Raw genomic sequence first — 57,671 nt, forward strand, 5'->3', positions numbered from 1 at the left:
GACGGTGGAGTTACTTAGCCTGTGGAACGGACTGGGCTACTACGATGAAGCGGCGAAGGTTCTTGGCGAGCGCGTGTTCCATCCCTGGGAAGGGGGCGAAGGGAAAGCGACCGGGCAGTACTTGCTGAACCAGGTTCATCGGGCGCTGGCGGCGATCGGCAGGGAGGAATTATCTGCCGCGGTCAGCCTGCTACAACAGGCGCTGAGCTATCCGCATAACCTGGGGGAAGGACGTCTGCCCGGACAAACCGATAACGATATCTGGTATCTGTTGGGCTATTGCGCCCAACGTCAGGGGCATCATGACGAGGCACAGCGTTACTTTGCGCGCGCCACCTGCGGTGGAAGTACGTTGGATGCTGGTCGTTACTACAACGATCAGCCCGTGGACTATCTCTTCTGGCAGGGCATGGCGCTGAAAAAACTGGGTAAGAGTGACGATGCTGAACAACTCTTCAAAAGCTTCCTGCAATGGGTAGCGTCACAGCGAGACCATGTGCCAGAGGTGGATTTCTTCGCCGTCTCATTACCGGATCTGGTGGTACTCGATACCCCGGCGGAGGCAAAGCATCAGCAGCACTGCCTGTTTATCACCGCGTTGGGGCATCTGGGGCTGGAGGATTTATCCGCCTGCCAGCAGGCGCTTGACGCTCTTCTGCAACAGAATCCGGCGCATGACAAAGCTCTGCTCCTGCGCCATGTCATCAGACTGGAGTTATTGCAATAAACCCTGAACCGGTGGTGGTGACGCCACCGGAAACCTACTGTTCCCTGCGTTTCCCTGAAAGAGGAATCATAATGAATAACGCGCAGACACATTTGAAAATCGGCTACGTCTGGACCATCTGTCTGGTCGCGGCCTGTGGTGGTTTGCTGTTTGGCTACGACTGGGTGGTGATTGGCGGGGCAAAACCCTTTTATGAAGCGTACTTCTCAATAACCGATCCGGCGCAGTCGGGCTGGGCGATGAGTTCGGCGCTGGTAGGCTGTATTTTTGGGGCGCTGATTTCCGGCTGGTGTGCGGATAAATTTGGCCGAAAAATGCCGCTGATCCTCTCGGCTATTCTGTTCAGCGCCTCCGCATGGGGAACCGCCGTTGCCAGTAACTTCGACATGTTCGTGATTTACCGCATCGTCGGCGGCGTCGGGATTGGCCTTGCCTCCGCGCTCAGTCCGCTGTACATCGCTGAAGTCAGTCCGGCGGAAAAACGCGGACGCTTTGTGGCGGTGAACCAGTTGACCATTGTGATTGGCGTGCTGGCGGCGCAGCTGATCAACCTGATGATCGCCGAACCCGTTGCGACAGGGGCCACGCAGCAGGCGATCGTCGAGAGCTGGAACGGGCAGATGGGCTGGCGCTGGATGTTTGGCGCAGAGTTAGTCCCTGCGCTGGTGTTTCTGGTACTGATGTTTTTCGTTCCCGAATCCCCGCGCTGGCTGGTGAAGGCGGGTAAACCGGAACGCGCGCGCGCCATGCTGCAACGCATTGGCTCTACGGAGTATGCCGGGCAGACGCTGAAGGAGATTGAGCACACGCTACTCAAAGATAACCATAAGGTGGCATGGTCAACGCTGTTGCAACCACAGATCAAACCGATAGTTATTATCGGCATGGTGCTGGCGGTCTTCCAGCAGTGGTGTGGGATCAACGTGATCTTTAATTACGCGCAGGAGATTTTCGCCTCCGCCGGTTTCGACATCAACGGCACCCTGAAATCCATTGTCGCCACCGGCATTATCAATCTGGTCTTTACTCTTGCCGCGCTGCCGCTGGTGGATAAACTCGGTCGCCGCAAACTGATGCTGTTTGGCGCATCCGGCCTGACCGTGATTTATGTGTTGATTGCTGGTGCATACGGGATGGGGATTATGGGCTGGCCGGTGCTGGTTCTGGTGCTGGCAGCCATTGCGATCTATGCCCTGACGCTGGCACCTGTCACCTGGGTGCTGCTGTCCGAAATTTTCCCTAACCGCGTGCGCGGGCTGGCGATGTCGTTGGGCACGCTGGCACTGTGGATTGCCTGCTTCCTGCTGACCTATACCTTCCCGCTGCTCAATGCCGGGCTGGGCGCAGCCGGGAGTTTCCTGCTCTACGGCGTGATTTGTGCGATGGGTTATGTGTACGTGCTGCGTAATGTACCTGAAACCAAAGGCGTCACCCTGGAAGCCCTTGAGGAACAACTGGCGGCGAGACACCTGAAGGCCAGCCCGTCGTCGGCACAGCAGAGAAGTGCTCGCTGATGACGACGCCGCTGACGCTGAATAACGCGCATCTGCGGATGCGCGTGGACCCGCAGGGCGGTAGGCTGCTGGCATTGTTTTCGTTACAACATCAACAGCCGGTTTTACGTGCAGGCGAGGGGAAATCCGTTGGTGAGGGTGGGCTGTTTCCGATGCTTCCGGTCGCCAATCGTGTGGCCGATAACCGCTTCAGCCAGCGCGGAACAGAGGTGCAGTTGCCGCTGCATAATGCGGATGAACGTTTCTTTCTGCACGGTGACGGCTGGCTTAAGCGCTGGGAGATAGCAGACGTAACCGACGACAGTTGTCGATTGTGTTTGCGCAGTCAACTGGCGTGCGGGTATGACTATCTGGCGGAACTCCAGTATGTGCTGGAGGCGTCGGTACTCAGAGCGTCGCTGACGATCGTTCATCTGGGCAAACGCCCGATGCTTTACGGCTGCGGTTTTCACCCGTTCTTTGTGTTTGATGCTCAAAGCACCGTGCAGTTCTCGGCAAGCGGTTACTGGCCAGAAGGCGAACATCATTTGCCACTGGCCTGGCAGAGCGAACTCCCGGCGGAAGTCGATTTCACCAGGTCGCAATATGGCGCGGATCGCTGGCTGAACGTGGGATATTCCGGATGGAGCGGACAGGCGGTTATCCGTAGAGATGTGATGAATGTCACGATTTCTGCGCAAACTCCCTGGCTGATGCTCTTCAGAATGCCAGGTCAGTCATTCCTTTGTCTGGAACCGCAGACGCATCCGGTAAATGCCCACCACATGCCGGGGCTGCCGGGATTACGGATGTTAGGCTCCGGAGAACAGTGTTGTTTTACGATGGAGATTCGCGTTGATTAGCGACAAAACGTTGTTATGTCGCTGTTAATGTTCACTTGCGCCAGCCTGCGTTTATCGCCAGACTATCGCCTCCACACGGGAGGGGATCATGTCTTTGCACTCCACGCGCTGGCTGGCGCTCGGTTACTTCACCTACTTTTTTAGCTACGGGATTTTTCTTCCCTTCTGGAGCGTCTGGCTTAAAGGGCTTGGCCTCACGCCAGAAACGATCGGCCTGCTGCTAGGCGCTGGACTGGTGGCGCGTTTTCTCGGGAGTCTGATCATTGCCCCGCGGGTCAGCGACCCGTCGCGACTGATCCGTGCGTTACGCCTCCTGGCGCTGCTGACGCTGGTCTTTGCACTGGCCTTCTGGGCCGGAACCCATGTCGCGTGGCTGATGGTGGTGATGGTTGGCTTTAACCTCTTCTTCTCACCGCTGGTGCCGCTCACGGACGCGCTGGCGAATACCTGGCAAAAACAGATTACGATGGACTACGGTCGGGTACGACTGTGGGGATCGGTGGCGTTTGTTATTGGTTCGGCGTTGACCGGAAAGCTGGTCAGCGTGTTTGATTATCGGGCGGTTCTGGCGCTGCTGACGCTGGGCGTCGCCTCAATGCTGCTGGGAATGCTGATTCGCCCCAGCGTGCTGCCACAGGGGGAAAACCGGCACCAGGAGAGCGCCGGTTGGCCCGCCTGGCGTGCGCTGGTCACGCAGAGCTGGCGCTTTCTGGCCTGCGTATGTCTGTTGCAGGGGGCGCATGCCGCTTACTACGGCTTTAGCGCCATTTACTGGCAGGGAGCCGGCTATTCCGCTTCGGCGGTAGGCTATCTCTGGTCGCTCGGCGTGGTTGCGGAAGTGATTATCTTTGCTCTAAGCAACAAACTGTTCCGCCGCTTCAGCGCCCGCGATCTGTTACTGCTCTCCGCCGTCTGTGGGGTGATTCGCTGGGGACTGATGGGCTGGACGACGGCGCTGCCGTGGCTGATTGTCGTGCAGATCCTCCATTGCGGCACTTTTACCGTGTGCCACCTGGCGGCGATGCGCTATATCGCGGCGCGTCAGGGAAGCGAAGTGATCCGTCTGCAGGCGGTCTATTCTGCGGTGGCGATGGGCGGCAGTATTGCCATCATGACCGTGTTCGCCGGCTTCCTGTATCAGAACCTGGGCAACGGCGTCTTCTGGGTAATGGCGCTGGTGGCGCTACCGGCCATGGTGCTGCGGCCAAAGGTGACCGCCTCAGCCTGATTCCAGCATCTTGCGGATCTGCTGTTGCTGATGTGGCGTCAGCGCTTGATCCGCGTGAATCAACGGTGGTGAAAAGAGCGGCAGCAGCGTGGCGTAAGGGGTGACAATCAGCGCCACGCCGCGCGGCGAGCCCTCCCGCTGGAAATTCCGCATTGGCAACGGCTTGATGTTCAGCGGCAGCAGGGTCAGCTCACGCAGCTGTTGCTCTATCTGCTGCTCCAGTTGCGGATTATCCCCGGTCAGTAAGACGACCTGCTTCTCATGCAAATCATTATCCTGCATCAGCCATGCGCCAAAAATCACCGCCACCAGTCCCGTCTCTTCCTCGGAAAATTCAACGTCATACTCTTCTTCAAGCCCGCGTAACGCATCACGAGTGGTACGCATCAGACGCGGATAGAGGCGGGCGAACTCTTCCGGCAACGTGTTATCGATACCGATAGAAAACAGACTGCGGTTCAGTGCCTGAGCGAGGTGGATGTAGAGTTGGGCATTCAGTCCGTGCTCGTCATTGAAACGCACCGCGCCCATTTCGCGAAAGCGCAGGATCAGCCGGGCGATCGCCAGACGCAACCGCCGGTTCTGCTGATGGTTATCGCGAATCGGATCCGGGATGCGGATCATCGAAAACAGCAGCGCCATAAACAGTGATTCCGTGAGCGGCGCATTTTGCATGACGCGCCGCTGCCAGTGGCGACCGATCTCCTGCGCCAGCGGGTATTCGGCGCAGGATTGCGCCCAGCGCTGCTGGACAGGATTAAATTCCGGGGAGATCCCCGCGTGATGCTGCAACAGGCAATATTGCAGATAGAGGTGCAGGAACTGAATATCCCGGCACTCAAACGGTTTTTGCAGGCGACGCGCGCAGAGGTTAATCAGCGCATGCAGATTGGTGTCGTCATACAGCGTGCGCAGGATCCCCCGCTGTTTCAGTTCGGTTTTGAGGGCGGGGGCAAAGTGTTGGGTAATGAACGCCGGACACAAACGCAGGCCGCGTCTGAGCCAGTGTAAGAGGCAGAGGCGTTGGTTTAACGCGGTACCTTCGATCCGGTAGCACCCGTTCGGACCAGTGCTAATGCTGAGTCGATGATAACGCTGGATCTCCCGTCCCGTTTCGACAATATCCTCACGGGCAACAGCATCATCGACACCATTTAGCGCACTGAACATTTCCGCGGTGGCACTTTGCCCCGGCTGGAAAAGCGTCAGCAAAACCTGGCAACGGCGCTGGGGAGCAGAAAGTACAGATGGCGGAGCAAGCGTTGGCATCATCTGTCGGATCTCCCGTAGGTATGTTAGATAAGAATAGCTAAAGTTTTTCCATAGCCATTACGAATGAAATGTTTTGCGTCAGGATTGCAGGGAGAGGTCACAGAATTTTTCACGCGTGCAGCCACATCAGAAAGTTTAACGCAGCGCTTTACCAGGATTTTTCGCGTTTTTTATCTTCAGATGGCGCAAAAATAAATATCCTCCGGCATAGCCGGAGGTTTTTCTGATGCGCCTATAAGGCTCTGTTACCAGCCGCGCCCTAACAGGCGCATACGATCTGACATTTGCATCAGACTTCGTTACTTACGGCCCGTAAACGGGCTGCCCGGATAAGGGATCGATAACTGCTCACCCATTTTATCCTCTGCAAGCTGCTGCTTTATGTAGTCCTGTATCTTCGCCGTGTTCTTACCCACCGTATCTACGTAGTATCCACGACACCAGAACTCCCTGTTCCTGTATTTAAACTTCATATCACCAAATTGCTCATACAACATCAGACTGCTTTTCCCTTTCAGATACCCCATAAAACCCGATACGCTCATTTTGGGCGGGATTTCCACAAGCATATGGATATGATCTGCACAGCATTCCGCTTCCAGGATTCGTACGTTTTTCCACTCACACAGCTTTCTTAAGATGCCGCCTATCGCTCTGCGCTTCTCTCCGTAGAACGCTTGCCTTCGGTATTTTGGCGCAAAAACTATATGATATTTACAGTTCCATCGGGTGTGCGCTAAGCTCTTTTCGTCCCCCATTGGGACCCCCTTTTGATTTCTTGTTTAACTTTTGCAGTTGCCAGACCGCAAGGTGTTTTAACAAATCAAAAGGGGTTTTAATAACTGGCTCAAAGCTGAAAGCTTCCCGGAACCCCAGCCTAGCTGGGGGTTTTCTGTGCACAAAAAAGCCCCGCCGGAGAAGGCGAGGCTGAAAGGTTGCTAATGGATTAGCGCTCCTGTCGCAGGGTTAAACCGACATCCCCCCCCGGATGCACGGCCAGCAGCGTTTCTTTGGTGTAGCCGCTCTCGCTCATCAGACACGCGCAGGCGGCATCAAAGATCGCAATCACCAGCATGATGGAGGTGGTCGCCAGCATGTTCAGCGGATCCGCCTCGCGCTGGACGCCGGTAGAAATCACCAGTCGGGCGGCGCGGGCAATGGCGGAATCCGGGTTTTCCGTGACGCTGATAATCGGCACGTTGCGTGCGGCCAGCCCCGGCAACAGTCGCGTGAGCTCGTCAGAGTTACCGCCACGGGAAAGCAGAATGACCCGATCGTCCGCGCGTAAAAAACCGAGATCGCCGTGCGCGGCATCGGTGGCGTTGAGATAGATTGCCGGGCGCTCAACGCAGGCCAGCATGTGGGCGATTTTTCGCGCCGCAATGCCGGAGGTGCCGACGCCGGTGACCACAATTTTCCCACGGCATTCGCGCAGTTCCGTCATTAACGCGTTCCAGACCGGTTCGTTAAGATGCTGACCCAGACCGGCCAGCGCCTCGCTGTAGAGGCTCCAGGTGTCGCTGGCCTGCTGCCATGAACTACTCATGCGTCCCCCTGCATCAGTTGACGGTACTTCATATGATCCTGATACATCTCATGGAACACCTGATATTTGCGGTCGTAATACTGCTTAATGCGGTTGGTCTGTGGGGTGACCGTTTTACCAATCCGACTCATCGCCGACATCGCTTCCGGGAAGGTCTCGAAAACGCCGGCGGCGATGGTGCCCATCATCGCGCCGCCCAGCAGCATCGCTTCGCTCTCTTCCGGCAGCAACATGGCGCAACCGGTGGCATTGGCATGTTCCTGCACAAAGATAGGATTCTTGGTGCCGCCGCCGCTGGCCATGATGGTGTCAATGCTGTAACCGCTCTGGTTCATCGTCTCAATGATATGGCGCGTACCCAGCGCGATGGCCTGAATGGTCGCCAGATAGTGCAGCGCCATATCTTCCGGCGTGCGGGAAAGCTTCAGACCGCTGATCGCCCCGGTCAACGTTGGGTTGGCGCGCGGTGAACGGTTGCCGTGAAAGTAGGGCAGGATATGAATATCGCGGGTCAGGAAGGCGATATTTTCCGGCTCACCCGCCATTTTACGCAGCAGCGCGTTCAGCACTTCATAAATGGTGTGTCCCTGCGCTTTTGCCTGCGCCAGCAGCGTTTCGTAACAAGGATGCGACTGAATAATATGGTCGATCAGCGCGCCGGTAGCGGACTGTCCACCTTCATTGAGCCAGTATTCCGGCAGTACGGCGGAATAGTAGGGACCCCAGACGCCGCCGATAAAGCGTGGCTGTTTAGAGATGGCCATGTGACCGGTAGAGGTTCCGCCAATCAGCGCGACGCGGCGGTCAAAGTCAGCGACTTCGCCGGAGACGCCGCAGGCGCCGAGCGTGCCGAGCGTGCCGGCGTGGGCGTCGATGATCGACACGCTGACGGCGGTGCCAGGAATCAGCCCCATTTCACTGGCGGCGCGCTGGGTCAGCCCGTGGCCGAGCGGTTCGCCCATCGTTTTCACGTAGCGGCCAATTTTTTCCGCATCGTGTTCCAGCAGGTCTTCCAGCCCGATTTCGCGGAAGTAGCTGGCATCCCACTTATCTTCATGACCCATGTAGGTCCATTTGCACACCGTGGAGCAAAGGGAGCGCGTGTCGTCGCCGGTGGCGCGCCAGGTCAGAAAGTCGGGTAAATCAAAATAGTAGCCCGCGTTCGCCCAGGTGTTAGGCATATGCTGTTTCAGCCACAGCAGTTTCGGCGTCTGCATTTCCGGGGAGATAATCCCGCCCACGTAGTCCAGAACCCGGTGGTGCATCGCGTTGATGCGCTCGGCCTGGGTGATGGCGCGGTGATCCATCCACACGATAATGTTTTGTTCGCTGCGCCCGGAAGGGCTGATGGTCAGCGGTTTGCCCTCTTTATCCAGCACCACCAGCGAACAGGTGGCGTCAAATCCCAGCCCTTTCACCTGGATTGGGTTGATATCGGACTGATTAATGGCATCACGAACCGCGTTGCAGACGGCCTGCCAGATGTTATCGGACGACTGCTCAACGAAATCGGCCTGCGGGCGGTAAATCTCAATCGCGCGAGTGGCCTGACCGACCATTCTGCCGTTAAGATCAAATACGCCTGCGCGAGCGCTGCCGGTTCCTACATCCACACCAATAAAGTAACTCGCCATAATTTTTCTCCTGAAATCAGGCTCTACGATTCTGTAATGCGATAAAGAGGATGAGGACCGCGCCCCAAAGCGCCATCGTCAGATAGCTACTGATCCCCAGCAAGTTAAAGCCGCTTTCCAGCATTTGCAGCACAATCAGCGCCAGCACCAGACCGATGATACGGCCAAATCCGCCGTCCGGATTAATGCCGCCCAGCACCGACGCGAGAATAGTGACCAGCAGATAAGACTCTCCGTATCCGGCCTTCGCCGAGTTGAATTTCGCCATCATTAAGATTGCGGCCACCCAGCCGAGCAGGGCGGAAATGACGTAGACGGAAATCTGCACCCGAACGGTGTTCACGCCGCTGTAGCGGGTCGCCTGTTCGTTGGAACCCATCAGATAGAGACTGCGCCCAAGCGTGGTGTGTTCCAGTAGAACCCACAGCAGCACGGCGACCAGTAAGAAGAGCAGCAGGGCGACGGGAATACCCGCAAGGGTGGCATTACCGAGATACTGGATCGCCGCCGGGAAGCCGGAAATCACCGTGCCGTTGGAGAGCAAGATGTTCAGCCCGGAGATAAGCGTCATGGTGCCGAGCGTGGCAAGGATCGGCGACACGCCAACCCAGGCGATCAGCGCACCGTTCAGCGTACCTATCGCGACGGCGACCGCGGCACCGGCCAGCAGCGCCAGCGCGAGAAACAGCGGATTGTCCGGATGGCTGACGATGACGGCGGCCATGACCAGCGAGCAGGCGTTGGCGCCCGCGATAATTGACAGGTTAATGCCGCCCGTCAGCATGGTCATGCCCATTCCCAGCGCCAGCATGCCGAGGATCGGCAACTGCGAACCGATGGACTGGAAGTTTGCGACGCTGAAAAAGCGGGTGCCCAACAGCGCCGAGAAGACGACGGCGACGACGATAATAATCACGCACTGCAGGCGGATGATGGCATCACCGGGTAATACTTTTGCGAACGCTTTCATCTCAAAGCTCCCTTGCCAGTTTGCGTTTTTCATTCCACGCCGTGGCGCTGATGCTGACCAGGATAATGACGCCGCTGAAAACGGTGTGCCAGTACGAGGAGACGCTGAGCAGCGTCAGACCGTTTTGCAAAAAGGCCAGCAGAATCACCCCCAACAGCGTACCGGTCAATGTACCGCGCCCGCCGCTCATGCTGGTGCCGCCCAGCACGACCGCCGCCAGTACCGTCAGCTCAAAACCGAGCAGCGAGTTTGGCGCCACGGACTGTGTGATCTGCGCCTGCACGACAGCGGCTACACCTGCGAGAACGCCCATAAAACCATAGACATAGAAATGCAGCTTCAACAGGTTCAGCCCGAGGCGGGATGCGGCGTCGCGGTTGCCGCCCATCGCGTAAATCTGACGCCCGAGACGGGTGTAATTCATCAGGATGGCGGTGAAAACGATCGCGGCTGCCAGGCACAGTAGCGGGAGCGTGAGGCCATAGTCATAGCCATCTGCCGCCGTGAAGGAAAACCAGTTGATGCCGTTCATAAACCAGTCCGGGAAGCCGTACAGCCAGGTGCCTTTAGTGGCGTACACCAGCAGACCGTAATAGACGTTCAGCGTCGCGATGGTGATGATGATTGCAGGCACGCGCAGCCAGTAGACCAGAAAGCCGTTAATCAGCCCGAGCAGGAGTCCGACGACGACCGCGATGGCCAGCGCCAGCAGAAAGTTACCGCCATGCGCGATCACCCAGCTTGCCATCGCGTATTGCGCTATTGCCGTCATCGCCGGGAACGAAATATCGATCCCCCCGGAGATCAGCACGACGAACAGCCCGCAGGCGAGAATACCGAGAATGGCATAGCTGGTGGCGACGTCTGTCAGATTGCCGAGTGACAGAAACTCGTCGGTGCTGACGCTCAGTCCAACGGCAAGCGCAATCACCAGCAGCCCCAGCCAGAATTCATGGTGCCCGACTAAACGGGAGAGACGAAAGTTATTCATGGATGACCTCGACCACCTCTGCAATGTCCTCTTCACGACAACGATGCGGATTAAACTCGGCGACCAACTTCCCGCGCCGCATAACCAACACGCGATGGCTGTTGTAATAGGCTTCCGGGATTTCATCGCAAATCATCAGCACTGCCATTCCTTGCTCCGCCAGGTTGCGGGCAATCTGATAAATCCCTTCTTTGTTGGCGATATCGACGCCCACCGTCGGGGAGTCCAGGATCAGGATACGCGGCTGGGTCGCCACCCATTTGGCGATGGCGATGCGCTGGGCGTTGCCGCCGGAGAGCGTTTTGACCGGCAACTGCGGATCGGCCACCTTGATATTCAGTTCACGGATCAGATCGGCGACCAGCGTTTTTGCTTTACCGTGATCGAGCAGGCCGCTGCGGGTATGCAGTTTGTCGAAGACCGTGACAATGGTGTTGTCGTAGATCGACTGTTCCATGATGAGCCCCTGGGTCAGGCGATCTTCCGAGACATAGCCGAGCCCATGTTTGATGGCGTCATGGTTGTTACGAAGCTGAACCGGTTTGCCGTTAATGCGGATTTCCCCGCTTTCCGGGTGCGTCATGCCAAACAGGCTCAGACAAAGCTCGGTGCGGCCCGCGCCGAGCAGACCGACGATCGACACGATCTCACCGCTGCGCAGTGACAGGTTGATATCCTGATATTTTCCTTTGCGGCTCAGGTTGCGCAGTTCCAGCATCGGCTCCTGCTCAACCGGTGGTTTTTCCGGCAGCGGACTGTAGTGGAAGCGTTGACCGGTCATCAGGAAGGCCAGCTCATGGCTGTCGAGTTCGCTGGCGGGATACGTCCCTACCAGTTTGCCGTCGCGCATGACGCTGATGCGGTCCGCCACTTCCATCACCTCATCGAGACGGTGGCTGACGAATACCACGCAAATCCCGTCGGCTTTCAATTCGTTGACCACGCGCAGCAGGCCGTTGACCTCCTGGCGCGTCAGGGACGCGGTGGGTTCGTCCATGATGACCAGGCGCGCGTCGGCAGCAATGGCGCGGCAAATCGCCACCAACTGGCGATCGGCAATGGAGAGTTTTTCCACTTTTTTATCGGGATCGATGCTGACGCCAATTCGCTTCATCGCCGCCAGCGCCTGTTGCTTCATCGAACCGCGCCGTACCCAGATATCACCGCCGGGCAGATAGCGGTTGACGGCAATATTCTCTGCCACGCTGAAGTTCGGGAAGAGGGATAAATCCTGGTAGATAACCTGGATGCCGTAATGCGAAGAGAGCTGTGGCGACAGATGGTGGAACAGTTTGCCGTCCAGCAGGATCTGCGCCCCTTTTCCCGGCTGGTAGACTCCGGAGATCACTTTAATAATGGTGCTTTTGCCGCAACCGTTCTGCCCTGCCAGACAGTGAACTTCGCCTTTTTTCAGCGTCAGATTCACATTATCCAGCGCCAGCACGCCCGGGAATTGCTTGCTGATATTCTCAAGAGTGATAAATGCGGTGGTGTCTGTCATGGACAATACCCCTGCGAGCGCCCTGACGGGCGCAGAGTGTTAAGCCTGTTGATAGCGCCGACCAGACGGCCGGCGTTGGGTTTCCCTGGTGGTGGCTGGAGCCTTAGAAACCGAGTGATTGTGCGTTGTCTTTGGTGACTTCGAGGATCTTGTTAAAGCGGATCACTTTCTTCTCCATGTCGACATCGGCTTTCCCTAATCCGTCAATGGTCAGATCTGGCGTCACCTCTTTGCCTTGCAGCAACTGATCCGCCACGGTCACCAGCGCGTAGCCGGCATCTTTCGGATCCCACAGCATCGCTTTTTTGATGTCGCCACGCATCAGATAAGGCGCAGCCTGTGCTGGCATGGCAATCCCCACCACGGCAATTTTATCTTTCGCGCGTTTTTTCTGTACTGCCTGACCCGCACCAATCGGACCCAGCGAACCGAAGCCAATGATGCCCTTCATCTGCGGATAGGTTTTCATCAGATCCAGCGTGGTGGAGTAGGATTTGTCGATGCTCTCAGCCACCGGTAGACGGGTGGTCACTTCAAACATCTCCGGGTATTTCTCTTTCTGGTACTTGATGGCGTAATCGGCCCAGGCGTTGTGTAACGGCACGGTCAGCGAGCCGACGTAAATCGCATAGCCGCCTTTGCCGCCCATATCCTTCGCCAGCTCGTCGACGTTGGCCTGCGCGTACTTCTCGCTGTCGATCGTTTCGATATCCCACTGGCCGATTTGCTGATCCGGCGATTCATGGGTCAGAACGACAATGCCCTTATCGCGCGCTTTTTTCAGCACGGGCTCAAGCACCTTCGCGTCATTAGGTACCACAATGATCGCGTTAACGTTCTTGGCAATGAGATCTTCAATGACCTTCACCTGCTGAGCCGGATCCGGCGTGGAAGGGCCGGTCTGATAAGCATTCACATCCAGTTTTTTCGCTGCTTCATTCACGCCGGTTTCCATGCGGTTGAACCACGGAATGCCGGTGACTTTAGCAACCACAGCGATTTCGTATTTTTCTGCCGCAAAGGACGGGCCGGACAACATGCATGCAGAAACCAGGGCTGCACTGAGTAATGCGAGTTTGAATTTCATAGTTGTACCTTTTGTAGGGACCGGGGCATGTCACGAACAGGAGGTTATCAACGAAGGGAAGAGGTAATGAATCTCAAGTTTATAAAATGTGACAAATGCCCATTAATGTTAATTTATGGATATTATTTAGTTAAATATTGGTTAATTTTAATGGTTTTTGTGCAGTGCGGGTTAATTGGTATGTTAAAAAATGTCGTAATTTGCTTATTTTATTTTACAATTTGTTATCAATTCAGGCGTGACGCACAGAAAATTACCGGAATGGGAACGTTGTACTTAACGACAAAATCTCAAATCTGAGAACTGAATCGAGCCCATAAATCCGCGCTCAACATTCATCATTTCAATGTTATCCTCACGGGCAATCCTGTCACGGCGATCGTGACTCTCGTGGCCATCCTGTTTTTATGGGGAGTCAAAGTCATTCATGATACGCGGCGTTTTGTTGGTGTTACTCGCTTTTTTGACGTTTACGGTGAGCGCACATCCTCACAGTTTTATCCGTCTGAAAACGGAAGTGGTTAGCGATAACGGGTCTATTGTGGCGCTAAAAATGCGCTGGACGATGGATGAGCTGACCTCTGCCGACCTGCTCTATGATGCGGGCGATGCAAAACCGGGTTCCGACATCTGGAAAAAACTGGCGGCGGAAGTGATGGCGAATGTCCTGGGACAGCACTATTTTACCGAAATGTGGCACAACGGACAGCGCGTCAAATTTAAAAACCGCCCCACGGAATACGGTATGGTGCGCGATGAGCATCAGGCGGTGCTCACCTTCGTGCTGCCGCTTGCCGAACCGCAGCCGTTGAGCGGGCAACGTTATACCTTCTCGACCTTTGATCCCTCTTATTATGTCGATATGAGCTACGAAGAAGACCGCGATGCGACGCTATCGCCGACGATGCGTGAGCGCTGCAAAATCGCGCTACATACCCCCGAGCCGAACGAGGCGTCGCTCAGTTTTGCCCAGTCTCTGGATAAGGACGATGCGCCGCCAGAGGATATGGAACTGGGTAAACAATTCGCGCAGACGGTGACAGTCACATGCCAGTAATGTCGCTAAACCGCATTCGCGCACAACGCTGGATATCGCTGTGGCCGCTGGCGCTTTTTTTGCTGATGGCGGCGATCGGTGGCGTCTGGCTGTGGCAAACCTGGCCGCAGGTGATGGTCAAAAGTATCGTCTGGCAGCGGGAGGTGAATCAGCAGATGAGTGTGCTGCTGAAGGCCGTTGCCGCCAGCTCAGCCCAGGCGGGCGGTTCGTTGCTGCTGTTTAGCTTTTTATATGGCGTACTGCACGCGCTGGGGCCGGGGCACGGAAAGGTAGTGATTACCACCTGGCTGGCGACCCATCCTTCAAAACTGAAGTCGAGCATTGGCCTGACGCTGACCTCCTCGTTATTGCAGGGGCTGGTGGCGATCGGGCTGGTTGTGGTGGTGCTCAGCATCCTGCAACTGCCGGCGAGACAGCTCCATCTGAGCGGTTTCTGGCTGGAGAAGGGGAGCTATGCGCTGGTGGGGGTTCTGGGCCTGTTGCTCTGCTGGCGGGCGCTGAAGAAACTACATGCGCTGCTGCGCAAACCCAGGTTTACCGCCTTTACGCCACACCATGTGCACCATGAAAACTGTGGGTGCGGGCATCAGCACTTGCCGCATCCGGAACAACTGCACCATGGCGATGACTGGCGCGCACGGTTGATGATTATCCTGTCGATGGGGATGCGTCCCTGTTCCGGGGCTATCATGGTGCTGCTGTTTAGCAAAGTCATCGGCGTATTTTACTGGGGAATAGCGTCGGCGCTGGCGATGGCGGCGGGCACGTCGTTGACCATTACCTCTCTGGCGCTGCTGGTGCACAGTTTTCGCACGCTGGCGGTCAGGCTGAGCGGTAACCGCGCGCCGGTATTGTGGCGACAGGTTGGCTGGTCGACGCTGGCGTTAGCCGGTGGCGTGATACTGGTGGTGGCAGCAGGCGTGATGTGGATGAGTGCGGTGCCAATGGGAAGGGGATTACGACCGTTTTAAACGTGCCCTGAGGGAGAATGCCTGATGGCGCTTCGCTTATCCGGCCTACAGAGTAAAATGATCTGTAGGCCGGATAAGGCGTTAGCCGCCATCCGGCAGCAAACGATTAACGCTTCAGCGCGTCGCTCAGTTCATCACGCATGCTCGCCAGCATTGCTTTTACCACGCGCGGGTTACCTGCCACGATGTTGCCGGTCATCATGTAGTTATGACCGCCGGTAAAGTCGCAAACCAGTGCGCCTGCTTCGCGGGCGATCAGTTCACCTGCGGCGAAATCCCACGGCTTGAGGCCGATTTCGAAATAACCGTCAACGCGCGCGGCGGCAACATACGCCAGATCCAGTGCGGCAGAACCAGTGCGGCGGAAGTCAGCGCACTCGGTAAACATTTTGCCGAGGATATTCATGTAAGAGGTGGCGTGCTGTTTGGCTTTGAACGGGAAGCCGGTAGCGATAATGGTGCCGTCCAGATCGCGCGCATTGCTGCCGCGCAGACGATAGCCATTCAGCTGAGCGCCCTGGCCGCGGGTGGCGGTGAACAGTTCATTACGCATGGGATCGTAAACCACAGCGACTTCAGTACGGCCTTTAATGCGTACCGCAATAGAAACGGCGAAGTGTGGCAGACGTTTTATGAAGTTGGTGGTGCCATCCAGTGGATCGATAACCCATTGAACATCCTGATCGGTACCTTCATGTTCACCGCTTTCTTCGGTGATGATGGTGTGCTGTGGGTAAGATTTGCGGATCGTTTCGATAATAATCGCTTCGGCGGCTTTATCGACGTTGGTCACAAAATCATTGCTGCCTTTCTGGCTGGTTTCTACTGAGTCAGGCGTTTCGTAGTGTTTGGCAATTACATTACCCGCCTTGCGCGCTGCGCGCACGGCGATGGTCAGCATCGGATGCATCGGTCTCTCTCACTGGATGTTAAAGAACGGGAAAACGGCGCAGAGTATAGCAGCGAGATCGGAATATGTCTTCGATTTATGATAATATGGGCGAATAATCTTTAGCTGAAGAAAGACAATGCTGCAAAATATTCGAATCGTGCTGGTGGAAACGTCACACACCGGCAACATGGGCTCTGTTGCCCGCGCAATGAAAACAATGGGGTTAACCAATCTGTGGCTGGTTAACCCGCTCGTAAAACCTGACTCCCAGGCTATCGCCCTGGCAGCAGGGGCCAGTGATGTGATCGGCAACGCGCAGATCGTCGACACCCTCGATGAAGCGCTGGCCGGATGCAGTCTGGTCGTCGGAACCAGCGCGCGTTCGCGTACGCTGCCGTGGCCGATGCTCGATCCGCGCGAATGCGGTTTAAAAAGCGTCGCGGAAGCGGCAAATACCCCCGTAGCGCTGGTGTTTGGTCGTGAACGCGTTGGACTGACCAACGACGAACTGCAAAAATGCCATTACCACGTCGCGATTGCGGCAAACCCGGAGTACAGTTCGCTGAACCTGGCGATGGCGGTACAGGTCATCGCGTATGAAGTGCGCATGGCCTGGCTGGCAACACAGGAAAACCCTGACGCGGTGGTGCATGAAGAAGCACCGTACCCGCTGGTGGACGATCTGGAGCGTTTTTACGGTCACCTTGAGCAGACGTTACTGTCGACGGGGTTTATCCGTGAAAACCACCCCGGGCAGGTGATGAACAAACTGCGCCGTCTGTTTACGCGCGCGCGTCCGGAGAGCCAGGAGCTGAATATTCTGCGTGGAATGCTTGCCTCTATTGAGCAGCAGAATAAAAGCAAGTAACGGTGCTAATGCCGGATGGCGCTTCGCTTATCCGGCTTACGAATCGTGCGGTCTGTAGGCCGGATAAGCGAAGCGCCATCCGGCAACGCAAAATGGCACTGAAGGTTAAATACCTGACTAAAACAGTCAAGTAAATAGTTGACTGATTTAGTCGGGAATGTCAGACTTGGCCCTGCTATGCAATACCCCCATTTTACAATAAAAAACCCCGGGCAGGGGCGAGTTTGAGGCTAAGTAAGACATGAGACTGACATCTAAAGGGCGTTATGCCGTGACCGCAATGTTGGACGTTGCGCTCAACTCCGAAGCGGGCCCGGTACCGTTGGCTGATATTTCTGAACGTCAGGGAATTTCCCTTTCTTATCTGGAACAGCTGTTCTCCCGTTTGCGTAAAAATGGTCTGGTTTCCAGCGTACGTGGACCAGGCGGCGGTTATCTGCTGGGCAAAGATGCCGGCAGTATTGCAGTTGGTGAAGTGATTAGCGCTGTTGACGAGTCGGTTGATGCGACCCGTTGTCAGGGCAAAGGCGGTTGTCAGGGCGGCGATAAATGCCTGACCCACGCGCTGTGGCGTGACTTGAGCGACCGTCTGACCGGTTTCCTCAACAACATCACGTTAGGCGAACTGGTGAATAATCAGGAAGTCCTGGATGTGTCTGGTCGCCAGCACAGCCACGACGCTCCACGCACAAATCGTGCACAAGACGCAATTGACGTTAAGTTACGCGCTTAATTAGAAAAGTACGCAATATCATTCTGGCTGCATCAGGGCGGCAACTGAGCGAATCCTCAGGCGCTTACATCAGTAAGTGACTGAGGTGAGTGAAGACCGCCAACGCAGAGGCAGTCTGAAGGATGAAGCGTAAAAGTATTTCAGAGTCAGGCCGGGGCGCTTGCGCTCCGTTAACACGGTCGTACATCCAGCCGGTTGCCTGACTCCTTGCATTGAAGCGATGTACGGAGTTTATAGAGCAATGAAATTACCGATTTATCTCGATTACTCCGCAACCACGCCGGTGGACCCGCGTGTTGCCGAGAAAATGATGCAGTTCCTGACGCTGGACGGAACCTTTGGTAACCCGGCCTCCCGTTCACACCGTTTCGGCTGGCAGGCTGAAGAGGCGGTGGATATCGCCCGTAATCAGATTGCCGATCTGGTGGGTGCCGATCCGCGTGAAATCGTCTTTACCTCCGGTGCGACTGAATCCGACAACCTGGCGATCAAAGGTGCAGCCAACTTTTATCAGAAAAAAGGCAAGCACATCATCACCAGCAAAACCGAACACAAAGCCGTGCTGGATACCTGCCGTCAACTGGAGCGCGAAGGGTTTGAAGTAACCTACCTGGCGCCGCAGAGCAACGGAATTATCGATCTCAACGCGCTGGAAGCGGCGATGCGTGACGACACCATTCTGGTTTCCATCATGCACGTGAATAACGAAATCGGTGTGGTGCAGGATATCGCGACTATCGGCGAAATGTGCCGTGCGCGCGGCATCATCTATCACGTTGACGCCACCCAGAGCGTGGGCAAACTGCCTATCGATCTGAGCCAACTGAAAGTTGACCTGATGTCTTTCTCCGGTCACAAAATTTATGGCCCGAAAGGGATCGGCGCGCTGTACGTTCGCCGTAAACCGCGTATTCGCATCGAAGCACAGATGCACGGTGGCGGCCACGAACGCGGTATGCGTTCCGGTACGCTGCCCGTCCACCAGATAGTCGGCATGGGCGAAGCCTATCGCATCGCGAAAGAAGAGATGGAAACCGAGATGGCGCGTCTGCGCGGTCTGCGTAACCGTCTGTGGAACGGCGTGAAAGATATGGAAGAAGTCTACCTGAACGGTGACCTCGAACAGGGCGCGCCAAACATCCTCAACGTGAGCTTTAACTATGTTGAAGGCGAGTCGCTGATCATGGCGCTGAAAGACCTTGCGGTCTCTTCAGGTTCCGCCTGTACCTCTGCGAGCCTCGAGCCTTCCTATGTGCTGCGCGCGCTGGGAATGACCGACGAGCTGGCGCATAGCTCTATTCGTTTCTCTTTAGGTCGTTTTACTACCGAAGAAGAGATTGATTACACCATCGAACTGGTTCGTAAATCTATCGGCCGTCTGCGTGACCTTTCTCCACTGTGGGAAATGCACAAGCAGGGCGTGGATCTGAACAGCATCGAATGGTCACATCATTAATCGGTACCGATAAGGGGAATTCATCATGGCTTACAGCGAAAAAGTAATCGATCATTACGAGAATCCACGTAACGTGGGCTCTTTTGACAACAGCGACGAGAACGTGGGAAGCGGCATGGTGGGTGCACCAGCCTGTGGCGACGTGATGAAGTTGCAGATCAAAGTCAACAATGAAGGTATCATTGAAGACGCGCGTTTCAAGACTTACGGCTGCGGTTCCGCTATCGCGTCCAGCTCCCTGGTCACCGAATGGGTGAAAGGGAAATCGCTGGACGAAGCACAGGCGATCAAAAACACCGATATCGCCGATGAGCTTGAACTGCCGCCCGTGAAAATTCACTGTTCTATTCTGGCAGAAGACGCGATCAAAGCCGCTATTGCGGACTATAAAAGCAAACGTGAAGCAAAATAAGAAGAGTTGAGGTTTTATTATGTCGATTACACTTAGCGACAGTGCAGCAGCGCGAGTAAATACCTTCCTGGCGAACCGCGGTAAAGGGTTTGGCCTGCGTCTGGGCGTGAGAACCTCCGGCTGCTCAGGTATGGCGTATGTACTGGAATTTGTTGATGAACCGGCGGCAGAAGATACCGTGTTTGAAGACAAAGGCGTTAAGGTCGTGGTTGACGGAAAAAGCCTGCAATTTCTGGACGGAACGCAGTTAGACTTCGTAAAAGAAGGTCTGAACGAAGGGTTTAAATTCACTAACCCGAATGTGAAAGACGAGTGTGGTTGCGGCGAAAGCTTCCACGTGTAACGCGCGTCATCCGAAAACCCCGCCGTGGCCAAGCTACGTGTGGGGTTTGTTCTAACAGGCTACCCCTGAGAATGTTATGGACTACTTCACCCTCTTTGGCTTACCGGCCCGTTATCCGCTCGATATTCAGGCGCTGAGCCTTCGTTTTCAGGATCTGCAACGTCAGTATCACCCTGATAAATTTGCCAGCGGTACCCAGGCGGAACAGCTTGCTGCCGTTTCGCAATCCGCCACCATCAACCAGGCCTGGCAAACGCTGCGCCATCCTCTGATGCGCGCAGAATATCTGCTTTCGTTACACGGTTTTGATCTCAGCAACGAGCAGCACACGGTGCGCGACACCGCATTCCTGATGGAACAACTGGAATTGCGTGAAGAACTCGATGAGATCGAACAGGCGAAAGACGAGGCGCGGCTGGAACGTTTTATTCAGCGCGTGAAAAAGATGTTTGATAGCCGCCATCAGCTGATGGTGGAACAACTGGATAGCGAGACGTGGGACGTTGCGGCCGATACCGTGCGTAAACTGCGTTTTCTCGATAAACTGCGAAGCAGTGCAGAACAACTCGAAGAAAAACTGCTCGATTTTTAATATTCGGAAGCAATTATGGCCTTATTACAAATTAGTGAGCCTGGTCTGAGCGCAGCGCCACACCAGCGTCGTCTGGCTGTGGGTATCGATCTCGGGACCACCAACTCTCTGGTCGCAACCGTACGTAGCGGGCAGGCGGAAACGCTGGCCGATCGCGACGGTCGTCATCTGCTGCCGTCCGTCGTTCACTATCAGCAGCAGGGCCACACGGTCGGCTATGATGCGCGCGCCAATGCCGCGCTGGATACCGCCAATACCATCAGCTCGGTAAAACGCATGATGGGGCGTTCGCTGGCAGATATTCAGACTCGTTACCCCCATCTGCCGTACCGTTTTCAGGAAAGCGTTAATGGCCTGCCGATGATTGAAACGGCGGCGGGTTTGCTGAATCCGATTCGTGTTTCTGCTGATATCCTGAAAGCGTTGGCGGCGCGTGCCACTGAGTCGCTTTCCGGCGATCTGGATGGCGTGGTCATTACCGTACCGGCGTACTTTGACGATGCACAGCGTCAGGGGACCAAAGATGCCGCGCGTCTGGCGGGTCTGCATGTCCTGCGCCTGCTCAATGAACCGACCGCAGCGGCGATTGCCTACGGCCTGGATTCCGGCAAAGAGGGCGTCATTGCGGTGTATGACCTCGGCGGCGGAACGTTTGATATTTCTATTCTGCGCCTGAGCCGCGGCGTGTTCGAAGTGCTGGCGACCGGCGGGGATTCTGCGCTTGGCGGCGATGACTTCGATCACCTGCTGGCAGATTACATCCGCGAACAGGCGGGGATTACCGATCGCAGTGATAACCGTGTTCAGCGCGAATTGCTGGATGCCGCCATCGCGGCGAAAATTGCGCTCAGCGATGCCGAGTCCGTAACGGTTAACGTGGCGGGCTGGCAGGGTGAGATTACCCGCGAACAGTTTAATGAGCTCATTTCCGCGCTGGTTAAGCGCACGCTACTGGCCTGTCGTCGTGCACTGAAAGATGCCGGCGTTGAGGCGCAGGAAGTCCTGGAAGTGGTGATGGTTGGCGGTTCCACGCGCGTACCGCTGGTGCGCGAACGTGTGGGCGAATTTTTTGGTCGTCCGCCGCTGACGTCCATCGACCCGGATAAAGTGGTGGCGATTGGCGCGGCTATCCAGGCCGATATCCTGGTCGGCAACAAGCCGGACAGTGAAATGCTGCTGCTCGACGTGATCCCGCTGTCGCTGGGACTGGAAACGATGGGCGGTCTGGTGGAGAAAGTGATCCCACGTAACACCACCATTCCGGTGGCCCGCGCGCAGGACTTTACTACCTTCAAAGACGGTCAGACCGCGATGTCTATCCACGTGATGCAGGGCGAACGTGAACTGGTGCAGGACTGCCGTTCGTTGGCGCGCTTTGCACTGCGCGGTATTCCGGCGCTGCCGGCTGGCGGCGCGCACATTCGCGTCACCTTCCAGGTGGACGCTGACGGTCTGCTGAGCGTCACCGCGATGGAAAAATCCACCGGCGTTGAGGCCTCTATCCAGGTGAAACCGTCCTACGGTTTGACCGATAGCGAAATTGCCTCGATGATTCAGGATTCGATGAGCTTTGCCGAACAGGACGTAAAAGCCCGTATGCTGGCAGAGCAGAAAGTCGAAGCGGCGCGCGTGCTGGAGAGTTTAACCGGCGCGCTGACCGCTGATGCCGCGCTGTTAAGCGCCGCAGAACGTCAACAGATCGACGATGCCGCCGCGCACCTGAGCGAGGTGGCGCTGGGCGATGATGTTGACGCTATCGAACAAGCCATTAAAAACGTAGACAAACAAACCCAGGAATTCGCCGCCCGGCGCATGGACCAGTCGGTCCGTCGCGCGCTGAAAGGCCATTCCGTGGACGAGGTTTAATATGCCAAAGATTGTTATTCTGCCTCATCAGGATCTCTGTCCGGATGGCGCAGTTCTGGAAGCGGAGACCGGTGAAACCATTCTTGACGTTGCGCTGCGCAACGGTATCGAGATTGAACACGCCTGCGAAAAATCCTGCGCCTGTACGACCTGCCACTGCATCGTGCGTGAAGGTTTTGATTCCCTGCCGGAAAGCACGGAAGAAGAAGACGACATGCTGGATAAAGCCTGGGGACTGGAGCCGGAAAGCCGTTTAAGCTGCCAGGCTCGCGTGACCGGGGATGATTTAGTGGTCGAAATCCCACGTTACACAATCAATCATGCTCGTGAGCATTAACAGAGGGTAGTATGGGACTGAAGTGGACCGATAGCCGCGAAATCGGCGAAGCGCTGTACGACGCCTTCCCCGATCTCGATCCCAAGACCGTTCGTTTCACCGATCTCCATCAGTGGATCTGCGATCTTGAGGAATTTGATGACGACCCTGACGCATCCAGTGAAAAAATTCTGGAGGCGATTCTGCTAGTCTGGTTAGATGAAGCAGAGTAAGTCGCGTATTCAAAATCATTTGAGTTGCGTCAAGGCGGCAAGGCCACGAATCGCCAGGAACATAGATAACTATGTGACTGGTGTGAGTGGATGAAGCCAACGCAGAGGCAACTCAAAGGATGAAGAATATTACGGGCTGCCTTCGGGCGGCCCGTTTGCTAATAAGGAAAAATTACAATGACAGAAGCCATGAAAATCACGCTCACTACGCAGCCTGCCGATGCGCGTTGGGGCGAAAAAGCCACATACAGCATTAATAACGATGGTATTGCTTTGCATCTTAACGGTAAAGACGACCTCGGTTTGATCCAGCGCGCAGCGCGGAAGATCGACGGCCTCGGTATCAAGCATGTACAGCTGGCAGGTGAGGGCTGGGATGCTGACCGCTGCTGGTCATTCTGGCAGGGCTACAAAGGGCCAAAAGGCAGCCGCAAAGTGGAATGGCCAAACCTGGACGATGCACAGCGCCAGGAACTGGATAACCGTCTGACCATCATTGACTGGGTGCGTGACACCATTAACGCACCGGCGGAAGAGTTGGGGCCAGAGCAACTGGCGCAGCGCGCCGTTGATCTCCTGTGCAGCGTGGCGTGCGATCACGTCTCTTACCGCATTACCAAAGGTGAAGATCTGCGCGAGCAGAACTACATGGGACTGCATACCGTTGGTCGTGGTTCTGAACGTCAACCGGTTCTGCTGGCGCTTGATTACAACCCGACAGGGGATAAAGAAGCCCCGGTTTATGCCTGCCTGGTCGGGAAAGGGATCACCTTCGATTCCGGCGGCTACAGTATCAAGCAGAGCGCCTTTATGGACTCCATGAAGTCTGATATGGGTGGTGCCGCAACGGTAACCGGCGCGCTGGCGTTTGCTATCACGCGCGGTCTGAACAAACGCGTGAAGCTGTACCTGTGCTGTGCGGACAACCTGATCAGCGGTAATGCCTTCAAGTTGGGCGATATCATCCACTATCGCAACGGTAAAAGCGTGGAAGTGATGAATACCGATGCTGAAGGGCGTCTGGTGCTGGCGGACGGTTTGATCGACGCCAGTGCGCAGAAACCGGAACTGATCATCGATGCCGCAACCCTGACCGGTGCCGCGAAAACCGCGCTGGGTAACGACTATCATGCGCTGTTCAGCTTTGATGACCCACTGGCGAATCGTCTGCTGGCAAGCGCTGCCGAAGAGAACGAGGCGTTCTGGCGTCTGCCGCTGGCGGAATTCCATCGCAACCAGTTGCCGTCTAATTTTGCCGAGCTGAACAATACCGGCAGCGCAGCGTATCCGGCGGGGGCGAGTACGGCCGCAGGATTCCTGTCGCACTTTGTGGAAAACTACCAGCAGGGCTGGCTGCATATCGACTGCTCTGCAACCTATCGCAAAGCGCCGGTTGAGCAGTGGTCTGCCGGGGCGACAGGTCTGGGCGTGCGTACCATCGCCAACTTGTTGACTGCCTGAAAGGTGTTTTTGTAGGCCGGGTAAGCGAAGCGCCACCCGGCATTTTGCCTGATGGCGACGCTGTGCGTCTTATCAGGCCTACAATTCATATAGATAATTTGTGACCCCTATGTCTGAAACCAAAAACGAATTAGAAACCTTACTGGAACAAGCCGCGACTGAACCTGCGCATCGTCCGGCATTTTTCCGCACCCTGCTGGAATCCACCGTTTGGGTGCCAGGCACTGCGGCAGAAGGCGAGGCGATTGTCGAAGACAGCGCGCTCGATCTTCAGCACTGGGAAAAAGAAGATGGCACCACCGTTATTCCCTTTTTCACCTCTCTGGAAGCGTTGCAGCAGGCAGTAGAAGATGAGCAGGCGTTTGTGGTGATGCCGGTACGCACGCTGTTTGAAATGACACTCGGCGAAACGCTGTTCCTTAACGCTAAATTGCCGACGGGCAAAGAGTTCATGCCGCGCGAAATCAGCCTGCTGATGGGGGAAGAGGGTAATCCGCTGAGTACGCAGGAAGTGCTGGAAGGCGGGGAATCCCTGATCCTCTCCGAAGTGGCCGAACCGCCCGCGCAGATGATTGACTCACTCACTACGTTGTTCAAAACCATCAAACCGGTGAAGCGCGCCTTTCTCTGTTCGATTAAAGAGCGTGCGGACGCTGAGGCCAACCTGCTGATTGGTATCGAAGCCGATGGCGATATTGAAGAAATTATTCATGCTGCAGGCAGTGTGGCGACAGATACATTACCGGGCGATGAACCGATTGATATCTGCCAGGTGGTAAAAGGGGAGAAGGGGATCAGCCACTTTATCACCGAACATATCGCACCGTTCTACGAACGCCGTTGGGGTGGGTTCCTGCGCGATTTTAAACAGAATCGGATAATTTAAGTGAAGGAAAGCCGCCCCGAAAGGCGGCATCCTCGCTTACCTGCCCTGGCCGTTGGTCTTTACGAAAACAGAATTACCGAAGTAACTCTGGTCTGCGTGAAGGCACAACACGCCAGAAACAAGAAGCACGATACAGACGTACCGTATCTTCATTGTGCGGTCCATGCGAAGACCGCTTCACGACAGCACCACTGGCGATAATGCCGTGACAGCAAGCACTGAGGTGTGCCTGCGCAGACGGCCATGGAACGACCTTTCCCGTAACCAGTGCCCGCTTGCGAGGCGGCGGAAAGGGCCGGTAAGGATAATACTTCAATTGTGAAATAGTTTCTCAGCTAATTGACTTGACTTTCTTTTCTTGAAAAGGGACTATCTGCAACACTGAGGTGTGCCTGCGTTGCTATGGCAACACAGCCAGCTGGAAAGGCCGCGAACCGGACCAGCACAAAAAAACCGCTCAAACGTTAGAGCGGTTTTTTTGTGGGCGAGACAGACTAATAAATCAGAATTTATTTAGTTTCCGCCGGGTTCAACCGGTAAATCCGCACGGGCTCCCCATTCGCTCCATGCGCCGTCATACAGCGCGACGTCTGGCACGTCCAGCGTCGTCAGCGCCAGTACAACAACCGCAGCTGTCACGCCGGAACCACAGCTGGCAATGATCGGTCTGTCAAAACTGACCCCGTGGCGAAAGAAGATGGCATCCAGTTCGTCGGTTGTTTTCAGTTCACCGTCCTGAACCAGTTCTGTCCACGGCACGTTTAAGGCACCAGGCACATGACCGCGTCTGAGACCCGGACGCGGCTCGTCGGCTTCGGCATTAAACCGTGCTGCCGGGCGGGCATCGACAATCTGTGCGCTTTTTTCGTGGCTGGCGAGCAACACGTCGGTGACGCGTACTACGGCTTCAGGAGTAAACGCCGCATCAAAGTCGCCTTCCGGTAGTTCGACGTTGCCTTCCTGTAGCGGCAATTCATCACGTTGCCAGCCAGCCAGGCCCCCTCCCAGAATGGATACATTCTCCACGCCAAAGGTTCGCAGCATCCACCACGCGCGCGGGGCGGAGAACAGATTTCCCTCATCATAAACAATCAGATGTTTATCCTGATCTACCCCCAGTTCACGCATCGCAACGGCGAAGCTTTCCGGGCGCGGCATCATATGCGGCAGCGGTGAGGTGTGGTCGGAGAGCGCTTCGATATCAAAAAACACCGCGCCCGGGATGTGTCCCGCGCGATACTCTTGCGCAACGTCGCGGTCTTCCTGTCCTGGCGGCGCCATACGGGCGTCGATAATTTGAATCTGCGGATCGTCAATATGCTCGGCAAGCCAGTCGGCGGCGACAAAAAAGGCAGTAGTCATGGGTATCTCCATGTTTATCAGGTGTCCGGCAAATTGTCGGGCCTTTGCCAACAGGGGACAAGTAAAAGAGGCCGATTTGTCTGGTGATCCCACACTTCTTAATTAAATTCGGACTCGATGGGTGGGATAGAGACTTACACAAAGTGAAATCTCACGCATAATAACGGTTCTACGTTGCTAACGGGCCATGCTGGCCAGGGATTAAAAATGAAACACATACGCGTAGTCGCCTGCATGTTAATGCTGGCGCTGGCAGGGTGCGACAACAACGATAAAGCACCGACGGTGGCGAAAAACGACGCCCCCGCCGCGCAACCCGCTGCGGAAAAGAAAGCGGACAAAGATACCGCGCAGTTGCAGAAACTGGCCCAACAGAGTGAAGGCAAAGCGCTGACGCTGCTGGATGCCTCTGAGGTGCAACTGGACGGTGCATCCACCCTGGTGCTGACCTTCTCCATCCCGTTAGATCCTGAACAGGATTTTGCCCGTGTTATCCACGTGGTGGATAAAAAAAGCGGCAAAGTCGATGGCGCGTGGGAGCTGTCGCCGAATCTGAAAGAGTTGCGCTTACGTCACCTGGAACCCAATCGCGAACTGATTGTGACCATTGAGCGCGATCTCAGAGCGCTGAACAAAGCGATTTTCGAAATCAACTATGAGAAAAGCCTGACCACGCGTGATATCCAGCCCAGCGTGGGCTTTGCCAGCCGCGGTTCGCTGCTGCCGGGTAAAGTGGTGGAAGGTTTACCGGTGATGGCGCTTAACGTGAACAACGTAGACGTTAACTTTTTCCGCGTGAAGCAGGAATCGCTGGCGGCCTTTGTCAGCCAGTGGGAGTACCGAAATTCTCTGTCCAACTGGGAATCTGACAATCTGCTGAAAATGGCGGATCTGGTCTATACCGGTCGTTTCGATCTCAATCCCGCGCGTAACACCCGCGAAAAACTCCTTCTACCACTGAGCGAGATTAAACCGCTGCAGCAGGCCGGTGTCTACGTTGCGGTGATGACCAAAGCCGGGCAGTACGAGTACAGCAACGCTGCAACGTTATTCACGCTCAGCGATATCGGCGTGTCGGCGCATCGCTACCAGAGTCGGCTCGATGTGTTTACGCAAAGCCTGGAGAATGGTACCGCGCAGCAGGGCGTGGAGGTTGCCTTGCTGGATGAGAAAGGGCAGACCCTGGCGAAGGCAACCAGCGATGCGAAAGGCCATGTCCAGCTCGAAAATAACCCAAACGCCGCGCTGCTGCTGGCGCGTAAAGAGGGGCAAACCACGCTGCTGGATCTGAAACTCCCGGCGCTGGATTTAGCGGAATTCGATATCGCCGGGGATCCCGGTTATAGCAAGCAGTTTTTTATGTTTGGCCCGCGCGATCTGTATCGTCCCGGCGAGACGGTGATCCTCAATGGTCTGCTGCGCGACAGTGACGGCAAGACGCTGCCCGATCAGCCGGTGAAGCTGGAAGTGGTTAAGCCGGACGGTCAGGTAATCCGTACTGTGGTCAGTCAGCCGGAGAACGGGTTGTATCGCTTTACGTATCCGCTGGACAGCGGCGCGCCGACTGGAATGTGGCACATTCGCGCCAACACGGGGGATAACCAGACCCGGATGTGGGATTTCCACGTTGAAGATTTCATGCCGGAGCGGATGGCACTGAATCTCACCGGTCAAAAAATGCCTTTGTCGCCGTCTGACAAGGTGACGTTCTCGGTGGTCGGCTACTACCTTTACGGTGCCCCGGCGAACGGCAATGCGTTGCAGGGACAATGGTACCTACGCCCGCTGCGTGATGCGGTACCGTCATTGCCTGGCTTCCAGTTTGGCAATATCGCCGAGGAAAACCTGTCACGCAGTCTCGATGAAGTACAACTGACGCTGGACGAAACCGGGCGTGGCGACATCAGCACCAACAGCGAATGGCGTGAAACCCACTCGCCGTTGAAGGTGATTTTGCAGGCCAGTCTGCTGGAGTCCGGTGGTCGTCCCGTTACGCGTCGCGCTGAACAGGCTATCTGGCCGGCAGATACGTTACCGGGTATCCGTCCGCAATTTGCGGTGAAAGCAGTGTATGACTACCGCACCGATACCACGGTGAATCAGCCGATTGTCGATGAAGATAGCAACGCCGCCTTTGACATTGTCTATGTCGATGCCCAGGGCGAGAAGAAAGCGGTCTCCGGATTACAGGTGCGTTTGATTCGTGAGCGTCGCGACTACTACTGGGACTGGCTGGAAAGCGAAGGCTGGCAGTCGCGCTTTGATCAAAAAGATCTGGTGGAAGGTGAACAGACGCTGGATCTGAAAGCGGATGAAACCGGCAAAGTGACATTCCCGGTGGAATGGGGTGCTTACCGACTGGAAGTTAAAGCGCCAAACAATGCGGTCAGTAGCGTCCGTTTCTGGGCGGGCTATAGCTGGCAGGATAACAGCGATGGCAGCGGCGCGGCGCGGCCGGATCGCGTCACGCTGAAACTGGACAAACCGGCCTATCGTCCGGGCGACACGATGAAATTGCATATCGCGGCACCGGCGGCAGGGAAAGGCTATGCGATGGTGGAATCCAGCGAAGGTCCGCTGTGGTGGCAGGAAATTGATGTTCCGGCCCAGGGGCTGGATCTCTCCATTCCAGTCGATAAATCCTGGAATCGCCACGATCTGTATCTGAGCACGCTGGTGGTGCGTCCGGGCGATAAATCCCGCTCTGCAACGCCGAAACGTGCCGTGGGGCTGCTGCATCTCCCGCTGGGGGACGAAAACCGTCGTCTGGATCTGGCGCTCGAAGCCCCGGTTAAAATGCGTCCGAACCAGCCGTTGACCGTGAAGATCAAGGCCAGCAGTAAAAATGGCGAGACGCCAAAACAGGTAAATGTGCTGGTGTCGGCGGTGGACAGCGGCGTGTTGAACATTACTGATTACGTCACGCCGGATCCGTGGCAGGCGTTCTTCGGGCAAAAACGCTACGGCGCGGATATTTATGACATCTATGGTCAGGTTATTGAGGGCCAGGGGCGGCAGGCAGCACTGCGCTTTGGTGGTGATGGCGATGAACTGAAGCGCGGCGGCAAACCGCCGGTCAATCATGTGACTATTGTGGCGCAGCAGGCGCAACCGGTCATGCTGAATGAACAGGGTGAAGGCAGCGTGACGCTACCGATTGGCGATTTCAACGGCGAGCTGCGCGTGATGGCGCAGGCGTGGACGGCGGATGACTTTGGCAGCAATGAAAGCAAGACCATCGTCGCCGCCCCGATCATTGCTGAGCTGAATATGCCGCGCTTTATGGCCGGCGGTGATACTTCGCGACTGGTACTGGACGTGACCAACCTGACCGATCAATCACAATCACTGAACGTGGCGCTGACCGCCAGCGGACTGATCGAACTGGTCAGCGACCAGCCTGCGCAGGTTAGTCTGGCGCCGGGCGTGCGTACAACGTTGTTCGTTCCTGTTCGTGCGAAAGAGGGATTTGGCGATGGCGAGTTGCAGGCGACGATAAGCGGACTGAACGTGCCGGGAGAAAGCATCGGACTGCAACAGAAGCAGTGGAAGATTGGCGTACGTCCGGCATTCCCGGCGCAAACGGTCAATAACGGCGTGATGCTGCAACCGGGTGAAAGCTGGACACCTCCCGCGGAGGCGTTAGCGAATTTCTCTCCGGTTACCGTACAGGGTCAGTTGTTGTTCAGCGGTAAACCGCCGTTGAATCTGGCGCGCTACATCCGTGAGCTGAAGGCATATCCTTACGGCTGTCTGGAACAAACCACCAGCGGTCTGTTCCCGTCGCTTTATACCAATGCTGCGCAGCTAAAAGCGCTGGGCATTACGGGTGATACCGACGAGAAGCGTCGTGCGGCAATCGAAACCGGGATTTCCCGTCTGCTGCAAATGCAGCGTGACAACGGCGGATTCGCGCTGTGGGACAAAAATGGTCCGGAAGAGTACTGGCTGACAGCCTATGCGATGGATTTCCTGGTTCGGGCGGGTGAGCAGGGTTATAGCGTTCCGACAGAGGGGATCAATCAGGGTAACGCGCGTCTACTGCGTTATCTGCAGGATCCGGGGATGATGTCGATTCGCTACACCAGCGACACGCAGGCGAGCAAATTTGCCGTGCAGTCCTATGCTGCACTGGTACTGGCGCGTCAGCAGAAAGCCCCGCTTGGCGCACTGCGCGAGATCTGGGAGCGTCGCAGTCAGGCTGCTTCCGGCTTACCGCTGCTGCAACTTGGCATGGCGTTGAAAACCATGGGTGACGCGAAGCGGAGTGACGACGCGGTGATGCTGGCACTGTCTACCCCACGTCACGATGAACGTCAGTGGCTGGCCGATTACGGCAGTCCGCTTCGTGATAACGCGCTGATGCTGGCGCTGCTGGAAGAGAATAACCTGAAGCCGGATGTCCAGAACACGTTGCTGAACACGCTCTCTGAACAGGCGTTTGGTCAGCGCTGGCTGTCAACACAGGAGAATAACGCACTGTTCCTGGCCGCCCGCTCGCTACAGGATTTACCCGGTACCTGGCAGGCGCAGACCTCACTCGCGGAACAACCGCTGACGGGCGATAAAGCGCAAACCCGTAATCTGGATGCCGATCAACTCGCGGCGCTGCAGGTGACGAATAACGGTTCTCTGCCAATGTGGTTGCGTCTGGACGTGAGCGGTTATCCACAAACGATTCCGGCACCTGCCAGCAATGTGTTGCAGATTGAGCGCCATATTCTGGGAAGCGATGGGCAGAGCAAATCGCTGGAATCACTGCGCAGCGGTGAGCTGGTGTTGGTCTGGCTGGAAGTGAAAGCCAGCCAGGACGTGCCGGATGCGCTGGTGGTAGATCTGCTGCCTGCCGGACTGGAACTGGAAAACCAGAATCTGGCCAACGGCAGCGCCAGTTTGCAGGACAGCGGCAGTGAGGTACAGAATCTGCTAAATCAGATGCAGCAGGCAGATATTCAGCACGTGGAGTTTCGGGATGACCGCTTTGTCGCTGCCGTGGCGGTGAATCAGGGGCAGCCAGTAACGCTGGTCTATCTGGCGCGAGCAGTGACGCCGGGAACCTATCAGGTACCGATGCCCATGGTGGAATCAATGTATGTTCCGCAATGGCGGGCAACCGGCGCGGCTGAGGAAATACTGATTGTTAAGCCGTAAATGGGGCAATTAACCGGTAAACGCGGCGGCTGGCTTGGTCTGGTTGCCGCATCTGTTTTACTTGTTTGCGCCGTCTGGGCGGCCGATAAAATCTGGCCGCTGCCTTTGCGTGAGGTCAATCCGGCGCGGGTGGTGGTGGCGCATGACGGGACGCCGCTGTGGCGGTTTGCAGACGCGGACGGTATCTGGCGCTATCCGGTGACGGTCGAAGAGGTCTCTCCGCGCTATCTTGAGGCACTGATCAACTATGAAGACCGTTGGTTCTGGCAACATCCGGGAGTAAACCCTCTCTCTATCCTTCGCGCCGCCTGGCAGGATCTCTCCTCCGGGCGGGTGATTTCCGGTGGCAGCACGCTGACCATGCAGGTGGCGCGTCTGCTGGATCCGCATCCCCGCACGTTCGGCGGTAAGTTTCGCCAGCTCTGGCGCGCCCTGCAGCTTGAATGGCACCTCTCAAAACGCGACATCCTGACGTTGTACCTCAACCGCGCGCCGTTTGGCGGCACGTTGCAGGGGATTGGCGCGGCCAGTTGGGCTTATCTCGGTAAACCTCCGGCGCAACTCAGTTACTCTGAAGCCGCTTTACTGGCGGTATTACCGCAGGCGCCGAGCCGACTGCGTCCCGATCGCTGGCCGGATCGGGCAGAAGCGGCGCGCAACAAAGTGCTCGCGCGCATGGCGGCACAGGGGATCTGGTCGCAGCGCCAGGTTAAGGAGTCACGTGAAGAGCCTGTATGGCTGACGCCCCGCCAGATGCCGCAACTGGCGCCGCTGTTCTCGCGGATGATGCTGGGCAAAAATCAAGGCGACAAAATTGTCACTACCCTGGATGCCGGGCTGCAGCGACAACTGGAAGAGTTGGCGCAAAACTGGAAGGGCAGGCTGCCTGCGCGCAGTTCGCTGGCGATGATCGTCGTCGATCACACCGACATGAGCGTGCGTGGCTGGGTCGGCTCGGTCGATCTGAACGATGACACGCGCTTCGGTCATGTGGATATGGTTAAGGCGATTCGATCGCCTGGCTCAGTGCTGAAGCCTTTTGTTTATGGACTGGCGCTGGATGACGGATTAATCCATCCGGCGTCCTTATTGCAGGATGTGCCGCGTCGTAGCGGGGACTATCGCCCAGGTAATTTTGACAGCGGTTTTCATGGCCCCGTCAGTATGAGCGAAGCGCTGGTGCGCTCGCTGAATTTGCCAGCGGTACAGGTGCTGGAAGCCTACGGTCCAAAGCGCTTTGCCGCACAATTACGTAATATCGGGTTGCCGCTGTTCCTGCCCGCAGGCGCGGCTCCCAATCTGTCGCTTATTCTGGGAGGGGCAGGCGCACGGTTGGAGGATATGGTCGCGGGGTACAGCGCTTTTGCCCGCCACGGCAAAGCGGGAATCCTGCGTCTGCAACCGGGCGATCCGCTTGTCGAACGCACGCTAATGTCGCCGGGCGCGGCGTGGATCATCCGACGAATTTTAGCCGATGAAGCGCAACCGCTGCCGGACAGCGCGCTTCCCCGGGTAGTGCCGCTGGCATGGAAAACCGGTACCAGCTACGGCTATCGTGATGCGTGGGCGATTGGCCTCAATGCCCGTTATATCATCGGTATCTGGACGGGCAGACCGGACGGCACGCCCGTTGCCGGACAGTTCGGTTATGCCAGTGCGATCCCGCTGCTCAATCAGGTGAACAACCTGCTCTTAGCCCGCAATACCTCGCTGCCGGAAGACTCGCGACCGCAGTCGGTTACGCGTGGCGTCGTGTGCTGGCCAGGCGGACAGTCTCTTCCTCCGGGTGACAGCAATTGCCGGCGTCGTCTGGCCACCTGGCTGCTGGAGGACGCACAACCGCCCACGCTACTGCTGCCGGAACAGGAGGGGGTGAGCGGTATTCGTTTCCCTGTCTGGCTGGATAAGGCTGGTCGACGCGTTGCTGCCGATTGCCCGCAGGCGCGAGAGCAGATGCTGATTGTCTGGCCGTTGCCGCTGGAACCGTGGCTGCCCGCCGCAGAACGTCGCAGTGCGCGCTTGCCGTTGGCCTCAACGGAATGTCCGCCACACGGGCAGGATCCTGCGTTGCCGCTGTTGCTGTCAGGCGTACGTGATGGCGCTATCGTCAAACGTTTACCGGGGGCCGCTGAGGCAAGCTTAACGATTCAGAGCAGCGGCGGGGCAGGCGAGCGCTGGTGGTTCCTCAATGGTGAACCGCTGCAAGAACGTGGGCGCAGTATCACGTTGCGTCTGAGCGAAAAAGGGGACTATCAGCTACTGGCGATGGAGGCGAGCGGACAGGTTGCGACGGTGAGATTTACCCTGCAGTAGACCAGATTGACACTTTTTGTTGCTAATGCTCATCTTATTTTAAAAAAATGTTACCTTCGTCCATATGCAATAGCCGGGATGCTCTTTATAATCCGCGCCAGGTAAAACACAACAGAACATCTTTCAGAGGTAATCATGGCTATTGAACGTACTTTTTCCATCATCAAGCCAAACGCGGTGGCAAAAAACGTTATTGGTAATATCTTTGCGCGCTTTGAAGCTGCAGGGTTTAAAATTGTCGGCACCAAAATGCTGCACCTGAGCGTTGAGCAGGCGCGCGGCTTCTATGCTGAGCATGACGGCAAGCCGTTCTTCGACGGCCTGGTTGAGTTCATGACCTCGGGTCCTATCGTGGTGTCCGTGCTGGAAAGCGAAAACGCGGTACAGCGTCACCGCGATCTGCTGGGCGCAACCAACCCGGCTAACGCCCTGGCGGGTACGCTGCGTGCTGACTACGCTGACAGCTTCACCGAAAACGGTACTCACGGTTCTGATTCCGTGGAATCCGCCCAGCGTGAAATCGCCTACTTCTTTGGCGAAGGCGAAGTGTGCGCTCGCACGCGCTAATTCCCTTCATCCGGGAATTCGTCAGTGTGCCACCTTCCCGCGACGCGAAATATTCGGGAATAATTTTTCGATAAATGCCGCGTGCAAACGTGGCATCCTTGCGCCAGACTTTGTACAATGCAACGCCCCGGATGAGCCACTGCTTACCGGGGCGTTTCTTTTCAACCTCCCATGGGCCATAACGTGTAACAACGAGGCCGGAAAAAATTATGTCTGAATTAGTTAACACTTCTGAAATTATCACGCCTGCGGTTCCTGCAAAAAATGGCAAAATCAACCTGTTGGATCTGAACCGTCAGCAGATGCGCGAATTCTTTAAAGAGATGGGCGAGAAGCCGTTTCGCGCCGACCAGGTGATGAAATGGATGTACCACTATTGCAGCGACAACTTTGATGATATGACCGACATCAACAAAGTGCTGCGTAACAAGCTCAAAGAGGTGGCGGAAATCCGCGCACCGGAAGTGGTTGAAGAACAGCGCTCCTCGGATGGCACCATCAAATGGGCGATTGCCGTGGGCGATCAGCGCGTTGAAACGGTGTATATCCCGGAAGATGACCGTGCCACGCTGTGCGTCTCTTCGCAGGTAGGGTGTGCGCTGGAGTGTAAATTCTGTTCAACCGCACAGCAGGGGTTTAACCGTAACCTGCGCGTTTCTGAAATTATCGGTCAGGTCTGGCGTGCGGCGAAAATTGTCGGCGCGGCGAAAATCACCGGTCAGCGTCCGATCACCAACGTGGTGATGATGGGGATGGGTGAACCGCTGCTTAACCTGACTAACGTCGTGCCGGCCATGGAAATCATGCTTGATGATTTCGGCTTCGGTCTGTCCAAGCGTCGCGTTACGCTGTCGACCTCCGGCGTGGTGCCTGCGCTCGACAAATTAGGTGACATGATTGACGTCGCGCTGGCTATCTCGCTGCATGCGCCAAATGACGAAATTCGTGACGAAATTGTGCCCATCAACAAAAAGTACAATATCGAAACCTTCCTGGGCGCGGTTCGCCGCTATCTGGAGAAATCCAATGCCAACCAGGGACGTGTCACGATTGAATACGTCATGCTTGATCACGTTAACGACGGCACAGAACATGCGCATCAGTTGGCGGAGTTATTGAAGGATACGCCTTGTAAGATAAACCTCATCCCATGGAACCCGTTCCCGGGAGCGCCATATGGACGTAGCTCTAATAGCCGCATTGACCGTTTCTCTAAAGTGTTGATGAGCTATGGTTTTACCACTATTGTGCGTAAAACGCGGGGTGATGACATCGACGCCGCCTGTGGGCAACTGGCGGGGGATGTGATCGACCGTACAAAACGTACGCTGCGTAAGCGTATGCAGGGTGAGGCTATCGACGTTAAAACTGTCTGATGCAGAACGTGCTACAGCCTGATTTTTGTGCTGTGGCACAGTGTAATTTGCATGAGGGTCAGAGTCGTACTTGTCCGGTCAATAATAACGGTGCGTTTTTGTCGACTTTAGGGCAGTATGTACGGCGCGACAATAGTTTAGCCCTCAGGCTTAAGCTGTTTTTGTTAAGAGTCAGCAGACGGGTTTATACTGTTTGACTCAGGTTGACTGACCAGATTCTCGCGGCGTGGGTGGGCATTATGACTCGCCGGCGCCTGAACCTTAATTTTCACCAGCAGCTGTAGCGAATGAATACTGAAGCCACTCACGACCAACATGAAGCACAATCCACCGGCGTTCGTCTACGCAATGCCCGTGAACAACTCGGACTCAGCCAGCAGGCTGTCGCTGAGCGACTTTGCCTGAAGGTATCCACCGTACGCGACATTGAAGACGATAAGGCACCTGCCGATTTGGCTTCAACGTTCCTGCGTGGGTACATCCGCTCTTATGCGCGTCTGGTCCATATTCCTGAAGAAGAACTGCTACCGGCTCTGGAGAAGCAGGCACCGGTTCGAACAGCGAAAGTTGCACCGATGCAGAGCTTCTCACTAGGCAAACGCCGTAAAAAGCGCGATGGCTGGTTGATGACGTTTACCTGGCTGGTGCTGTTTGTGGTGGTCGGTCTGACGGGCGCATGGTGGTGGCAAAACCACAAAGCGCAGCAGGAAGAGATCTCCACAATGGCCGATCAATCCTCTGCTGAGCTGAACGCCAACAGCGAAAACACGCAAAGCGTGCCGCTGGATACCAGCGCAACGGCAAGCCAGGACAACACGCCGGCGTCCACCGGTCCGGCGGAGACGGCACAAACGCCTGCGCCGACGGCGGCGCCTGCGATTGACCCGCAGCAGAACGCCGTGGTCGCCCCATCTCAGGCCAACGTTGACACCGCAACAGCCACCCCTGCTACACCGGCAACGCCGGACGGCGCGGCCCCGTTGCCAACCAATCAGGCGGGCGTGGAAGCGGCTGCCGATCCGAACGCACTGGTAATGAATTTTACCGCCGACTGCTGGCTGGAAGTGAGCGATGCAACGGGCAAAAAGCTGTTCAGCGGAATGCAGCGCAAAGATGGTAATTTAAACCTGACCGGTCAGGCGCCTTATAAGCTTAAAATTGGCGCGCCGGCTGCGGTGCAGATCCAGTATCAAGGAAAACCTGTCGATCTGAGCCGTTTTATCAGAACTAACCAGGTTGCGCGTCTGACCCTAAATGCCGAACAATCACCGGCGCAGTAATAGACGGGTAACGCGGGAGATTTTTCATGCATAACCAGGCTCCAATTCAACGTAGAAAATCAACGCGTATTTACGTTGGGAATGTGCCGATTGGCGATGGTGCTCCCATCGCCGTACAGTCGATGACCAACACGCGGACCACGGATGTGGAAGCAACGGTTAATCAGATCAAAGCGCTGGAACGTGTGGGCGCTGATATTGTTCGTGTCTCCGTCCCCACGATGGATGCCGCAGAAGCCTTCAAACTGATCAAGCAACAGGTTTCGGTTCCGCTGGTCGCCGACATTCACTTCGACTACCGTATTGCGCTTAAAGTGGCGGAGTACGGCGTTGATTGCCTGCGTATTAACCCTGGCAATATCGGTAACGAAGAGCGTATCCGCATGGTAGTGGATTGCGCCCGTGACAAAAACATCCCGATTCGCATTGGTGTTAACGCCGGATCGCTGGAAAAAGATCTACAGGAAAAGTACGGCGAACCGACGCCGCAGGCTTTGCTGGAATCGGCAATGCGCCATGTGGATCATCTCGATCGTCTGAATTTTGATCAGTTCAAGGTCAGTGTAAAAGCATCTGATGTTTTCCTCGCCGTTGAATCCTATCGCCTGCTGGCAAAGCAAATCGATCAACCGCTGCATTTAGGGATCACCGAAGCCGGTGGTGCGCGTAGCGGTGCGGTGAAATCGGCGATCGGTCTTGGCCTGCTGTTGTCTGAAGGGATTGGCGATACATTGCGAGTTTCGCTGGCAGCCGATCCGGTGGAAGAGATCAAAGTTGGCTTCGATATCCTGAAGTCTCTGCGCATCCGCGCTCGCGGGATCAACTTCATCGCCTGTCCGACCTGTTCGCGCCAGGAGTTTGACGTGATCGGTACGGTTAACGCGCTGGAGCAGCGTCTGGAAGACATCATTACGCCAATGGATGTCTCCATCATCGGCTGCGTGGTTAACGGGCCGGGTGAAGCGCTGGTGTCCACGCTGGGTGTGACCGGCGGCAACAAGAAAAGTGGTCTCTATGAAGATGGCGTTCGCAAAGATCGTCTGGATAATAGCGATATGATTGACCAGCTTGAAGCCCGCATTCGTGCCAAAGCGACGATGCTCGACGAAGCACAGCGTATTAACGTGCAGCAGGTTGAAAAATAATAACGTGATGGGAAGCGGCGTGCTTCCCGTGTATGATTGAACCCGCATGGCTCCCGTATCGCTCGGGGAAGCGCTGAGGGTTCATTTTTATATTCAGAAAGAGAATAAACGTGGCAAAAAACATTCAAGCCATTCGCGGCATGAACGATTATCTGCCTGGCGAAACCGCCATCTGGCAGCGCATTGAAGGCACACTCAAAAACGTGCTCGGCAGCTACGGTTACAGTGAAATCCGCTTGCCGATTGTAGAGCAGACCCCGTTATTCAAACGCGCGATCGGCGAAGTGACCGACGTGGTTGAAAAAGAGATGTACACCTTTGAGGACCGCAATGGCGATAGCCTGACGCTGCGTCCGGAAGGGACGGCGGGCTGTGTACGCGCCGGCATCGAACATGGTCTCCTGTACAATCAGGAACAGCGTCTGTGGTACATCGGGCCGATGTTCCGCCACGAGCGTCCGCAGAAAGGGCGCTATCGTCAGTTCCATCAGTTGGGCGCCGAAGTTTTTGGTCTGCAAGGACCGGACATTGATGCCGAACTGATCATGTTAACCGCGCGCTGGTGGCGTGAACTGGGTATCGCTGAGCATGTCAATCTGGAACTGAACTCCATTGGTTCTCAGGACGCACGTGCAAACTATCGCGATGCGCTGGTGGCGTTCCTGGAACAGCACATTGAGAAACTGGACGAAGATTGCAAACGTCGCATGTACTCCAATCCACTGCGCGTCCTGGATTCAAAAAATCCGGACGTTCAGGCGCTGCTCAACGATGCTCCTCAGCTTGGCGACTATCTGGATGACGATTCCCGCGAGCACTTTGCGGGTCTGTGCAAACTACTGGAAGCCGCAGGCATTGCCTACACCGTCAACCAGCGTCTGGTGCGCGGCCTCGACTACTACAACCGCACCGTATTCGAGTGGGTCACCAACAGTCTGGGGTCTCAAGGTACGGTCTGTGCGGGCGGTCGTTATGACGGACTGGTAGAGCAACTCGGTGGTCGCGCGACCCCGGGGGTAGGCTTTGCAATGGGTCTGGAGCGACTTGTTTTACTGGTTCAGGCAGTTAATCCGGAATTTAAAGCCGATTCTGTTGTCGATATATACCTGGTCGCTTCAGGCGCGGATACGCAGTCTGCGGCAATGACACTGGCTGAGCGCGTGCGTGATGAAATCCCGGGCGTGAAGCTGATGACAAACCACGGCGGCGGCAACTTTAAGAAACAGTTTGCCCGAGCTGACAAATGGGGCGCCCGCGTTGCTCTGGTGCTTGGCGAGTCCGAAATGGCTGCCGGCACCGTTGTAGTGAAGGATTTGCGCTCCGGTGAGCAAACTGAGGTGGCACAGGACAGCGTTGCCGCCCATTTGCGCACGTTAATGGCTTAAGGAGAAGGACTGCGTGGAAATTTACGAGAACGAAAACGACCAGGTCGATGCGATTAAACGCTTCTTTGCCGAAAACGGCAAAGCCCTGGCTGTTGGGGTTATTTTAGGTGTTGGAGCGCTGGTTGGCTGGCGCTACTGGAACAGTCATCAGACTGAGTCCGCACGCTCTACTTCTCTGTCATATCAAACTGTAGTGAGTTCGCTCAGTGCGGGTAAAGCAGAAGACCTGTCTGCAGCGGAGAAATTTGCCGCAGACAACAAGAACGCCTACGGCGCGTTAGCGTCGATGGAACTGGCGCAGCAGTTTGTCGATCAGAATCAACTTGAGAAAGCCGCAGCCCAGCTTCAGCAGGGACTGGCCGCCACGAGTGATGAGAATCTTAACGCGGTGATCACGCTGCGTCTTGCTCGCGTTCAGGTTCAACTCAAGCAGGCGGACACGGCGCTAAAAACCCTTGATAGCGTGAAGGGTGAAGGATGGGCAGCAATTGTTGCCGATCTGCGCGGCGAAGCGCTGCTGAGCAAAGGTGATAAACAAGGTGCGCGTAGTGCATGGGAAGCGGGCGTGAAAAGTAATGCCTCCCCGGCACTGAGCGAAATGATGCAGATGAAAATCAATAATTTGTCCATCTGAGAGGGACCCGATGCAATTGCGTAAATTACTTCTGCCAGGGCTGCTTTCCGTTACCCTGTTGAGCGGCTGTTCACTGTTTAGTGGCGAAGAAGACGTTGTAAAAATGTCCCCATTACCGGTGGTTGAAAATCAGTTTACCCCGTCTACGGTCTGGAGCACTTCTGTAGGCAACGGTATCGGTGATTTCTATTCCAACCTCCACCCGGCGTATGCCGATAACGTGGTCTACGCTGCCGATCGGGCTGGCGTGGTGAAAGCGTTGAATGCTGATGACGGTAAAGAAGTTTGGTCGGTTAACCTGGGCGAGAAAGATGGCTGGTTCTCACGCTCGTCGGCGCAGTTGTCTGGCGGCGTAACGATTGCTGGCGGTCACGTTTATCTTGGCAGCGAAAAAGCGCAGGTTTACGCGCTGAACGCGGCGGACGGTACGGTTGCGTGGCAAACCAAAGTGGCGGGCGAAGCGCTCTCTCGTCCGGTAGTCAGCGACGGAATGGTGCTGATTCATACCAGCAACGGTCAGTTGCAGGCCCTGAATGAAGCCGACGGCGCCATTAAGTGGACCGTGAACCTGGATATGCCGTCTCTGTCGCTGCGTGGCGAATCTGCGCCGGCAACCGCCTTTGGTGCAGCCATCGTCGGTGGTGATAATGGTCGCGTAAGTGCCGTGCTGATGCAGCAAGGCCAGATGATTTGGCAGCAGCGTATTTCTCAGGCTACCGGCTCTACCGAGATCGACCGTCTGAGCGATGTGGATACCACGCCGGTTATCGTCAATGGCGTCGTTTACGCCCTGGCTTATAATGGTAACCTGACCGCGCTGGATCTGCGCAGTGGCCAGATCATGTGGAAACGTGAACTGGGCTCGGTGAATGACTTTATCGTCGACGGCAACCGTATCTACCTGGTGGATCAGAATGACCGCGTACTGGCGCTGACTACCGATGGCGGCGTAACGCTGTGGACGCAGAGCGATCTGCTGCACCGTCTGCTGACTTCCCCGGCGTTGTATAATGGCAACCTGGTGGTAGGGGATAGCGAAGGTTACCTGCACTGGCTTAATGTCGAAGACGGCCGTTTTGTGGCTCAGCAGAAAGTAGACAGCTCTGGCTTCCTGACCGAACCGGTCTCTGCCGATGGCAAACTGCTGATCCAGGCCAAAGACGGTACCGTGTACTCTATTACACGTTAATCGTCCTGGTCGTACGCTTTAAAAAACGGCTCCTGGTGCAGGGGCCGTTTTCCTGTTTTTAACAACAGCGCAAAAATGGCGGCTGTTGTCTGATGATTTTTAAAATGAGGCTTTAAACATGGTACCTGTGGTCGCGCTTGTCGGGCGCCCTAACGTCGGAAAATCCACGTTATTTAACCGTCTAACTCGCACCCGAGATGCGCTGGTTGCGGATTTCCCGGGTCTGACTCGTGACCGTAAGTACGGTCGTGCGGAGATTGAAGGTCGTGAGTTTATCTGTATCGATACCGGTGGTATTGATGGCACTGAAGATGGCGTAGAAACGCGTATGGCGGAGCAGTCGCTGCTGGCGATTGAAGAGGCGGATGTAGTGCTGTTCATGGTTGATGCGCGTGCTGGCCTGATGCCAGCCGATGAAGCTATCGCCCAGCATTTACGCTCCCGTGAAAAACCGACGTTCCTGGTCGCCAACAAAACGGACGGACTCGATCCGGATCAGGCCATCGTTGATTTCTACTCGCTGGGTCTGGGTGAAATTCACCCGATCGCCGCGTCTCATGGTCGTGGCGTGCTCAGTTTGCTGGAACACGTTCTGCTGCCGTGGATGGATGATGCCGCGCCGCAGGAAGAGGTGGATGAAGACGCCGAATACTGGGCGCAGTTCGAAGCCGACGAGAACGGTGAAGAAGAGCCGGAAGATGACTTCAATCCGCAGGACCTGCCGATCAAACTGGCGATTGTCGGTCGCCCGAACGTCGGTAAGTCCACACTGACTAACCGTATTCTGGGTGAAGACCGCGTGGTGGTTTACGACATGCCAGGGACTACCCGTGACAGTATTTATATCCCGATGGAACGTGATGAGCGCGAGTATGTGCTGATCGATACCGCCGGGGTGCGTAAGCGTGGCAAGATCACCGATGCGGTGGAAAAGTTCTCGGTTATCAAAACATTACAGGCAATTGAAGACGCTAACGTGGTGATGCTGGTGATTGATGCTCGTGAGGGTATTTCTGACCAGGATCTGTCTCTGCTGGGCTTCATCCTCAATAGTGGGCGCTCACTTGTTATCGTGGTGAATAAGTGGGACGGACTGACTCAGGAAGTGAAAGAGCAGGTGAAAGAGACGCTGGACTACCGTCTGGGCTTTATCGACTTCGCGCGCGTGCACTTTATCTCTGCGCTGCACGGCAGCGGTGTCGGTAACCTGTTTGAATCCGTCCGTGAAGCGTATGACAGCTCCACCCGCCGCGTCAGTACGGCGATGCTGACCCGTATCATGACGATGGCGGCTGAAGATCACCAGCCACCGCTGGTCCGTGGCCGTCGCGTGAAGCTGAAATATGCCCATGCGGGGGGATATAATCCACCGATCGTGGTGATTCACGGTAACCAGGTCAAAGACCTGCCGGATTCCTATAAGCGCTACCTGATGAACTACTTCCGTAAATCGCTGGAAGTGATGGGGACGCCGATTCGCATTCAGTTTAAAGAGGGTGAGAACCCGTACGCCAATAAGCGCAATACGCTGACTCCAACCCAGATGCGTAAGCGTAAGCGTCTGATTAAGCACATCAAGAAAAGTAAGTAATAACTTACCTGCCAGGCAGGTAACCCCCAAAAAGCCCGCACCCGTCGGGCTTTTTGGTATCTTTCCGTCTACCGTTTATATTCTGGTAACGTTACTCAGGCGCACGGAAGTCCGTCTTTAGAAGATCGCCTGATGACCGATAAAGCAAAACAAATCGAGAAAACCCGTAAGCTACTGGCGCTTGCCGCACAGTCCTCTAATGACGGTGAGCCCGAAGATGACCTTTACCTGTTTCACGTCAGAAAAGGCATTGGGTCAGTATCTTCAGAACAGAGCCCCCAGTAATTGATGGCATCCTCAGAAGAGGAGAGTGAGGAGATAGTATGGAACTGATGTGTCCTGTTTGTCATAACCCGTTGGAGCGCAATGGTGAAACGGCCCATTGCGCGACCTGTCATACAGACTTTACCGTTGAAGCATGTTGTCCGGACTGCCACAAGCCGCTCCAGGTGTTGAAAGCCTGCGGTGCGGTGGATTATTTTTGCCAGAACGGCCACGGATTGATTTCAAAAAAACGCGTTGAGTTTACGTTGCATAACGCGTGAACGGATGGGGGCAGTCCCTGACAGGGGCTGACCACTTACTTGCGGGCGCGCTTCTTCACCGGTTTGATATCGGTGACCTGGCTTTCCACCCAGCCGTCTTCCAGTCGGGTGGTCATCACATCACCCGCCTTCACCTGTTTCACTTTTTTCAGCACCTTGCCATCGGTGGCGGTAGAGACGCTATAACCACGCGCCAGGGTCGAGAGTGGGCTGACGGCTTCCAGATGCGTTACCGCGTTGCCAAAGCGTTCACGCGTGGCGCTCAGACGTGAGCGCACATTCTCCGCCAGACGATATTCCAGTTGCTGAATACGGGTTTGCGCCCGATGAATACGCGGCTGAGGACTTTGCTGGTTCAGGCGTTGTACCAGGCGAGACTGGCGCTGGCTGGTGCGCTTCACCTGGCTGTCGATGGCCACGTTCATACGCTGATGCAATCTTTCCAGCGCTGTCTGCTGACGGGCTAGACGCAACTGTGGATGCTGCTGTTGCAGGCGGTGATAAATCTGGGTGAATCGGCGACTGCGGTTCGCCAGAAAGTAGTCCATTGCCATGCCAAGACGCTGTTGGGCGGACTGGATTTGGCGCAGCAACTCCTGCTGATTCCGGCTGACCATTTCAGCCGCGGCCGAAGGCGTTGGCGCTCGCAGGTCGGCAATAAAATCGGCAATCGTCACGTCGGTTTCGTGGCCGACCGCGCTGACGACGGGGATCTCGCTGGCAAAAATAGCCCGGGCGACGCGCTCGTCGTTAAAGCTCCAGAGATCTTCCAGCGAACCGCCACCACGCCCGACAATCAGAACATCACACTCCTGGCGCGTATTCGCCAGTTCAATAGCACGGACAATCTGCCCCGGCGCGTCGTCGCCCTGGACGGCGGTCGGATAGATAATGACCGGCAAAGAGGGATCGCGGCGTTTCAGTACATGGAGAATATCGTGCAGTGCGGCCCCGGTCTTCGAGGTGATCACACCCACACAGTGGGCGGGAGAGGGGAGAGGCTGCTTGTGCTGTTGATCAAAAAGCCCTTCAGCCTGCAGCTTGGCCTTTAACTGTTCATACTTTTGCTGGAGCAGGCCTTCGCCGGCAGGCTGCATACTTTCGACGATAATCTGATAGTCGCCGCGCGGCTCGTACAGGGTGATATTGGCGCGAACCAGCACCTGCTGGCCATGCTGGGGGCGAAAGGTTACCCGACGATTGCTGTTGCGGAACATTGCACAGCGCACCTGCGCAGTGTCATCTTTGAGCGTGAAGTACCAGTGCCCCGATGACGGCTGCGAGAAATTGGAAATCTCACCGCTGATCCAGACCTGCCCCATCTCTTGTTCAAGCAGCAGACGAACCGTCTGATTCAGGCGGCTAACAGTAAAGATTGCGGAGGTCTGAGAGGATAACATGTGAGCGGGATCAAATTCTAAATCAGCAGGTTATTCAATCGATAGTAACCCGCCTGAGCAGGAGCGCAAGCATTATTTGCAAAAAAGTGTGGATGCAACCGATTACGCTCTGTATAATGCCACGGCAATATTTATCCACCCCCAGGTTAGAGATATTGCCCATGCTACGTATTGCTAAAGAAGCTTTGACGTTTGACGACGTCCTCCTCGTTCCCGCTCACTCCACCGTTCTGCCGAATACTGCCGACCTCAGCACGCAGTTGACGAAAACCATTCGTCTGAACATTCCTATGCTTTCCGCAGCAATGGACACCGTGACTGAAGCGCGCCTCGCAATTGCGCTGGCACAGGAAGGCGGCATCGGTTTTATCCATAAAAACATGTCGATTGAGCGTCAGGCGGAAGAAGTTCGCCGCGTGAAAAAACATGAATCTGGCGTGGTAACCGACCCGCAAACCGTTCTGCCAACCACGACCCTGCGTGAAGTGAAAGAACTGACCGAACGCAATGGTTTTGCGGGTTACCCGGTGGTGACACAAGACAATGAACTGGTCGGGATCATCACCGGTCGTGACGTGCGTTTTGTGACCGATCTGAGCCAACCGGTCAGCGTTTACATGACGCCGAAAGAGCGTCTGGTCACCGTTCGCGAAGGCGAAGCGCGCGATGTCGTGTTGTCTAAAATGCACGAGAAACGCGTTGAGAAAGCGCTGGTTGTCGATGACAGCTTCCACCTGCTCGGCATGATCACCGTGAAAGACTTCCAGAAAGCCGAACGTAAACCGAACTCCTGTAAAGATGAGCATGGTCGTCTGCGCGTTGGCGCTGCGGTTGGCGCTGGCGCAGGTAACGAAGAGCGTGTTGATGCGCTGGTAGCTGCCGGTGTTGACGTGCTGCTGATCGACTCTTCTCATGGGCACTCAGAAGGCGTGTTACAGCGCATTCGTGAAACGCGTGCTAAATACCCGGATCTGCAAATTATTGGCGGCAACGTGGCGACCGGCGCGGGCGCACGTGCCCTGGCGGAAGCCGGCGTGAGCGCGGTGAAAGTGGGTATCGGCCCTGGCTCCATCTGTACGACCCGTATCGTGACCGGCGTGGGCGTTCCGCAGATCACCGCGGTGTCTGATGCCGTTGAAGCGCTGGAAGGCATGGGTATTCCGGTGATCGCTGACGGCGGTATCCGTTTCTCTGGTGATATCGCCAAAGCCATCGCCGCGGGCGCAAGCGCGGTAATGGTTGGCTCCATGCTGGCAGGTACCGAAGAATCCCCAGGTGAAATCGAACTCTACCAGGGCCGTTCTTACAAATCCTACCGCGGCATGGGCTCTCTGGGCGCAATGTCCAAAGGCTCTTCTGACCGTTACTTCCAGAGCGATAACGCTGCTGACAAACTGGTGCCGGAAGGTATCGAAGGCCGTGTTGCCTATAAAGGCCGCCTGAAAGAGATCATTCACCAGCAGATGGGCGGCCTGCGCTCCTGTATGGGGCTGACCGGCTGTGGTACTATCGACGAATTGCGTACTAAAGCGGAATTCGTACGTATCAGTGGTGCGGGTATTCAGGAAAGCCACGTTCACGACGTGACCATCACCAAAGAGTCCCCGAACTACCGTATGGGCTCCTGATTTTCTTCGCCCGACCTTGTGTCGGGCGATTTATTTAACCTGTTTCACTTGCCTCGGAATTAGCGTCAATGACAGACAATATTCACAAGCATCGCATTCTCATCCTTGATTTCGGATCTCAGTACACACAACTGGTTGCACGTCGCGTGCGTGAACTGGGCGTTTACTGCGAACTGTGGGCATGGGATGTGACTGAAGCACAGATTCGCGAGTTTAATCCTAGCGGTATCATTCTTTCCGGTGGCCCGGAAAGCACCACCGAAGAAAACAGCCCGCGTGCACCGCAATACGTTTTCGAAGCCGGTGTTCCGGTCTTCGGCGTGTGTTACGGCATGCAGACGATGGCAATGCAGTTGGGCGGTCATGTTGAAGGTTCGACTGAGCGTGAATTTGGCTACGCGCAGGTTGAAGTTGTGACCGACAGCGCACTGGTTCGTGGCATCGAAGATTCCCTGACCGCTGATGGCAAACCGCTGCTGGACGTGTGGATGAGCCACGGCGATAAAGTGACGGCGATTCCGTCTGATTTCGTCACCGTTGCCAGCACCGAAAGCTGTCCGTTTGCCATCATGGCGAACGAAGAAAAACGCTTCTATGGCGTACAGTTCCACCCGGAAGTCACCCACACCCGTCAGGGAATGCGCATGCTGGAGCGTTTTGTCCGCGACATCTGCCAGTGTGAAGCGCTGTGGACGCCAGCAAAAATTATCGATGACGCCGTTGAGCGTATCCGCCAGCAGGTTGGCGATGACAAAGTGATCCTCGGCCTTTCCGGCGGTGTGGATTCTTCAGTCACCGCTATGCTGTTGCACCGTGCGATCGGTAAAAACCTGACCTGTGTCTTCGTTGATAACGGCCTGCTGCGTCTGAATGAAGCCGAGCAGGTGATGGACATGTTCGGTGACCACTTTGGTCTGAACATTGTTCACGTTCCGGCGGAAGAACGTTTCCTGACGGCGCTGAAAGGCGAAAACGATCCTGAAGCGAAACGTAAGATCATTGGTCGCGTCTTTGTTGAAGTCTTCGACGAAGAAGCGCTCAAGCTGGAAGATGTGAAATGGCTGGCGCAGGGCACCATTTATCCGGATGTTATCGAATCTGCGGCCTCTGCGACCGGTAAAGCGCACGTCATCAAATCTCACCATAACGTAGGCGGTCTGCCGAAAGAGATGAAGATGGGTCTGGTTGAACCGCTGAAAGAGCTGTTTAAAGACGAAGTGCGTAAAATTGGTCTGGAACTGGGCCTGCCGTACGACATGCTTTACCGTCACCCGTTCCCGGGGCCAGGTCTGGGCGTACGCGTGCTGGGTGAAGTGAAGAAAGAGTACTGCGACCTGCTGCGTCGTGCAGACGCTATCTTCATTGAAGAGCTGCACAAAGCCGACCTGTACAATAAAGTGAGCCAGGCGTTCACCGTGTTCCTGCCGGTTCGCTCTGTTGGCGTGATGGGCGATGGTCGTAAATACGACTGGGTGGTTTCTCTGCGTGCGGTCGAAACTATCGACTTTATGACTGCGCACTGGGCGCACCTGCCGTATGACTTCCTGGGGCGTGTATCTAACCGCATCATCAACGAAGTGAATGGTATTTCACGCGTTGTGTACGATATCAGCGGTAAGCCGCCAGCCACGATCGAGTGGGAGTAAATATCCCTTCGCGTCGCTGACGCGTAGTCGACAAAACCCTCTGTTTATACAGGGGGTTTTTTGTTTTATCCAGGCGTAAAAAATACCAGATGGCGTCTGTCTGGAAATAAAGGATTAACGTTGAGCAGGCGTTTCGACAGAGAGACTGGACTGTTGCGCGTCTTTTTTGTCCTGATGATGATGCCAGGCACCGATAGAAGAGTAGACAAAGCGTCCAAAAAAGAAGATAAAGCTGATAAGCAATACGATACGGGTCATGCGACTGTTAAATCGATGTCGTTTTCGCATACTGGTTGCCTGACTCACAAAAGGTTCCTTAAGAGATGCCCATTCGGGCGATAAGTACATTAAGGCACACTGTGTCGGACGGGTCAATTACTGATTATGTAAAATTGCGTCAGTTGATTCATATCCAGGTGTTATGGAAATTAATTACATTATTTACATTAATAATGTGAAAATGATAACGCAGCGAAATAAAAGTAATAATTGATTAATGGGGACTAAAATATTTGATATACGTCAAAATTTACTTTCCGTTGATAACTAAAATCGGTGCGACATGTATGGTGAGTTTTTCATCTTAATTTGACGTCAGGTGGGATGCCTGTCTGATACACCCCCTTCAGGATTCTGGGGGTTCCGCTGAGCATCTATGCGACTGAATAAAAATTATATTGCAATCAGAGATAAGTGGTGGGGACTCCCTCTGGTTTTACCTTCCCTGTTTTTACCGCTTGTGAGCCATACGAATACCTATGCGCATGTGGCCACCGGGGACGTTATCCTTTTCTTCTTACCGTTATCACTCATGATGAGCCTGATGATTTTTTTCGGTTGGGCTGCATTACCCGGAATTATTCTGGCTATTTTTATTCGCAAATATTCCCAGGTCGGGTTGGCGGAAACGCTGCCCATTATTGTGCATTTTCTTATTGCTATTGTGCTCAGTTGGGGCGGTTACCGCGTCTTTACGCCCCGGCGTAATAACATTTCTCATGGCGAGGCGCAGCTGGTTTTTCCCCGCATTTTTTGGCAAGTTTTTTGTCCTGCGACGTTATTTCTGGTGCTTTTCCAGTTTGCCGCCTTTGTGGGGATGTATGAAAGTAAACTGAGCTTAATGGGAGCAACACCGTTTAACATCAACGCATTAATAAACTACCAGGGCATTCTGGTGGGGAATTTGATTGGTGTGCCGCTCTTCTATTTTATTATTCGCGTCATTCGTAATCCGTTACATTTGCGCAGCTATTATTCACAGTTAAAATTACAGTTTGATGCCAAAGCCTCACAAAAAGAGGTCATTATTTGGCTGCTGGTATTGTTCGCATTAATGTCTTTGCTTTGTATGCCATTGAATGAAAATAGTTCAATATTCAGTACAAACTATACGATGTCGTTATTACTCCCGGTCATGTTATGGGGAGCAATGCGTTATGGTTATCGTTTCATATCGCTGCTGTGGGCACCGGTTTTAATTATTGCGATTCATAATTACAAAAGTTATACGCCCTTTTATTCGGGTTACGATGTGCAACTGGCGATTACCTCTTCCAGTTTTCTGGTTTTTTCTTTTATTGTGAATTACATGGCGGTACTGGCGACGCGCCAGCGGATTGTGAGCGGACGTGCCCGCCGCCTTGCGTTTCTTGACCCAGTGGTCCATCTTCCCAATCTTCGCGCACTCAATCGCGCGCTGAGAAGTACACCCTGGTCAGCACTGTGCTTTCTGCGCGTTCCTGAACTGGAATTTCTTGTAAAAAATTACGGAATTATGCTGCGTATTCAGTACAAGCAACAATTATCCCACTGGATAGCTGAAAAGTTGGGGCCAGATGAACATGTTTATCAAATGTCCGGGCCTGACCTGTTGCTGCGCTTGAATACGGAGTCGCATCAGCAACGTATTGAAGCGTTGGATGAGCATATCAAGAAGTTCCGGTTTGTCTGGGATGGTATGACGTTCCTGCCACAGGTGGGAATGAGCTATTGTTACGTGCGTTCTCCGGTCAATCACATCTACTTGTTGCTGGGTGAGTTGAGCACCATTGCTGAGTTGTCCATCATGACCAATACGCCGGAGAATTTAGAGCGTAGTGGTGCCATGAATATGCAGCGCAATCTGAGAGACAAAGTCGCGATGATGAACCGGCTGCAGCATGCGCTGGAGCATGACCGTTTTTGTCTGATGGCGCAGCCAATCGAAGGGCTTCGCGGCGATGTTTATCACGAGATTTTACTGCGATTGCTGGACGATGACGGTGGCATGATTAACCCTGACACCTTCCTGCCCGTCGCGCACGAATTTGGTCTCTCCTCCAGAATCGATCTCTGGGTTATCGAACACACGTTACGCTTTATGGCGGAGAATCGTGCGCAGATGCCCGCTCGTCGCTTTGCACTTAATTTGTCGGCGTCCTCTGTCTGTCGGGCCAGGTTTGCGCAGGACATCAGTAAACTACTGAGCAAATACCAGATCGAAGCATGGCAATTGATTTTTGAAGTGACGGAAAGTCAGGCGTTGATGAATGCCGGACAGGCGGAAACTACGCTGCAAAACCTGCAGCAGTTGGGCTGCCAGATTGCCATCGATGACTTCGGCACGGGTTACGCCAGCTATGCAAGGCTAAAAAACGTTGACGCCAATATTCTGAAGATTGACGGTAGCTTCATCCGTAATATTGTTTCGAATAGCCTCGACTATCAGATAGTAGCTTCGATCTGTCATCTGGCACGAATGAAGAAAATGCAGGTGGTCGCTGAGTTTGTCGAAAGCGAAGAGATTCGCCGCGCGGCAATTTCGCTGGGGATTGACTACATGCAAGGATATTTAATCGGCGTGCCGCAGCCGTTAAGCGAGACGTTGAAAGAGCAGGTGCCAGTCACTGGCACCTGAGTGTGCTTCACGCAGCGATTTCCGGTGAGCGTTCTTCTTCGATTTTCAAACGCCAGCCGGTCACGGCTTCCCAGTACTGCTGTTCTTTTTCCAGATCGAGCAGAACCAGCGCGTTCTGGCTGAACCAGTCATGAGGGAAACGCAGGGTCCAGTGGTTGTCGTCGGTGATGAGCGTCAGCGTGGGAGGCGTGGTTGTGGCCTGACGCTGGTTGTTCAGCAGCACGCCAAGACGTAGCAGTTGAATGAGCGGCAGGAACTGCTTCTTCTTAAACAGCGTAAAGCGTGGGAGATCGTCCAGCTTAACCGCTTTACGATGGTAGCGAACCAGCGTCGCCATCATGGTTTGCTGCTCCTGATTAAAGCCGGGCAGATCGCTGTTTTGCAGAATATACGCCGAGTGGCGATGCAGGCCGCTGTGATTGATGTTCAGCCCAACCTCATGCAGCATTGCCGCCCATTTCAGCAGCGCCTCGAGCTGCGGATGCGCCAGCTTAGGCTGCTGTTCCTGCCATTGCTCATACATTTGCATGGTAGTTTCCAGCACGCGTCGAGCCTGCTCGCTGTCGATGTTGTACTGATTCGCCAGGCTGCTGGCGGTGCGGCTGCGAACATCCTGATGACGGAAGCGACCTTCCATTTCGTACAACACGCCTTCGCGTAATGCACCATCGGAAAGGCGTAACTCGCGGATCGCTAGCGCATCAAAGACACCGCACAAAATTGCCAGCCCCGGAACAAAGACCGCTTTTCGTTCCTCAGATAAACCCGGCAGGCTTAGCGCCTCGAAACTACGGTGTTGCAGCAGTTCGGCAACCAGCCTGTCCAGACGCTCAGGCGTGATGAAGCCGTCTTTCTCGCCCATTGCCAGGAGCACTTCATGCGCGGCTTTGATGGTGCCGGAGGCCCCTAATGCAACGTTCCAGCCCTGAATACGGAATTGCCAGGTCAAGGTTTCAAGCTTCTGCGCCGCCGCCATTCTGGCGCGCTGGAAGTTTTCCTGGCTAATAACCCCGCCGGGGAAATAGATCTGCGCAAAGCTGACGCAGCCCATACGACGGCTTTCAACCAGCTTCGGTTCAAAGTTTTCGCCAATGACCAGTTCCGTCGAGCCGCCGCCAATGTCGATAACCAGCTTGCGGCCTTTCTCCGGTTGCGTATGCTCAACGCCCATAAAGATCAGGCGCGCCTCTTCATTGCCGGAAATGATTTCGATCGGATAAGGGATCACCTTTTCCGCGCGTTTGAGAAAATCGGTGGCGTTTTGTGCCTGACGAAGCGTATGCGTCCCGACGATACATACGCTGGAGGGGGCGAACCCCTGAAGGCGTTCAGCGAACAGCGACAGGCAGCTTAAGCCACGCTCCATCGCCTCTTCGCTCAGCATGTTGTCTTCGCCGAGACCATCCGCCAGATGCACGCGCTGCTTCAGACGGCCAATAATCTGCATGGCGCCATCCACCACACGGGCAATCACCATGTGAAAACTGTTTGAACCGAGGTCGACCGCCGCAAACTCCTGCGGTCGTGGGGTCTTATCATGTATTGGCATAGCGTTAGTCAGATTGTTCGAGTGATTTGATATAGTCGTAAATAGCCAACTGCGACTGCACTTTGCGGCGGTTTCCACGCGGCACGTAGCGATTGCTCAGTTCTTTATCGATGTAGCGGGCTTTTACCGTATCGCTGAACAGGATGTCAACAATATCCAGCACCTGCTGCTTCAGACGTGGGTCGAGCAGCGGCGTCGCTACCTCAATGCGGTAGTCGATATTACGCGTCATCCAGTCCGCGGAGGAGAGATAGACCTGCTTATCGCCGCCGTTCTCGAAGATGTACACCCGGTCATGCTCAAGATAACGGTCCACAATGCTGATGACACGGATATTATCGCTGATACCTTCCAGATTCGGAATGAGTGAGCACATGCCGCGAATCAACAGATTCACCGCCACACCGGAGCTGGATGCGGCATACAGTCGATCGACCAGCCCTTTATCCACCAGGTTATTCAGCTTCAATGTGATGCCGGAGGGCAGTCCCTGCTGGGCGTTGGCTATTTCACGATCGATCATTTCATACAGCAGGCGGCGCGAGTTCTGCGGCGAGACCAGCAGATAATCGAACGTCACCGGGCGATACGGGTTCTCGATGAAATTGAACACCCGGCGGACTTCGTTAGTGATCCGCGCATCGGCGGTCAGCAGCGAATAGTCGGTATACAGGCGGGCGGTTTTTTCGTTGAAGTTACCGGTGCCGATATGGGCGTAACGCACGACCTCTTCGCCTTCTTTACGCGAAATCAGGAACAGCTTGGCGTGAATTTTTAAGCCTGGCGCAGAGAAGATCACGTGAACGCCCGCTTCCGTCAGACGCTTCGCCCAGTGGATGTTAGCCTCTTCGTCAAAACGTGCCTGCAGTTCCACCACCACAGTGACTTTTTTACCGTTATGGGCGGCGTGGATCATGGCGTCGATAATGCGCGAGTCTTTCGCGACGCGGTAGATATTGATTTTGATCGCCAGCACGCTGGGGTCAAACGATGCCTGACGCAACAGTTCCAGTACGTGCTCAAAGGTATGATACGGATAGTAGAGCAGCACATCGCGCTCGCGAATGGCGTCAAATCCGTTACGGAATTTTTCTTTATCGAACCAGATGTGACGCAGACGCGGGAGCGGCTTATTCACCAGATTCGCTTTGCCCACATTGGGAAAATTAATGAAATCTTTAAAGTTGTGATAGCGCCCGCCGGGAACGATAGAGTCGTAGCGTGAAATCGTCAGCTTCTCGCGCAGCACTTCAACCAGCGCATTAGGCATGTCGCGCTGATAGACAAAACGCACGGGCTCGGCGGTCAGACGCTGTTTCAGACTGGAGGACATTAGCTCCATCAGGCTGGATTCCATCTCGTGGACCAGATCGTACTCGGCATCACGGGTCATTTTCATGGAATAGGCGTTCAGCGCGTCATAATCAAAGAAGCCCTTAAAGATATCGTCCAGGCAGTAGCGCAGAATGTTGTCCAGCAAGATCATCGGCTTGCGGCGACGCGGGGCTTCCGGCGGCAGATTCACAAAGCGAGGAACCTTGTCAGACGGAATTTCCAGCAGCGCATAGCGAATTGTGTCGCCACGAATAATTTCGACTGCCAGATAGGTGTAATCATCCTTCAGGAACTGCACCAGATCCGTTTCGCGGTTAATTAAAATCGGGGTGATGTGCTGGCGCAGATACTGTTTGAAGTAGTGGCGCAACCAGCTTTGTTGATTGACCGACAGCTGACGCTCGTTAATCAGGAAGATCTGATTACGCGCCATCTCCAGCAGCAGTTCGTTATACAAGCCATCGAATTCCTGGTCGGCTTTCAGCACGCGGGACTGGATTTTGCCTAACAGGTGGCGAGAATGCGAATTTGAACCCTGTTCTTCACTGATGATGATGCGGCGTTTGAGTTCTGCGAAGCGAACTTTGTAGAATTCATCCAGGTTATTGGAATAGATGCCTAAGAAACGCATCCGTTCTATCAGCGGGTTTGATTTATCCGCAGCTTCCTGAAGCACACGTTCGTTGAACGCTAACCAGCTCAGCTCTTTCTCGATGTATAGCTTTTCCTGACCCATTAATACTTATACTCCGTTTTATTCACGGGACACTGCCTGATTATTATGGCGAGCATTGCGCTCAGATGTCCAACTGTGCCAGAAAAGTATGACAATAAACCGTCCGATCGCAAAGAGGAAGGGGGACTGGGGGGTTGAAGAGAACAGCAGGCCGGATAAAGGATGACGTCCGATATCCGGCTCGGTTTTATTCGTCGGCAGCGTAACCCTGTGGCGGCAGGCGAACACCGTCCAGCCAGGCGGCGTTATCGTGCATTTTCAGTCGCCCATCCACAAACCAACTGACCACCAGTGGATAAATGGCGTGTTCCTGTACCTGAACGCGAGCGGTGATTTCATCCTCGTCATCGCCTTCAAAGACCGGGACTTTGGACTGCAAAATGACCGGTCCGCCGTCGAGTTCGTCAGTCACAAAGTGGACCGACGTGCCGTGTTCCTCATCGCCATTTTCCAGTGCCTGACGGTGGGTGTGTAAACCGGGGTATTTGGGCAGCAGGGAAGGGTGAATATTCAGCAACCGTCCGTTGTAGTGTGCGACGAACGCCGGGCTCAGAATGCGCATGAAACCGGCCAGCACCACCACGTCAGGCTCATAAGCGTCGATCTCAAGGATCAGTTCGCGGTCAAACGCTTCACGGCTGGAAAACTGGTCAGCCGTCAGCGTATGGGCAGGGATTGCCGCTTTTCTGGCTCGCTCAAGGCCGAACGCGTCGGCCTTGTTGCTGAATACTGCCCGCAGGGTGCCGTTGATTTTCTTCGCTTTGCAGGCATCAATAATCGCCTGCAAATTGCTTCCGTTACCGGAAATAAGCACCACAATATTCATTATTCAATAACCACACGCTGCGCGGAGTCAGACGCTTTGATGACGCCGATTTTCCACGCGTCTTCACCTTTTGCTTTAAGCAGGGCAAGGGCGTTGTCCACTTCCGCCGCTGGCAGGGCAATGACCATGCCGACGCCGCAGTTAAAGGTACGATACATTTCATGCTGGCTGACGTTACCGGCCTGCTGCAGCCAGTTAAAGACCGCTGGCCACTGCCAGGAGGACTCATCGATCACCGCCTGTGTGTTGTCCGGCAGGACGCGCGGAATGTTTTCCCAGAAGCCGCCGCCGGTCAGGTGCGCGATAGCGTGCACATCAACCTTCTCGATCAGTTCCAGAATCGATTTCACGTAGATACGGGTCGGCGCCAGCAGGTGATCGGCCAACGGTTTGCCTTCCAGATCCGTTGTTTCTGGATCGCAACCGCTGACGTCCACAATTTTACGTACCAGTGAGTAACCGTTGGAGTGTGGGCCGCTGGAACCCAACGCAATCAGCACATCGCCATCGGTCACTTTGGAACCGTCGATGATTTCTGATTTTTCTACTACGCCGACGCAGAAACCGGCGACGTCATAATCTTCACCGTGATACATCCCGGGCATTTCCGCCGTTTCCCCGCCAACCAGCGCGCAGCCGGACTGCAGACAACCTTCTGCGATACCCTGAATCACGCTGGCTGCGGTATCCACATCCAGTTTACCAGTGGCATAGTAGTCGAGGAAAAACAGCGGTTCAGCACCCTGAACCACCAGGTCGTTGACGCACATCGCCACGAGATCGATGCCGATGGTATCGTGACGTTTCAGATCCATCGCCAGACGCAGTTTTGTCCCTACGCCATCAGTGCCGGAAACCAGTACCGGTTCACGATATTTTTGCGGCAATGCGCACAGCGCACCGAAGCCACCCAGACCACCCATTACTTCCGGGCGGCGAGTTTTCTTCACTACGCCTTTGATTCGATCCACCAGAGCATTACCCGCGTCAATATCAACACCGGCATCTTTGTAGCTAAGAGAGGTTTTATCGGTCACTGCCTGGTTCCCCACGTTTTCTTACGGTAAAAGTAAAATTCGGCGCAATTCTAACAGGGAAAGCAAACGTTTGCGAGCCTGCGTTACATCCGTTTTTATCTGTCGATTTTTGCTGCATTTTCTCCGCGATGGCTCGTTTTTATGACTTGACCCACGAAAATGAAACCGGGTTCAGTTTCCTCCTTGAAAGCATTGAAGGGATTGCTCAGTATCTTACTGAAACCGGTTTCTGTTTTGCCATTGCGAATCAACGAGGGAAACTATGTCTGGATTTAATGCGAATTTCATGTGGGGTGGGGCGGTTGCGGCTCACCAACTCGAGGGCGGTTGGCAGGAAGGGGGAAAAGGCGTCAGCGTTGCCGACGTTATGACGGCGGGGGCTCACTGCGTGGCGCGTGAAATCACCGATGGTGTGCTGCCGGGGAAAAACTATCCTAACCACGAGGCGATCGATTTCTATCACCGCTACAAAGAGGACATCAGGCTGTTCGCGGAAATGGGCTTTAAATGTTTTCGCACCTCCATTGCCTGGACGCGTATTTTCCCGCGCGGGGATGAAACGCAGCCAAACGAGGCCGGACTGCAATTTTACGATGACTTGTTTGATGAATGCCTGAAGTTCGGCATTGAACCGGTGATTACCCTGTCGCATTTCGAAATGCCCTACCATCTGGTGACGGAG

At 55.2% G+C, this 57,671-nt stretch carries 49 protein-coding genes and 1 pseudogene (2 of these 50 running past the window's edge); 34 read left to right on the forward strand and 16 right to left on the reverse strand.

Translation table 11 applies throughout. The annotated features are described in order from the left end of the window. The 4 genes from GBC03_11295 to GBC03_11310 all read left to right on the forward strand — a co-directional run. Nucleotides 1–727, forward strand: partial view of a DUF5107 domain-containing protein gene (locus tag GBC03_11295; protein QFS70746.1) — the 3' portion only. 2,540 nt of this gene lie to the left of the window's left edge; only the last 727 of its 3,267 coding nucleotides appear in the window; its start codon lies off the left edge, out of view; its stop codon occupies nt 725–727. A gap of 71 nt (nt 728–798) precedes the next feature. Continuing rightward, nucleotides 799–2,241 carry a sugar porter family MFS transporter gene (locus tag GBC03_11300; protein QFS70747.1) on the forward strand — a complete coding sequence of 481 codons (1,443 nt, stop codon included), beginning with the start codon at nt 799–801 and terminating at the stop codon, nt 2,239–2,241. Then, nucleotides 2,241–3,083 (forward strand): aldose 1-epimerase, encoded by an 843-nt coding sequence (locus GBC03_11305; protein ID QFS70748.1) that lies wholly within the window; start codon nt 2,241–2,243, stop codon nt 3,081–3,083. The genes GBC03_11300 and GBC03_11305 overlap by 1 nt, the downstream gene beginning before the upstream one ends. Nucleotides 3,084–3,171: 88 nt before the next feature. Beyond that, the gene (locus GBC03_11310) at nt 3,172–4,311 is read left to right on the forward strand and encodes a 3-phenylpropionate MFS transporter (GenBank protein ID QFS70749.1); all 1,140 of its coding nucleotides are present in this window, start codon (nt 3,172–3,174) and stop codon (nt 4,309–4,311) included. Here the strand turns inward: GBC03_11310 and csiE are convergent. After that, on the reverse strand, nt 4,303–5,583 hold the full coding sequence (gene csiE / locus GBC03_11315) for a stationary phase inducible protein CsiE (GenBank protein ID QFS70750.1): 1,281 nt from the start codon (nt 5,581–5,583) through the stop codon (nt 4,303–4,305). The two genes, GBC03_11310 and csiE, sit on opposite strands and share 9 nt — an antisense overlap. A gap of 228 nt (nt 5,584–5,811) precedes the next feature. Here csiE and GBC03_11320 point away from each other — a divergent pair. Continuing rightward, a pseudogene (locus GBC03_11320) lies at nt 5,812–5,916 on the forward strand (MFS transporter). Here the strand turns inward: GBC03_11320 and tnpA are convergent. From tnpA to GBC03_11355, 7 genes are all read right to left on the reverse strand, one after another. Beyond that, entirely contained in the window at nt 5,883–6,341 is a 459-nt protein-coding gene (gene tnpA, locus GBC03_11325) for an IS200/IS605 family transposase (protein QFS70751.1), read from the reverse strand. The pseudogene GBC03_11320 and the gene tnpA sit on opposite strands and share 34 nt — an antisense overlap. Before the next feature lie 188 nt (nt 6,342–6,529). Then, a complete protein-coding gene (locus tag GBC03_11330) occupies nt 6,530–7,129 on the reverse strand; it encodes an SIS domain-containing protein (protein ID QFS70752.1) in 600 nt (199 codons plus the stop codon). Next, nucleotides 7,126–8,763 carry a ribulokinase gene (locus GBC03_11335; GenBank protein QFS70753.1) on the reverse strand — a complete coding sequence of 546 codons (1,638 nt, stop codon included), beginning with the start codon at nt 8,761–8,763 and terminating at the stop codon, nt 7,126–7,128. Before GBC03_11335 ends, GBC03_11330 begins: the two co-directional genes overlap by 4 nt. A gap of 16 nt (nt 8,764–8,779) precedes the next feature. After that, entirely contained in the window at nt 8,780–9,733 is a 954-nt protein-coding gene (locus tag GBC03_11340) for an ABC transporter permease (GenBank protein QFS70754.1), read from the reverse strand. Between the two features lies 1 nt (nt 9,734). Then, complete coding sequence (locus GBC03_11345) at nt 9,735–10,724, reverse strand: ABC transporter permease (protein ID QFS70755.1); 990 nt, start codon at nt 10,722–10,724, stop codon at nt 9,735–9,737. Continuing rightward, on the reverse strand, nt 10,717–12,225 hold the full coding sequence (locus GBC03_11350; GenBank protein QFS70756.1) for an ATP-binding cassette domain-containing protein: 1,509 nt from the start codon (nt 12,223–12,225) through the stop codon (nt 10,717–10,719). The genes GBC03_11345 and GBC03_11350 overlap by 8 nt, the downstream gene beginning before the upstream one ends. A gap of 103 nt (nt 12,226–12,328) precedes the next feature. Beyond that, the gene (locus GBC03_11355) at nt 12,329–13,312 is read right to left on the reverse strand and encodes a substrate-binding domain-containing protein (GenBank protein ID QFS70757.1); all 984 of its coding nucleotides are present in this window, start codon (nt 13,310–13,312) and stop codon (nt 12,329–12,331) included. 427 nt (nt 13,313–13,739) lie between these two features. On the opposite strand from GBC03_11355, the gene GBC03_11360 reads away from it, so the two are divergent. Then, on the forward strand, nt 13,740–14,369 hold the full coding sequence (locus GBC03_11360; protein ID QFS70758.1) for a DUF1007 family protein: 630 nt from the start codon (nt 13,740–13,742) through the stop codon (nt 14,367–14,369). Next, nucleotides 14,360–15,340: a nickel transporter gene (locus tag GBC03_11365; GenBank protein ID QFS70759.1), complete on the forward strand. Its 981-nt coding sequence runs from the start codon at nt 14,360–14,362 to the stop codon at nt 15,338–15,340. Before GBC03_11360 ends, GBC03_11365 begins: the two co-directional genes overlap by 10 nt. A 106-nt stretch (nt 15,341–15,446) precedes the next feature. On the opposite strand, the gene suhB is transcribed toward GBC03_11365, so the two are convergent. Then, nucleotides 15,447–16,250, reverse strand: coding sequence for an inositol-1-monophosphatase (gene suhB / locus GBC03_11370; GenBank protein ID QFS70760.1), 804 nt, complete (start codon nt 16,248–16,250; stop codon nt 15,447–15,449). Nucleotides 16,251–16,368: 118 nt separating this feature from the next. On the opposite strand from suhB, the gene trmJ reads away from it, so the two are divergent. The 11 genes from trmJ to sseB all read left to right on the forward strand — a co-directional run bounded on the left by trmJ (nt 16,369) and on the right by sseB (nt 25,398). Next, nucleotides 16,369–17,100, forward strand: coding sequence for a tRNA (cytosine(32)/uridine(32)-2'-O)-methyltransferase TrmJ (gene trmJ, locus GBC03_11375; GenBank protein QFS70761.1), 732 nt, complete (start codon nt 16,369–16,371; stop codon nt 17,098–17,100). A gap of 241 nt (nt 17,101–17,341) precedes the next feature. Continuing rightward, complete coding sequence (iscR, locus tag GBC03_11380; GenBank protein QFS70762.1) at nt 17,342–17,833, forward strand: Fe-S cluster assembly transcriptional regulator IscR; 492 nt, start codon at nt 17,342–17,344, stop codon at nt 17,831–17,833. Nucleotides 17,834–18,074: 241 nt separating this feature from the next. Next, complete coding sequence (locus GBC03_11385) at nt 18,075–19,289, forward strand: IscS subfamily cysteine desulfurase (GenBank protein ID QFS70763.1); 1,215 nt, start codon at nt 18,075–18,077, stop codon at nt 19,287–19,289. Nucleotides 19,290–19,314: 25 nt separating this feature from the next. Next, entirely contained in the window at nt 19,315–19,701 is a 387-nt protein-coding gene (iscU, locus tag GBC03_11390; protein ID QFS70764.1) for a Fe-S cluster assembly scaffold IscU, read from the forward strand. Between the two features lie 19 nt (nt 19,702–19,720). Continuing rightward, nucleotides 19,721–20,044 (forward strand): iron-sulfur cluster assembly protein IscA, encoded by a 324-nt coding sequence (gene iscA, locus GBC03_11395; GenBank protein ID QFS70765.1) that lies wholly within the window; start codon nt 19,721–19,723, stop codon nt 20,042–20,044. 76 nt (nt 20,045–20,120) lie between these two features. Next, nucleotides 20,121–20,636, forward strand: a complete 516-nt coding sequence (hscB, locus tag GBC03_11400) for a co-chaperone HscB (GenBank protein QFS70766.1) — start codon at nt 20,121–20,123, stop codon at nt 20,634–20,636. Nucleotides 20,637–20,651: 15 nt separating this feature from the next. Further along, a complete protein-coding gene (gene hscA, locus GBC03_11405) occupies nt 20,652–22,502 on the forward strand; it encodes a Fe-S protein assembly chaperone HscA (GenBank protein QFS70767.1) in 1,851 nt (616 codons plus the stop codon). A gap of 1 nt (nt 22,503) precedes the next feature. Next, on the forward strand, nt 22,504–22,839 hold the full coding sequence (gene fdx, locus GBC03_11410; protein ID QFS70768.1) for an ISC system 2Fe-2S type ferredoxin: 336 nt from the start codon (nt 22,504–22,506) through the stop codon (nt 22,837–22,839). Between the two features lie 11 nt (nt 22,840–22,850). Further along, nucleotides 22,851–23,051 carry a Fe-S cluster assembly protein IscX gene (iscX, locus tag GBC03_11415; protein ID QFS70769.1) on the forward strand — a complete coding sequence of 67 codons (201 nt, stop codon included), beginning with the start codon at nt 22,851–22,853 and terminating at the stop codon, nt 23,049–23,051. Nucleotides 23,052–23,228: 177 nt separating this feature from the next. Continuing rightward, complete coding sequence (gene pepB / locus GBC03_11420; GenBank protein QFS70770.1) at nt 23,229–24,512, forward strand: aminopeptidase PepB; 1,284 nt, start codon at nt 23,229–23,231, stop codon at nt 24,510–24,512. 109 nt (nt 24,513–24,621) lie between these two features. Continuing rightward, nucleotides 24,622–25,398, forward strand: a complete 777-nt coding sequence (sseB, locus tag GBC03_11425) for an enhanced serine sensitivity protein SseB (protein ID QFS70771.1) — start codon at nt 24,622–24,624, stop codon at nt 25,396–25,398. A 513-nt stretch (nt 25,399–25,911) separates the two neighbouring features. On the opposite strand, the gene sseA is transcribed toward sseB, so the two are convergent. Next, nucleotides 25,912–26,760 (reverse strand): 3-mercaptopyruvate sulfurtransferase, encoded by an 849-nt coding sequence (gene sseA / locus GBC03_11430; GenBank protein ID QFS70772.1) that lies wholly within the window; start codon nt 26,758–26,760, stop codon nt 25,912–25,914. Nucleotides 26,761–26,967: 207 nt separating this feature from the next. Between sseA and GBC03_11435 the strand changes: the two genes are divergently transcribed. The 11 genes from GBC03_11435 to GBC03_11485 all read left to right on the forward strand — a co-directional run bounded on the left by GBC03_11435 (nt 26,968) and on the right by GBC03_11485 (nt 43,936). Then, on the forward strand, nt 26,968–31,911 hold the full coding sequence (locus GBC03_11435; protein ID QFS70773.1) for an alpha-2-macroglobulin family protein: 4,944 nt from the start codon (nt 26,968–26,970) through the stop codon (nt 31,909–31,911). Further along, nucleotides 31,912–34,224: a peptidoglycan glycosyltransferase PbpC gene (gene pbpC / locus GBC03_11440; protein ID QFS70774.1), complete on the forward strand. Its 2,313-nt coding sequence runs from the start codon at nt 31,912–31,914 to the stop codon at nt 34,222–34,224. A 135-nt stretch (nt 34,225–34,359) separates the two neighbouring features. Further along, on the forward strand, nt 34,360–34,791 hold the full coding sequence (locus tag GBC03_11445) for a nucleoside-diphosphate kinase (protein ID QFS70775.1): 432 nt from the start codon (nt 34,360–34,362) through the stop codon (nt 34,789–34,791). Nucleotides 34,792–35,000: 209 nt separating this feature from the next. Beyond that, nucleotides 35,001–36,167, forward strand: coding sequence for a bifunctional tRNA (adenosine(37)-C2)-methyltransferase TrmG/ribosomal RNA large subunit methyltransferase RlmN (gene trmG/rlmN / locus GBC03_11450; protein ID QFS70776.1), 1,167 nt, complete (start codon nt 35,001–35,003; stop codon nt 36,165–36,167). A gap of 287 nt (nt 36,168–36,454) precedes the next feature. Then, on the forward strand, nt 36,455–37,447 hold the full coding sequence (gene rodZ, locus GBC03_11455) for a cytoskeleton protein RodZ (protein QFS70777.1): 993 nt from the start codon (nt 36,455–36,457) through the stop codon (nt 37,445–37,447). Between the two features lie 26 nt (nt 37,448–37,473). Next, nucleotides 37,474–38,592: a flavodoxin-dependent (E)-4-hydroxy-3-methylbut-2-enyl-diphosphate synthase gene (gene ispG / locus GBC03_11460; GenBank protein ID QFS70778.1), complete on the forward strand. Its 1,119-nt coding sequence runs from the start codon at nt 37,474–37,476 to the stop codon at nt 38,590–38,592. A gap of 110 nt (nt 38,593–38,702) precedes the next feature. Then, entirely contained in the window at nt 38,703–39,977 is a 1,275-nt protein-coding gene (hisS, locus tag GBC03_11465; protein ID QFS70779.1) for a histidine--tRNA ligase, read from the forward strand. A gap of 13 nt (nt 39,978–39,990) precedes the next feature. Then, the gene (locus tag GBC03_11470) at nt 39,991–40,611 is read left to right on the forward strand and encodes a tetratricopeptide repeat protein (GenBank protein QFS70780.1); all 621 of its coding nucleotides are present in this window, start codon (nt 39,991–39,993) and stop codon (nt 40,609–40,611) included. Nucleotides 40,612–40,621: 10 nt separating this feature from the next. After that, nucleotides 40,622–41,800 carry an outer membrane protein assembly factor BamB gene (gene bamB / locus GBC03_11475; GenBank protein ID QFS70781.1) on the forward strand — a complete coding sequence of 393 codons (1,179 nt, stop codon included), beginning with the start codon at nt 40,622–40,624 and terminating at the stop codon, nt 41,798–41,800. Between the two features lie 118 nt (nt 41,801–41,918). Then, nucleotides 41,919–43,391, forward strand: a complete 1,473-nt coding sequence (gene der / locus GBC03_11480) for a ribosome biogenesis GTPase Der (GenBank protein ID QFS70782.1) — start codon at nt 41,919–41,921, stop codon at nt 43,389–43,391. A gap of 323 nt (nt 43,392–43,714) precedes the next feature. Then, nucleotides 43,715–43,936, forward strand: a complete 222-nt coding sequence (locus tag GBC03_11485) for a hypothetical protein (GenBank protein QFS70783.1) — start codon at nt 43,715–43,717, stop codon at nt 43,934–43,936. A gap of 35 nt (nt 43,937–43,971) precedes the next feature. On the opposite strand, the gene xseA is transcribed toward GBC03_11485, so the two are convergent. Beyond that, nucleotides 43,972–45,336, reverse strand: a complete 1,365-nt coding sequence (xseA, locus tag GBC03_11490; GenBank protein QFS70784.1) for an exodeoxyribonuclease VII large subunit — start codon at nt 45,334–45,336, stop codon at nt 43,972–43,974. Between the two features lie 161 nt (nt 45,337–45,497). On the opposite strand from xseA, the gene guaB reads away from it, so the two are divergent. Further along, a complete protein-coding gene (gene guaB, locus GBC03_11495) occupies nt 45,498–46,964 on the forward strand; it encodes an IMP dehydrogenase (GenBank protein QFS70785.1) in 1,467 nt (488 codons plus the stop codon). 68 nt (nt 46,965–47,032) lie between these two features. Continuing rightward, on the forward strand, nt 47,033–48,610 hold the full coding sequence (gene guaA / locus GBC03_11500; protein ID QFS70786.1) for a glutamine-hydrolyzing GMP synthase: 1,578 nt from the start codon (nt 47,033–47,035) through the stop codon (nt 48,608–48,610). Between the two features lie 114 nt (nt 48,611–48,724). On the opposite strand, the gene GBC03_11505 is transcribed toward guaA, so the two are convergent. Further along, the gene (locus GBC03_11505; protein QFS70787.1) at nt 48,725–48,916 is read right to left on the reverse strand and encodes a DUF2633 family protein; all 192 of its coding nucleotides are present in this window, start codon (nt 48,914–48,916) and stop codon (nt 48,725–48,727) included. Nucleotides 48,917–49,265: 349 nt separating this feature from the next. Between GBC03_11505 and GBC03_11510 the strand changes: the two genes are divergently transcribed. Beyond that, nucleotides 49,266–51,506, forward strand: coding sequence for an EAL domain-containing protein (locus GBC03_11510; GenBank protein ID QFS70788.1), 2,241 nt, complete (start codon nt 49,266–49,268; stop codon nt 51,504–51,506). 7 nt (nt 51,507–51,513) lie between these two features. Here the strand turns inward: GBC03_11510 and ppx are convergent, their stop codons facing one another. The 4 genes from ppx to purM form a co-directional block, all read right to left on the reverse strand. Then, nucleotides 51,514–53,055 (reverse strand): exopolyphosphatase, encoded by a 1,542-nt coding sequence (gene ppx / locus GBC03_11515; protein QFS70789.1) that lies wholly within the window; start codon nt 53,053–53,055, stop codon nt 51,514–51,516. Between the two features lie 4 nt (nt 53,056–53,059). Next, the gene (gene ppk1, locus GBC03_11520) at nt 53,060–55,126 is read right to left on the reverse strand and encodes a polyphosphate kinase 1 (protein ID QFS70790.1); all 2,067 of its coding nucleotides are present in this window, start codon (nt 55,124–55,126) and stop codon (nt 53,060–53,062) included. 187 nt (nt 55,127–55,313) lie between these two features. Next, entirely contained in the window at nt 55,314–55,952 is a 639-nt protein-coding gene (gene purN, locus GBC03_11525) for a phosphoribosylglycinamide formyltransferase (protein ID QFS70791.1), read from the reverse strand. Next, nucleotides 55,952–56,989, reverse strand: a complete 1,038-nt coding sequence (purM, locus tag GBC03_11530; protein ID QFS70792.1) for a phosphoribosylformylglycinamidine cyclo-ligase — start codon at nt 56,987–56,989, stop codon at nt 55,952–55,954. Before purM ends, purN begins: the two co-directional genes overlap by 1 nt. A gap of 128 nt (nt 56,990–57,117) precedes the next feature. Between purM and GBC03_11535 the strand changes: the two genes are divergently transcribed. Together GBC03_11535 and GBC03_11540 are read left to right on the forward strand one after the other, a co-directional pair. Next, entirely contained in the window at nt 57,118–57,360 is a 243-nt protein-coding gene (locus tag GBC03_11535) for a hypothetical protein (GenBank protein ID QFS70793.1), read from the forward strand. After that, nucleotides 57,252–57,671, forward strand: the beginning of a protein-coding gene (locus tag GBC03_11540; protein ID QFS70794.1) for a 6-phospho-beta-glucosidase. It continues 1,011 nt past the right edge of the window; 420 of the gene's 1,431 nt are visible here — the first part of the coding sequence; it begins with the start codon at nt 57,252–57,254; its stop codon lies beyond the right edge, outside the window. Before GBC03_11535 ends, GBC03_11540 begins: the two co-directional genes overlap by 109 nt.

It is taken from the genome of Citrobacter telavivensis, assembly GCA_009363175.1.
GTDB classification, from domain to species: Bacteria; Pseudomonadota; Gammaproteobacteria; order Enterobacterales; family Enterobacteriaceae; genus Citrobacter_A; species Citrobacter_A telavivensis.

Coding starts and splice junctions, on each gene's coding strand:
- GBC03_11300 (QFS70747.1), top strand. CDS start 799: ATGAATAACGCGCAGACACATTTGAAAATCGGCTACGTCTGGACCATC.
- GBC03_11305 (QFS70748.1), top strand. CDS start 2,241: ATGACGACGCCGCTGACGCTGAATAACGCGCATCTGCGGATGCGCGTG.
- GBC03_11310 (QFS70749.1), top strand. CDS start 3,172: ATGTCTTTGCACTCCACGCGCTGGCTGGCGCTCGGTTACTTCACCTAC.
- csiE (QFS70750.1), bottom strand. CDS start 5,583: ATGATGCCAACGCTTGCTCCGCCATCTGTACTTTCTGCTCCCCAGCGC.
- tnpA (QFS70751.1), bottom strand. CDS start 6,341: ATGGGGGACGAAAAGAGCTTAGCGCACACCCGATGGAACTGTAAATAT.
- GBC03_11330 (QFS70752.1), bottom strand. CDS start 7,129: ATGAGTAGTTCATGGCAGCAGGCCAGCGACACCTGGAGCCTCTACAGC.
- GBC03_11335 (QFS70753.1), bottom strand. CDS start 8,763: ATGGCGAGTTACTTTATTGGTGTGGATGTAGGAACCGGCAGCGCTCGC.
- GBC03_11340 (QFS70754.1), bottom strand. CDS start 9,733: ATGAAAGCGTTCGCAAAAGTATTACCCGGTGATGCCATCATCCGCCTG.
- GBC03_11345 (QFS70755.1), bottom strand. CDS start 10,724: ATGAATAACTTTCGTCTCTCCCGTTTAGTCGGGCACCATGAATTCTGG.
- GBC03_11350 (QFS70756.1), bottom strand. CDS start 12,225: ATGACAGACACCACCGCATTTATCACTCTTGAGAATATCAGCAAGCAA.
- GBC03_11355 (QFS70757.1), bottom strand. CDS start 13,312: ATGAAATTCAAACTCGCATTACTCAGTGCAGCCCTGGTTTCTGCATGC.
- GBC03_11360 (QFS70758.1), top strand. CDS start 13,740: ATGATACGCGGCGTTTTGTTGGTGTTACTCGCTTTTTTGACGTTTACG.
- GBC03_11365 (QFS70759.1), top strand. CDS start 14,360: ATGCCAGTAATGTCGCTAAACCGCATTCGCGCACAACGCTGGATATCG.
- suhB (QFS70760.1), bottom strand. CDS start 16,250: ATGCATCCGATGCTGACCATCGCCGTGCGCGCAGCGCGCAAGGCGGGT.
- trmJ (QFS70761.1), top strand. CDS start 16,369: ATGCTGCAAAATATTCGAATCGTGCTGGTGGAAACGTCACACACCGGC.
- iscR (QFS70762.1), top strand. CDS start 17,342: ATGAGACTGACATCTAAAGGGCGTTATGCCGTGACCGCAATGTTGGAC.
- GBC03_11385 (QFS70763.1), top strand. CDS start 18,075: ATGAAATTACCGATTTATCTCGATTACTCCGCAACCACGCCGGTGGAC.
- iscU (QFS70764.1), top strand. CDS start 19,315: ATGGCTTACAGCGAAAAAGTAATCGATCATTACGAGAATCCACGTAAC.
- iscA (QFS70765.1), top strand. CDS start 19,721: ATGTCGATTACACTTAGCGACAGTGCAGCAGCGCGAGTAAATACCTTC.
- hscB (QFS70766.1), top strand. CDS start 20,121: ATGGACTACTTCACCCTCTTTGGCTTACCGGCCCGTTATCCGCTCGAT.
- hscA (QFS70767.1), top strand. CDS start 20,652: ATGGCCTTATTACAAATTAGTGAGCCTGGTCTGAGCGCAGCGCCACAC.
- fdx (QFS70768.1), top strand. CDS start 22,504: ATGCCAAAGATTGTTATTCTGCCTCATCAGGATCTCTGTCCGGATGGC.
- iscX (QFS70769.1), top strand. CDS start 22,851: ATGGGACTGAAGTGGACCGATAGCCGCGAAATCGGCGAAGCGCTGTAC.
- pepB (QFS70770.1), top strand. CDS start 23,229: ATGACAGAAGCCATGAAAATCACGCTCACTACGCAGCCTGCCGATGCG.
- sseB (QFS70771.1), top strand. CDS start 24,622: ATGTCTGAAACCAAAAACGAATTAGAAACCTTACTGGAACAAGCCGCG.
- sseA (QFS70772.1), bottom strand. CDS start 26,760: ATGACTACTGCCTTTTTTGTCGCCGCCGACTGGCTTGCCGAGCATATT.
- GBC03_11435 (QFS70773.1), top strand. CDS start 26,968: ATGAAACACATACGCGTAGTCGCCTGCATGTTAATGCTGGCGCTGGCA.
- pbpC (QFS70774.1), top strand. CDS start 31,912: ATGGGGCAATTAACCGGTAAACGCGGCGGCTGGCTTGGTCTGGTTGCC.
- GBC03_11445 (QFS70775.1), top strand. CDS start 34,360: ATGGCTATTGAACGTACTTTTTCCATCATCAAGCCAAACGCGGTGGCA.
- trmG/rlmN (QFS70776.1), top strand. CDS start 35,001: ATGTCTGAATTAGTTAACACTTCTGAAATTATCACGCCTGCGGTTCCT.
- rodZ (QFS70777.1), top strand. CDS start 36,455: ATGAATACTGAAGCCACTCACGACCAACATGAAGCACAATCCACCGGC.
- ispG (QFS70778.1), top strand. CDS start 37,474: ATGCATAACCAGGCTCCAATTCAACGTAGAAAATCAACGCGTATTTAC.
- bamB (QFS70781.1), top strand. CDS start 40,622: ATGCAATTGCGTAAATTACTTCTGCCAGGGCTGCTTTCCGTTACCCTG.
- der (QFS70782.1), top strand. CDS start 41,919: ATGGTACCTGTGGTCGCGCTTGTCGGGCGCCCTAACGTCGGAAAATCC.
- GBC03_11485 (QFS70783.1), top strand. CDS start 43,715: ATGGAACTGATGTGTCCTGTTTGTCATAACCCGTTGGAGCGCAATGGT.
- xseA (QFS70784.1), bottom strand. CDS start 45,336: ATGTTATCCTCTCAGACCTCCGCAATCTTTACTGTTAGCCGCCTGAAT.
- guaB (QFS70785.1), top strand. CDS start 45,498: ATGCTACGTATTGCTAAAGAAGCTTTGACGTTTGACGACGTCCTCCTC.
- guaA (QFS70786.1), top strand. CDS start 47,033: ATGACAGACAATATTCACAAGCATCGCATTCTCATCCTTGATTTCGGA.
- GBC03_11510 (QFS70788.1), top strand. CDS start 49,266: ATGCGACTGAATAAAAATTATATTGCAATCAGAGATAAGTGGTGGGGA.
- ppx (QFS70789.1), bottom strand. CDS start 53,055: ATGCCAATACATGATAAGACCCCACGACCGCAGGAGTTTGCGGCGGTC.
- ppk1 (QFS70790.1), bottom strand. CDS start 55,126: ATGGGTCAGGAAAAGCTATACATCGAGAAAGAGCTGAGCTGGTTAGCG.
- purN (QFS70791.1), bottom strand. CDS start 55,952: ATGAATATTGTGGTGCTTATTTCCGGTAACGGAAGCAATTTGCAGGCG.
- GBC03_11535 (QFS70793.1), top strand. CDS start 57,118: ATGGCTCGTTTTTATGACTTGACCCACGAAAATGAAACCGGGTTCAGT.